This is a genomic window from Desulfacinum infernum DSM 9756, assembly GCF_900129305.1.
Taxonomy (GTDB): Bacteria; Desulfobacterota; Syntrophobacteria; order Syntrophobacterales; family DSM-9756; genus Desulfacinum; species Desulfacinum infernum.
Genome location: NZ_FQVB01000005.1, coordinates 112,461 through 170,131, shown reverse-complemented (window position 1 = coordinate 170,131; position 57,671 = coordinate 112,461). Strand labels below are relative to the sequence as shown.

Here is a 57,671-nt window from a genome sequence, read left to right as displayed (position 1 = left end):
ATGAGCACCATGCCTTCCTCATCGGCATCCGGGTGGCCGGGATTGTAGACCATCCTGAAATCCCTGCCGTCGGGTACGATCTCGCTCACTTCCACCCTCTCCAGTTGGCCTTCCAGGGCCTCGTTGAAAACGGCCTGGAAATCGGCCTGTTCGGGGGTCGCTTCCAGGATGAGCGTTCGCCGCTTGTAGGGGGTTCCTTCAGCCGTTCGGGTGGTATTGATGTTGGCCAGGTTGGCGGAAACCACGTTGATCCAGACCCTGTTGGCCTTCAGCCCCGAGGCGCTGATGTGCATGGCGCTCTGGAAATCCATTAGCGTCCTCCTTCCAATACCGCCTTGATCAAGGTGAATTTCTTGTTGAGCATGGTCACGATGAACTGGTACTCCACGCTGTTCTGGGCAAGGCGCGCCATCTCGCTATCCAGGTCCACCGGCCCCGTTTCCACCAACTGCGGTTCGCGTAGGGCCTCTTCCACATCCGCAGGGTCCATATGTTCGCCCCGGGTTCGGACCAGGTGCAGGACGTCCTCTTCCAGGGTCTCCCTCAGGGTTTGCTCGAAGGAAAGGTGCCTGGCCACATAACGGGGGGTGTTGATGTTGGCCAGGTTGCTGGAAATGACCTTGTGATTCAAGGTGTTCAGGTTCAGACGGTCCTGCATCAGGGCGACCGTCCTGTCAATGGCGTTCCCGTGACCCATGGTCGGCTCCTCCACAAGGGATCCATATCCAAGATTTCCAAGATTGCCGTCCTGACGAAGAAGCAAAGTCCATACCATGCGGAAGGGTGGTCGAATGCAAGAGGAGGGCGGGGTCCAAGGGGGAGGGTGTCATGAAATTGACAGAGAGGCCCCCCGGGCGGATGTCACTACCATGACTCTTTGGGGTTAGGCTGCGCTATCGCCGGAGAGCTGTTTGTAATCGTTCAGTTTGTTTCGGAGGGTTCGCACGCTGATCCCGAGGAGTTCTGCGGCCCGGGTCCGATTGCCTTCGGTGGTTTCCAGGGCCTTGTGGATCATGCGGCGCTCCATTTCACCGATGCTCATGAGCGGAAGGTCCTGGGGCGCATCCAGGTCTTCCACGGGATCGAAGTCGATGTGTTGGGGCTGCAAAATCTTCTCGTCATGGATCAGGACCGCCCTCTGGACGACGTTTTCCAGTTCGCGCACGTTGCCTGGCCAAGGGTAGGCTTCCATTTTTCTAAGGGCTTCCGGCGCGACCTCCGTGGTCCTGGTTCCGTGTAATTCCCTGAACTTTTTCAGGAAGTGGACCACCAGAAGGGGCAGGTCGTCCCTTCTTTCGCGCAGGGGCGGTATTCTGAGCGGTATCACATTGAGGCGGTAGTACAGGTCCTTTCGGAAGCGATTTTCCTTTACGGCTTCCGCCACGTTGAGGTTGGTGGTGGCGATGACGCGGACATCCACGGGGACGGGCAGCCGCCCCCCAAGCCGGTCCACTTCGCCTTCCTGGAGTACTCTCAGGAGCTTCGCTTGCAGGTGGATGGGGATTTCCGTGACTTCGTCGAGCAGGAGGGTGCCCTTGTCGGCCAGCTCGAATTTGCCTTTGCGAAGGCGGTTGGCTCCGGTGAAGGCTCCCTTCTCGTAGCCGAACAGCTCGCTCTCCAGGAGGTTTTCCGGCAGGGCCGCACAATTGACGGCGAGAAAGGGGGCGCCGGACCGTCGACTGTGCGTGTGGATGTAGTTGGCAAAGAGTTCCTTGCCGGTTCCGCTTTCCCCCTGGATGAAGACGGTGGCCCGGCTGGCCGCTACTTTGGCGGCCATGGCCTTCAGCCGGATCATGGTGGGATTTTGGGTGATGATCACTCTTGACGGTTGAGCGATGGGATCGGGTGAGCCGGAAGACCGGTCTCGGCCTTCCAGCCATCCCAGCGCTTTTTCCAGCCGTTCCCGCGTGATTGGGTGAACCCAGAAATCATGGGCCCCATGCTTCATCATCTCCACCGCGTCTTCCAGGTTCGGGGCCCGCGTTACGACGATGACGGGAAGGGGCTCTTCCAGGCCCTGGGTCTTCCTGAGGAACTGGACCAGGGGGGAACTGTCCCCGTCGAGAGCCACAAGAGCCGCACCGGGTCGAAAGCGTTCGACCAGGTCCCAGGCGCCGTCGTATCGGGAGGTGGTGGCGCACTGGTGTCCCAGGTCCGAGAGAATGTGCTGAAGGATCTGAGCTTCTTTCGGGTCCGGCTCGATGACTAGGATTCGCATGGGCAACGCCGCTTCCTCATGGGCTCACCGGGTGGCGAGAGTCTCAGAAGATCTCCGAATTCTGCTTCTTGATCTTCAAGTAGTCCAACTGCTGTCTTGCCGCCATTTTCCAGAACTCTTTGGGGGACGTGAGGAGCTCGGAAAAGGTCTTTTCTGCACTGTCCTCCTTGCCTGTTTCCAGAAAGAGCATGCCGATCTGATAGGTCAGCTGATTTCTCAAATCCTCGGAATCCACCTGGGGGATCGCCTGTTCAAGCAGTTCCAGGGCCTTGTCTGTCCGGCCCAGGTTCAGGTGACACCGGCTGGCCAGGATGCTCAGGGAGACAAAAAGATGGGGTCGTCCCTTGGGAAGGGCGCCCAAGGCCTTCCGGCACCACACCAGAGCCTTTTCGTGTTGGCCCGTGCGGTGCCAGGCCTCCGCATAGAGGCCGAGGAGCTCCGGGTCCACAGGATCGGCCTCGCCGCTCTCCGCCACGATCCGCCCGATATGCTCCAAAACGCCCGGGTAGTCTCTGCGTGTGGCGCAGATTCTTCCCAGGATCTCTTCCTTTTCCCGAGCGTAGGATGCACCCTTGATGGCCTCAGCCGCCCGCCAAGCCTTATCCAGTTCCCCCATCTCGAAGGCGCATCGCGCCACGTGCAGACGCCAACGATCTTCCGGTTTCTTTTCCAGGAGGGATTCGTAGAGGGCTAGAGCGTTGGGGAAGAATCGCAACGCCTCGAAAGACTCCGCGACCACGATCTGCATGTCCGTTCCGGTGGATTCCTGGAAAAGGAAGGGGTCGGCATTGTAAAGCTCGATCACCCCCTTGTAATCCTTTTGTTCGTGAAGCCGTCGTGCCCAGTCCACAACAACCCTCTCGCGAAGCTCCCGAAACTCGTCAAATGCCGAGGATGCGGACGACTCCTGGAGGATGGAATCGATTTTGGCCAGACTCTCGCGGTATCGCCCCTGCTGCCAATCGGCATACGCCAGTTTGAATTGAACAAAGTGCCCGAGCGGCTCCGGCAGTGGCAGGGCGGCCAGATCCCGATAGATCAGCAGGGCCTCCTCGCGCATGTCGGGACCTTGGCTCTCGTAAAACTCGGCTTTGCGGATGCGGCCCACGAGATCCCCCTCCGACCCCGGGTAATGGGCCTCGATGTGGGCGAAGAGTTTGTCCGCCATGTCGCGGTTGCCCTCTTGCAGATAGGTTTCTGCAAGGCGGGCGAGTACCAGGTCCTTGTCTGGAACGGATGGAGCCACGTTCAGATATCGGAAGAGCCACCGGCGACTTTCCGGGAATTCCTTCAGCGCGAAGGCGGCTTCCCCCATGTATCGAAAGATTTCGGGGGCCTTTAAATGAAAGTCCGTGTTCTCCTCCAAGATCCGTTGGAGAGTGGACCGGGCTTCTTGGGCGTTGCCCGCTTCCAGAAGGCTGATCCCTTTAAGGTAGGCAATCCCGGTGGATTCCGGCCCCCCGCTGGATCTTTGGGCTGCTCGATCGAAAGCCGCCAAGGCATTGACATGGTCCCCTTCGTCCTGAGCCAGCTCGCCCAACAGGAGCCAGGCCCTCGCCGCAACGGGGTCCGAGCCGAAGGCGTCCACCAGCTGCTGCAGAACCTCCTTGGCCTTATGGGGCTTGCCCGTCTTTCTGTAACACAGTCCCAACCGGTAGAGAGCCAAGGGTTTCTGCGGGTCGTCCGGAGCGACCCTGAGTGCCTTTTCGTAAGATGAGATGACGCGCTCAATCCCCTCTCCGCTGGAGAACCCCCTTTGCCTTTGCAGCTCGAAGATCGCATTGGCCGCATCATAGGGGGATCTGCGGACGATGGGTTTCGACACCTTCCTGGAGCGGTCGGGATCGGCCCTTATGCCGGAAGCCTGTTCGGTTTCCTCCTGCATCGGGGGGGAATCTTCGGGCTGGGCTTCCATGGCCAAGGCGTCGCCCGGTTGCGAATGGAGCCCGACCCCGGGCTTTTGGGGCACCGGGCCCTGTGGATCCGAACGCACTCTTGATTCCTGCGGAGGGCGGGCGGGGGACGCGCCGGGATCTTCCGCCGATGGCGGGGTCTGAGGTTGGACGCGGGTCTTGCCGTTCTCGGTAAAGAAATCCATGACCAAGCGGTAACCGTTCCCATGCCTCCCTGTACCGGGAAGGGTGAAGATGCGCGCCTTCTGTACCGCTTCGGCCACTACCACTTGGATCCGGGGCATGTCGGCTCCCCCGTGGGTCCGAACCCCCCTGACCACGCCCAGCGTGCTCTGTTCCCACTTGCCATGGGGCGTCCGATCCTGAAGATCCTTGAAGGAGACGATCCATTTTTCGTGCCCGTCCCGGTAGGTCTTCGCGGGTTTTTCGCCCTCGCATTCCAGGACGAGCCGCGTGTACCCGCGATGGAGCCCCAGGCGGACATCATGGACGACGGTCTTCGCCTCACTGACGGAAACCATCAGAAGAAGGACAAGCCAAACGAATCGGAAACACCGACGCACTGCCATCAACCAAACATCCAATCGGGGTTCGACGCACGCAGAAGAAATTCGATCCGGCCGTATGGCTTAGCAAGGGACATACCAGCCCCCGGGAAACAAAGGGATTCGCCAGCGGCGCGTTTTGGGGCTCTGCTTGTTTTGTCTGCGATCCAAGAAGAGGGGGGACGCTGGAAGTGAGGGCGGCATCCAGACCCCCGAAGGCCTGACTTTCTTGTGTGGAATGGTCCTGAAAGGGGCTTGAGGAAAGGGTTGTTTCAGGGGGAACGCCGGCGGGTCCCGAACGGGAGATGGCTCGAAACGTACGCTCGGGGAGTGGGGGGCCGGGAATGACCTGGTCTTCGGGGAAGGATCAGACGGGCAGTTCCAGCTTCTTCTTTTTGAGCTTCTCGATCAGCGTGGTTCGGTTGAGGCCCAGGAGCTTGGCCGCCTGGTTTTTGACGCCCCCCGCCTTCTTGAGGGCTTCCAAAATCAGCTTGTTTTCCAGGTCCTCCAGGATCTGCTTGAGGTCGATGCCTTCTTCCCCGATTTCGATCCGCTCCGGCGCGGGACTGGGTACGCTCTTGCGGATCCTTGGGGGCAGGTCCGGCACGTCGATGGTGTCCGATTCGGTCAAGATCACCATGCGCTCGATCATGTTCTCCAGCTCCCGCACGTTTCCCGGCCATTCGTAACGTTCCAGATAGTCCAAGGCTTCCTTGGAGATCTTCTTGGCGGGGAGATCCTTTTTCAGGCAGTGCTGTCTCAGGAAATAGTGGACGAGCAAGGGGATGTCGCCTTCCCGCTCCCTCAGGGGCGGCACCTGGATGGGGATGACATTCAGGCGGAAATAGAGGTCTTCACGGAAATGGCCCTCTTCCACCTCTTTTTCCAGATCCTTGTTGGTGGCTGCAATGATGCGCACATCCACCTCGATGGTCCGGGAGCCGCCCACCCGCTCGAAAGTCCGCTCCTGGAGGAAACGCAGGAGCTTCACCTGGAGCTTGGGGCTCATGTCGCCGATTTCGTCCAGGAAGACCGTTCCCTGGTGGGCGAGTTCGAATCGGCCCTTCCGGTCCCTCAGGGCTCCCGTGAAAGCCCCCTTCTCGTGACCGAACAGCTCGCTTTCCAGGAGCTCCTCCGGGATGGCTCCGCAGTTGATGGGAACCAGGGGCTTGTCGCGGCGTTGGCTGTTGTAATGGATGGCGTTGGCGATCAACTCTTTGCCCGTGCCGCTCTCCCCCGTGATCAGGACCGTGGTGTCCGTTCGGGCCACCCGCTCGATGATTCTGTAAATGGACTGCATGGCCGGGCTCTGGCCGATGATCTTGTCGAAACGATACCGCTCCTGGAGTTGCGACTTGAGCAGGACGTTTTCCGAGCGAAGGGTGATGAATTCCTTCGCCCGTTCAAGCACCAGCAGGATTTCGTCCAGCTTGGCGGGTTTGGTCAGGTAGTCGAACGCCCCGCGCTTCATGGCCTCCACGGCGGTTTCAATGGTGGCGTACCCGGTGAGCATGATCACCACCGTTTCCGGGTGCGCTTGGGTGAAGTGGGCCAGGACCTCCAGCCCGTCCATGCCCGGCATCACCAGGTCGGTCAAGACGATGTCATAGGATCGGTCCTTGGCCTTCCCAACGGCCTCCTTGCCGCTGGCGGCCACCTCCACCTGGTAGCCTTCCTCCTGGAGCCCTTCCACCATGAGTTCCAGTGTGTCGGGGCTGTCGTCGACAAGCAGAACGGTCGTGGGCGGGTGGTCCGTGCTCATAGGGTCTTCTCTGGCTGCGTCTTTCTGTCAGGGTTCCGGACAATTTGAGATAACTACAAGAAGAGTGTAAGGAAATCTTTCGGAGAGTCAAGACTTTGACGTCGCGGGCGGGGATTTTTTTCGCCAGTGCGGGGCAGACCTTTCCGGGAGGGCCGGTGCGGGGATCTTTTCCTTGACAACGCCAGACCCCTTATCTACTAGAAGACGTTTATGATTCGTGCGCAGAGGGGATCCGGACGCCTGGGTTTTTCCTGTCATTTCCGTCGAACGTCCGGTTCGGATCCACTCGGCGGGAGCATGCGGTTCTCAATCACGTGACCAGAGCGATCGAGGTGGAATCGGGGAAGACTTCATGGAGCGCATCCAGGCCATCAAGGGCATGAACGATATTCTGCCGTCGGAGGTTCACTGGTGGCAGGCGGTGGAGACGACGGCGCGGGAGGTGCTGGAATCCTTCGGGTACAGGGAGATCCGCACGCCCATCGTGGAAAAGCTGGAGCTCTTCGCCCGGAGCATCGGGGAGAGCACGGACATTGTGGAAAAGGAGATGTATTCCTTCCCGGACCGCAAGGGCCGCTGGCTCACTCTGCGTCCCGAAGCCACGGCGTCCATCGTGCGGGCCTACATCCAGCACAACCTGCAGGCAGATCCGCTGGTCCAGAAATTCTACTGCATCGGGCCCATGTTCCGGCACGAAAGGCCGCAAAAGGGCCGCTATCGGCAGTTCCACCAGATCGACGCGGAAGTGTTCGGCATCGAGGATCCCATGCTGGATGCCGAGGTGATGTTCATGCTGTGCCGCTTCCTGGAAAGGCTCGGCGTCCAGGGCGTGGGGCTCCACATCAACTCACTGGGCTGCCGCCGGTGCCGGCCCGACTTCCGCGAGGCGCTCACGGCCTTCCTGGCCCATCGCGCCGGGGAGCTCTGCCCCGATTGCGATCGGCGCCGGCACGTGAACCCGCTTCGGGTCTTCGACTGTAAGGTGGAACGATGCCGGGACGCTCTGGATGGAGCCCCTGAACTCCAAGACTATCTGTGCCCGGACTGCCGGGACCACTTCCACAGGGTGCAGTCGTATCTCAGCGATCTGGGCACTCCCTTTGAGCTGGATCCCCGGATGGTGCGCGGTCTGGACTACTACATGCGCACCACCTTCGAGGTGGTCACGGACCGGCTCGGAGCTCAGAACGCCGTGGGAGGTGGAGGCCGCTACGACGGGCTCATGAAGGACCTGGGCGGTCCGGATCTTCCCGGCATCGGCTTCGCCATCGGCATGGAGCGCCTCATCTTGCTGCTGCAGCAAAGCCGATCCCACAGCGGCCGTGTGCCCGACCTTTTTGTGGCCGTGCTCGGGGACCGGGCGCTGCGGGAGGGGTTTCGGCTGGTCCAGGGGCTTCGGGCCCGCGGGATCGCCGCCGAATTTTCCTACGGAGGCGGCAGCCTGAAAAGCCAGATGCGCCGCGCCGACAAGCTCGGCGTGCCCCACGTGCTCATTCTGGGCGACGAGGAGCTGGAAAGCGGGAAGGCGCCCCTTCGCAACATGTCGTCCAAGGAGCAGGTGGAGATTTCCCTGGCCGACGCCGAAACGGCCCTCATGGAGTATTTGCGCAGGTGCTCATGAAAGATGGATTCTTGCCACATACCTTCGTGAAATATAGGAGATGCAGGTGAGAGAGGAAGCGAGGCAACTGGAGACGCCGTCCGTGATGCTGGACCCGCTGGGCGAGTGGAAGAAGACCCACGACTGCAACACGCTGGGGCTCGGGCACGCGGGCGAACAGGTGGTTCTCATGGGCTGGGTCCAGCGGCGTCGGGACCACGGCGGGCTGATCTTCGTCGATTTGAGGGATCGGGAAGGGATCACCCAGGTGGTCTTCGATCCGCAGGCCGATGCCTTGGCGCACGAACGGGCCCACGGGCTTCGAAGCGAGTTCGTGATCGCCGTGCGCGGCACGGTGCGCCGCCGCCCGGAAGGCATGACCAACCCCAAGCTCAAGACGGGCGAAATCGAGGTGCTGGTCCACGATCTGAAGATTCTGAACGTGGCCAAGACCCCGCCCTTTCACATCGAAGACGATACGGAAGCCAGCGAGAGCATCCGGCTCAAGTACCGTTATCTGGATCTGCGTCGGCCCGTCATGCAAAGGAACCTGATCCTGCGGCATCGGGCGGCCTTCCTCACCCGCAACTACTTCGCCGATCACGGGTTCGTGGAAGTGGAAACCCCGGTGCTTACCAAGAGCACGCCGGAAGGGGCCAGGGACTATCTGGTGCCGAGCCGCGTCAACCCGGGCAAATTCTATGCGCTTCCCCAGTCGCCCCAGATCTTCAAGCAACTCCTCATGGTGGCCGGCTTCGAACGCTACATGCAGATCGTCAAGTGCTTCCGGGACGAAGACCTGAGGGCGGACCGCCAGCCGGAGTTCACGCAGCTGGACCTGGAGATGAGTTTCATCCACGAGGAGGACGTCTTCGCACTCATCGAGGGATGGATCTGCCGGCTCTTCCAGGAGCTTCTGGGGGTGGAGCTCTCCACGCCTTTTCCCCGCATGACCTACGCGGACGCCATGAACCGCTACGGGACGGACCGGCCCGACACCCGTTTCGGGCTGGAGCTGGTGGACCTGACGGAAATCGTCAAGGACTGCGATTTCCGGGTCTTCCGGCAGGCCGTGGAAAGCGGCGGCCGGGTGAAATCCATCTGCCTTCCCGGCGGAAGCCGCCTTTCCCGGAAGGACCTGGACGACCTCATCGAATTCGTGCAGGGCTTCGGAGCCAAGGGAATGGCGTGGATCAAGGTGCAGCCGGACGGGTGGCAGTCCCCCATCACCAAGTTCCTGTCCGAGGGGGTGCGCGGGGCCATTGCGGAAGCCACCGGAGCCGGCCAGGGCGACATCCTCTTTTTCGTGGCGGATCAGCCCAAGGTGGTGCACGAATCCCTGGGCAACCTTCGGAACCGGCTGGCCCGGCAGATGAACCTGGTGGAGGACGGTGCGTTCCAGTTCTGCTGGGTGACCCATTTTCCCCTGTTGGAATGGGATCCGGACGAAAAACGCTACGTGGCCGTTCACCATCCCTTCACGGCGCCCCTGGAAGAGGACCTTCCGCTCCTGGACGAGGCGCCCGAAAAGGTGCGAAGCCGGGCCTACGACCTGGTGCTCAACGGCACGGAAATCGGCGGCGGCAGCATCCGGATCCACCGCCAAGACATCCAGAACAAGATGTTCGCCGCCCTGGGCATCGGTCCGGAAGAGGCGGCCGAGAAATTCGGTTTTCTGCTGGACGCCCTCCAGTTTGGAGCTCCGCCCCACGGAGGCATCGCCTTCGGCTTCGACCGGCTACTGATGCTCATGAGCGGAGCGGCGTCCATCCGCGACGTGATCGCTTTTCCCAAGACCCAGAAGGCCACGTGCCTCATGAGCGGGGCGCCGTCCGAGGCGGACATCAATCAGCTTCTGGAGCTTTGCATCCGGGTGGAGACAGAGGGGAGGTAACCCCATGGCCCGATGGAATCCCAAAAAAGGCGTTCTGGACCACGAACATTCCCACTTCTGGCGCCACCGGTTGGTGGACCTGGAAGAGCCCAACCTCATGCGCGACATCTTCCCCTACGTGGAAGTGCCGCGGATCGACTTCGATCACAAGCTGCTTCCCATCGACCCGGCGGAGGACATCTTCATCACCGATACCACGTTTCGGGACGGCCAGCAGGCGCGACCGCCCTACACGGTCAAGCAGATCGAGACCATCTTCGACTTCCTCCATCGCCTCTCCGGTCCCAACGGGGTCATCCGCCAGTCGGAGTTCTTCCTCTACACGGACAAGGACCGAAAGGCCCTGGAAGCGTGCCTGGCCAAGGGCTACCCGTATCCGGAGATCACAGGCTGGGTGCGGGCCGTGGCCGCCGATCTGCAACTGGTGGTGGATGCGGGACTCCGGGAGACGGGGATCCTCACCTCCGTTTCCGACTACCACATCTTCCTCAAGCTGAAGGTCAGTCGCCGGCAGGCCCTGGAAAAGTACCTGGCCATCGTGAAGGCGGCCTTGGACAAAGGGATTCGGCCCCGGTGTCACTTCGAGGACGTCACCAGGGCCGATATCTACGGGTTTTGCATCCCCTTCGCCATGGAGCTCATGAAGCTTCGGGAGGAAAGCGGCATCGACATCAAGATCCGGCTGTGCGACACCATGGGCTTCGGGGTCACCTATCCGGGGGCCGCCCTGCCGCGCAGCGTGCCCAAGCTGGTTCGGGCCTTCATCGACGAAGCGGGGGTGCCGGGCCGGCTCCTGGAATGGCATGGCCATAACGATTTCCACAAGGTACTGGTGAACGCCGCCACGGCCTGGCTCTACGGGTGCAGCGGAGCCAACGGCACCCTGCTGGGCTTCGGCGAGCGAACCGGCAACGCCCCCATCGAAGGCCTGATCATGGAATACATCAGCCTCAAGGGGCGCATGGACGGGGTGGACACCACGGCCATCACCGACGTGGCCGAGTACTTCGAAAAGGAACTGGGATACCGCATCCCCCCCAACTACCCCTTTGTGGGCGAGGACTTCAACGCCACCCGCGCCGGCATCCATGCCGACGGGCTCGTCAAGGACGAGGAGATCTACAACATCTTCGATACCCAGCTGCTGCTGCGCCGCCCGGTGAGCATCATCATCACGGACAAGTCCGGCGTGGCCAGCGTGGCCTACTGGGTAAACAATCGGCTGCGGCTCAAGGGCGATCAGCGCCTGGACAAGCGCCACCCGGGCATCGTCAAGATCCACAAGCGGATCATGGAAGAATACGCCAAGGGTCGCAACACCTCCATCTCCAACGAGGAATTGGAGCGCTGGGCGCGGCGCTATCTGCCGGAATACTTCGTGAGCGAGTTCGACAAGCTCAAGGAGCGGGCCCGCTCCCTGGCGGCGCACCTGGTGGCGGAAGTGGTGGAGAGCGCGGCCATCAAGAGCATGGATCCGGAGATGCAGGAACCCGTGCTGCAGACCCTCCTGGAGCTCAATCCGTTCATCCAGTACGTGTATGTGACCGACGCCGAAGGCCGCAAGATCACGCGCAACATCACCCACATCGTGGATCGGGCCAAGTACGATCAGGCCCATGTGGGCGAGGACTTGTCCGACCGGCCGTGGTTCATCGAGCCCATGAAGAACGGCAAGGTTCATGTGACCGACTTCTACACCTCGCGCTACACGGGGGCCCTGTGCATCACGGTGTCGGCCCCCATTCGCAACGAACTGGAAGAGATCGTGGGCATCCTGGGAATCGACATCCGTTTCGAGGATTTGGCCAAGATGGAAGAAATGGAGAAAAACGGAAGATCCTGGACGGATTAGCATGCGGTCTCTTGGACGAAGGCCCGAAAGCCTGGGGCGGCTCCTCGGCTGGGGATGCCTGGTTCTCGTCTGCTGCCTGAGCTTCGGCTGCAGCCGCAAGGCTCCACCGCCGCCCGTGCCGACGCCGCCCGGGACTCCGCCTCCCATCGGCACCCAGAAGCCTTACCGGATCAACGGGGTGTGGTACTACCCCATCCCCAGCGCCGAAGGATACCGGGAAAAGGGCCTGGCCAGTTGGTACGGCCGGGACTGGCACGGAAGGCTCACGTCCAACGGTGAACGCTACGACATGTACGCCCTGACGGCGGCCCACAAGATCCTTCCCATGAACACCCACGTGAAGGTCACGCACCTGAGGACCGGCCGGTCCATCGTGGTGCGCATCAATGACCGAGGCCCGTTTGTGCCGGGCCGGATCATCGATCTTTCCTACGAAGCCGCCAGGCAGTTGGGAATCCAAAGGGAAGGCGTGGCTCCGGTCCTGGTGGAGGCGGTCCGGGTGGCCTCCCCCGTGCAAGTGGCCGGCGGCACGTCCTGGCGGGTGGATCCCGTGCGCTCCTACCGGGAAGGACATTTTGCCGTCCAGGTGGGATCCTTTCGGGACCGGGCCAACGCCCAGAGGCTCCGGCAGGTGTTGGCCGACCACGCGGGCGGAGTCTATATTCGACAGGTGGAACTGGACGCCGGGACGTTTTACAGGGTGCAGGTGGGTTCCTACAGGAATCTGGATGCGGCCAACGAGACGGCCCTGGATCTGAGACGGCGCGGCTATGGGGATGCCTTTGTGGTCGCGGTGGAGGACTGAAGATGCTGCCCGTTCTGGTTTATCCATCACAGGAAGCCAAGGAGTTCTTCGTCAAGGTGACCCGCCGCCAGGTGGACGCGGACCCTGAGGTGGAACGCCGGGTCCAGGAGATCCTGAAGCGCGTGCGCGATGAAGGCGACGCCGCCCTGGTGGATTTCACGAAGCGCTTCGATGCCCCCGATTTCTCGGAAAGTCTCCTGACCGTTTCCGCCGAAGAGATCGACCGGGCTTACGGCGCGGTGGATCCGGTGCTGCTGGCCGACATCCGCCGGGCCCGGGACAACATCGCCGCGTTCCACCGGCGGCAGCTCCAGGGTTCCTGGTTCGACACCTTCGACGGAGGGGTCTTTCTGGGGCAGATGACCCGGCCGGTTTCTTCCGCCGGCGTCTATGTTCCCGGCGGCAAGGGCGGGGAGACTCCGTTGGTTTCCACCGTGCTCATGACGGCCGTACCGGCGGACATCGCGGGCGTTCGGGACATCGCCATGGTGACTCCTCCGTGCCGGGACGGTTCCGTGAATCCGTATCTTCTGGTGGCGGCCCGGGAAGCCGGCGTGACCCGGATCCACAGGGCGGGAAGTGCCTGGGCCATCGCCGCGCTGGCCTTCGGGACGCCTCGGATCAAGCCCGTGGATGTGATCGTGGGGCCCGGAAACATCTATGTGGCCACGGCCAAGAGAATGGTTTATGGCCGGGTGGGAATCGACTCGCTGGCAGGTCCAAGCGAAGTGGTGGTGGTGGCCGACGGCGAGGCGGATCCGGATTTTGTGGCCGCCGACCTTTTGAGCCAGGCGGAACACGACCCCCTTTCCAGCGCCGTCTGCATCACGCCCGACCAAGACCTGATCGAGCGCCTTCCGGAGGCTTTGGCCCGGCAGTTGGAAAAGCTGCCGCGCCGGGAGACGGCCCGGGAGGCTCTTTCCCGCTTCGGGGCCGTCGTCAAGACGGTGAGCCTGGAAGAGGCCGTGCATGTGGCCAACCTGCTGGCTCCCGAGCATCTGGAACTTCTGGTGGCCAAGCCCTGGGACCTGCTGCCCCGGGTGAAGCACGCCGGGGCGGTCTTTTTGGGCGCCTACAGCCCGGAAGCGGTGGGAGACTACTTCGCCGGGCCCAACCACGTGCTGCCCACGTCCGGAACGGCCCGCTTCGCTTCCGCCCTGGGCGTGGAGACCTTTTTGAAAAAGACCTCGGTGGTAAGCTACAACAAGGAGGCCTTCGAAAAAGACGCCGACGCGGTGATCCGCCTGGCGGGCCTGGAGAAACTGGACGCCCATGCCCGGTCGGTTTCCATTCGCAAGGAGAAACTAGGCCGCTCCTCGTGACGTGCAGGCGAGAACCCAGTTCAAGTAATCCGACGAACCCGCGGCCACGGGAAGGGCGATGATTTCCGCCACGTCGTAGCTGTGGAGCTCCTTGACCCGGGCCTCCAAGCGGGGGAAGACGGCCTGCCGGGTCTTGATGACCAGGAGGACTTCCGGATCATCGCAGACCTGGCCCTTCCAGCTGTAGATGGATCGCACCGCGGGGATCATGTTCACGCACGCCGCCAGTTGCTCTTCCACAACCGTTCGGGCGATGCGCAGGCCCTCCTCCTGGCTTCCCACCGTGACGAAAACGACAAGAACCTGGTCCATGGGACTCCTCCTTCCGGTCGAGGGATCACCGATTGACACGATCAAGCAGCAGCAAGGACAGCGCTCGTGGCCTCATCCCTTTTTCTGCAATCCATCCATCCCAGGCTGCCCGAGCCCTTTTTCCTTTTTCTCGTCCAGGATATGGAAAGAGGCCTCTGGGTTCAACTTTTTCAGGACTTTCCCCACGTGCGAGAGGCCGTCTTCCGCGGGCTTCCCTCCGGTGATGGAAAGATCGAACGGGAGTTGGACCGCGCGCCCGCCGCGGAACGGCTCGCGGAAATCCTGAAAACCGACCCCGCTTTCTTCCAAGCGGCGGCCGACGCGTGGGCGGACGCCAACCTGGAGATCCTGGCCTTCCTGGACATGCTGGACCGGCGTTTCATCCGCGAGAACCTGTGGGACCTCAAGGACCTCCTGGGGCCGGAACGGCTCGTGATATCCCTTTTCTTCCTGGAGGAGGCCCTGGAGGATCTGGCCGACCTCACCGCTAAGGAGGATTTCTGGAGACGCCGCTTGGACCAGCGGCTCGTGGAATTCTTTGTCCCCGTCCAAAGCATTCTGCGGAAAGCGCAGAAAGAGGTTCCTGAGTCCTCTGTCATTTTCTCGTCCTTGGGTTTCACGGGCACGGGAGGGGAAACGTCCCGGGGCACCGTTTCCGGCAAAGGTCCGACCGGGAAGGGAGCGGGACACCGGGAAGCCGAGAAGCGAAGACGGCTGGAAGAGAGAATCGAAAAGCTCAGGCAGGAGAAAGCGGCGCTGACCTCCGAAAAGGAGCGGCTGCTGAGCGAAAATGCCGACCTCAAGCGAAAGCTCCGGGAATGGGAAGCCTCCTTTCAGTCGGCACTTGAAGATCGAATCAACGAGGAAAGGCGACGCTGGTACGCACGTTACGAAACCCGCGGGGAAATCGACTGGCAGGGGGTGGAAAAGGCTTCGCGGCGCCTGGACCAACTCCTCATCTGGGCGGACAGGACGTTTTCGCTGCAAAAAGAGGCCGATGAGCGTTACGGACTCATTGGGGACGTTCGCCGAAAGCTCCTCAAGGTGGATCTTCACCTGAACGAAATCGAGCGCATCTTCTCCGACTCCCTGGTGGTTCACCCCGAGGTGCGGCGCCTCAGGGAGGCCCTGCTTGCGGAACGGGATCGGCTGCTTGCGCTCCCGGGTGTGGAGAAGGCCCTGAAGGGATTGCCCGCCGATCTGAGGCGGGAAGAGTTGGTGCGGAGATTGAGGCTCCTGGATCCGGCGCCTCCAAACCTGAGGATCCTCCAACGGTTGGAGCGGGCCTTGCGCGATCTGGAAGCTGCCGGAATGCTGCCGGATCCCGAAACGCTGCTGGGGGAGGTGGAACATAAGCGGCGACAGATCCTGGAAGCCCTTTACGGGCGATTCCTGAAAGGCGCACCGCCCAAGGACTCCCGCGGGGACTGGAAGAACCTGGAAGATTTTGTGGCCGGCGGTGAAAGCCTTCGCTACACGCTCTACGTGGACGGCTACAACATTCTGGTCCGCCTTCTGGACTCCGACGGGAATCGGGGGGCGGACCTGGCCGACCTTCGAAACGACTTCATCGAGGCGGTACAGACCAAGCAAGACCATTTTCGAAAGATCGTACTCGTCTTCGACGGTCAGGAGGATTTCAGGGACCGGCGGGGAAAAGTGGAGATCGTCTACACGGACAAGTCCAGAGGGAACACGGCGGATCTTTACATCGTGCAGGCCATCGGGAAGAACAAGGATCGGAAGGCCCTGCTCGTCACGGAAGACCGGGAGATCATCGATGCGGCGGGCGCCAGGGTCTATGGCCTGATCCGGCCTCTGGACTTTTATTCGTATGTCCACGACCTCCCCAGGCTGCTGTGAAGAAGAACCGCGAATGAACGCAAATGGACGCCAATGAAAATGGGTGGTCTGGGGGCGCGGCGAAAGCCGCGATGGGGCCGCCCAGCAGGAGGATGGGGTGAGCGAATACAATGAGGAGCAGCGAAGGAGCCTGGACGCCATCGTGCTGGGCCTGTCGCGCATGGGCGATGGGGATCGGAAGGCGCTCCGGGAACGAATCGAGCCCTATCTGGCGTTCCGGGCCAAGGTGGACGCCTTCCAGCAGGAGTTTTTTTCGGAGCTGTGCGCCTCGTCGTGCTTCCACAACGGGCGAAGCGCCTGCTGCGGCTTCGAGAGCATCATCACCTTCTTTGCGGATCTGGTCATTGCCTGGGTCCTGGGCGACGAGGCGGCCCGGGCAGGGATCTACAAGGCCCTGGAATCCCCTTTCAGGCCGGACCGGTGCGTGTACCTGGGACCCCGCGGATGTATCCTTCCCCTGAGTCCCGTATCCTGTGCGCTCTTTTACTGCAGCGATGCCAAGGAGGAGATTTTCCTTCGATGGCCCCAGGCAAGGGCCCTGTGGGAGGATTTGCGGCAAGAGGAAAGGGGATTCACCTGGCCGGACCGCCCCGTTCTCTTCGATTGGATCGAAGCCCGCTTCCTTTCCGTGGGAGTGGACTCCCCGCACATGTATTTTCACAAGAGCCCCGGCCTCCTCCTGGTCAAAAGGGAAGCGGGGTTGCGATGAAGGAGGGAGGATCCTAAGGGGATCAAACCTTCTTTTGCTGGACCAGCCGGGCGAAGTGCTCGAAGGACCGATCGTAGGTTCTTTCGGCATCCGCCGGGAAGCAGCAGGCCGGAAGCTGCCTGCTTTTCAGATGATACTGAAGGCATTCGCAGCAGATGCCCTTTCTGGAACAGGGCTCATAGGTGCAGTTGCAGGAGCTGAGATTCTTTTCCTTCTTGCATTCCATGCATGCGCCTCCTGTCCGGGAGCCCCGCCGGGATATGAGCAATAAAATCACCGAAAAAGGGGGACCTCTTCGGGGGTGGGAGTCTCATGTAGGGGCGGTTCGCGAACCGCCCCTACGCGAATAATGGACGCTCAATCCCCTACGGGTGGAAAGGCGTTACCTCGCGGTCATTTCCCTAGTGGCCCGCTTCCTGCCCCCGCTTGTCTCCCTTGGCGATGATCACGCTCAAAAGGAAAAGAAGTACGATTTCCCAGACGATGACCGCCGTCCACTTTTCAAAAAGGTGCCAGAAAAGACCACCACCGATGATGGCCGGTACCCCGCCCACAACCAACATGCCGATTCGCCACGCCCAGTTCGACATCCTTTTCTCCTCCTTTAATGCCCTTTTTCACAATGAAGGTTTCTATCACAAGACCCGCCGGGGCGCAATGGTCTAAGCTGCCGGTGACGGCCGACCGAGTCCCTTTTGACGGCGGCATTGCGCTTGCCAGAACGGGTCGCCTTTGCTACACCGCCTGGGAAGTCGGCTTGTGCCATCCCCATGGAAAAGGAGCCTCGCCTTGAAAGTGATCATTGTGGGAGCGGGCGAAGTGGGTTTCCACATCGCACAAAGACTGGCCGAAGAAAACAAGGAAGTGGTCGTCATCGACAAAGACCCCGCTGCTTTGGCGCGGCTTACGGACGCCTTGGACGTGCAGCCGTTGGAAGGCTCCGGGAGCGATCCCAAGGTGTTGGAGGAGGCCGGGATCCAGGAAGCCCAGACGTTTCTGGCCGTGACCGACAGTGACGAAACCAACCTCATTGCCTGTTTCTTTGCCAACGTGCTGGCCCCCGACGTGAAAAAGCTGGCGCGCATCCGAAGCGAGGCTTACACGGATTTTCGTCCCGGCTTTCTGGAAACCAGCCTGAACCTGGACCGCGTCATCAACCCGGACGTGGAGGTGGTCCGAACCATCGAGCGCCTGATTTCCGTTCCCGATGCGGAGGATGTGAGTGAATTCGCCGAGGGCCGCCTCCACCTGATCGGCATCCGCATCAAGGAAGGCTGCCCGGTGCTGGGGGCGTCCATGGCGGAATTGAGGCAGGCGGTGGGGAATGTGCGCTTCGTGGTGGGGGCCATCTTCCGTAACGATGCCCTTCTGGTTCCGTACGGACGGGACGTGATCCAGCGCGACGATCTGGTCTATGTGGTCTGCGAGACCCGGGACCTGAAGAAGGTGCTGCGGTTTTTCGGATGCCGAAGCGAGCATCCGGGCAACGTGCTCATCATCGGCGGCGGAGACATCGGACTTCGCCTGGCCAGGAGGCTCGAGAAGCAGTCCCTGCATGTGCGGCTTCTGGAAAAGGATCTGGCCCGGTGCCAGGTCCTGGCCGATTCCCTGGACCACACCATCGTATTGCATGGTGACGGAACGGACCAGCGCATCCTGCTGGAAGAAAACGTGGGTCGCATGGATCTGGTGGTGGCCCTCACCGGGGATGAAGAGACCAACATTCTCTGTTCTCTGCTCACCCGGCGCCTGGGGGCCCGCATGGCCATCACGCGCATCAGCAAGTTTGCCTACATGCCCATCGTCAACGCCATCGGGCTGGGGCATATCGTGAGCCCCCGGCTGTCCGCCATCAATACGATCCTCCAATACGTGCGAACGGGGAAGATCCTGTCCGCCTTTTCCCTGAAAGGGGAAGAGGCGGAGGTGCTGGAGGTGGAGGCGGTGGAGCGTTCCGGCCTGGTGGGAAGGCCCCTCAAGGACATCAAATTTCCCAAGGGAGCCATTGTGCTTGCCGTTCTCCGGGGAACCGAGACCATCATTCCCACCGGCGACACCGCGATCCAGCCGGGAGAGCGGGTGCTCATCCTGAGCACCCGGAGGGCCATGGCCAGGGTGGAGGAGGAGCTTTCCGTGAAGATGAGGACGATCTGAATGCGGTGGCGCTACGTGTTTCGGGTGACGGGCGTCTTGATCTGGTGCGTGGGGGCCACCCTGGTCCTCCCGGTTGCCTTTTCCGTCGCCCACGGAGCCGGAGATCTGGCTGCGCTTCTGGAATCCATGGCCGTCTCCCTGGGGCTCGGAGCGTTGTTGGTGCTGCCCTTTCGCTCCGAACCTCCGGGGGTCTTGGGGCACCGGGAAGGCATGGCCATCGTGAGCCTGGGGTGGATCGGCGCGGCGCTGGTGGGAGCCCTCCCGTTCTACTTCGCGGGAACCTTCGATACCTTTGCCGATGCCTTTTTCGAGTCCATGTCGGGATTCACCACAACGGGCGCTTCGGTGCTCACCGACATCGAGGCGGTCCCCCACGGGATCCTCATGTGGCGCAGCCTCACCCATTGGCTGGGTGGCATGGGGATCATCGTCCTTTCTTTGGCGATCCTTCCCTTTTTGGGTGTGGGCGGGATGCAGCTCTACAAGGCGGAAGTACCGTCTCCGGTGCCCGACAAGCTGCGGCCCCGGATTCGGGATACCGCGGCGGCGCTTTGGAAGGTCTATCTACTCTTTACCTTGCTGGAAACGCTCCTTCTCATGGCCGGAGGGATGAGTCTCTTCGAGGCCTTGTGCCACACCTTCGGCACCTTGGCCACGGGGGGCTTTTCCACCAAGAACGCCTCCATCGGCCACTATTCCAGTGCCTATGTGGACGGGGTGATCATCCTTTTCATGTTGATGGCGGGGATCAACTTTTCCCTGCACTACCAGCTTCTGGTGGGAAGGCCCAAGGCCCTGTGGCGGGACCCCGAGCTGCGGTTCTTCGTGGGGCTGGTGGCCGTCTTCGTGCTGGTGTGCACGGTGGACATCTACGGGGCCGTCTACGACAGCCTGTCCAAGGCCTTCCGGTACGCCTCGTTCCAGGTGGTTTCCATCATCACCACCACGGGTTACGCCACGGCGGATTATGAAAAATGGCCGGCGCTCTCCCAGGCCATCCTGCTCTTTTGCATGTTCCTGGGGGCCTCGGCCGGTTCCACGGGCGGCGGCATGAAGTGCCTTCGGATCATGCTCCTTATGAAACACGGCTATCGGGAACTGATGCGCCTCATCCACCCCCATGCCGTTTCCCAGCTCAAGATGGGGGGCAAATCCGTTCCCGTGGAGGTCATTCACAGCGTGTGGGGATTCTTCATCCTCTACTTGGGGCTCTTCATCCTTTCGTCCTTTCTGGTGGCGGCCATGGGAGTGGACGTGGTCACGGCCTTCGCCTCCGTGGCCGCCACCATCGGAAACATCGGGCCGGGCCTGGGGGAAGTGGGCCCGGCGGACAACTACGCCGCCATGCCCTACATGGCCAAGTGGCTCTTGTCCCTTTGCATGCTCCTGGGACGGCTGGAGATCTATACGGTCATCGTGTTGCTGGTGCCGGAATTCTGGCGGCGCTGAAAAGAAGAGGGGGGCGGCCCTGACGGGCGGGCGTAAAGCTCACCTCGCTGGGGCGCCGTGTGCGACGAACGCACCTGAATGGGCTTGGCGGTCCGCTCACGGTAGGGGCGAAAGATCTTTCGCCCCTACCGTTTTTGTTTTTTTCGCGAACCGGAAAGGATCCTTATGGCACCGGAGCCTTATGTTCGCATCAGCTGTACTGCCGGCGCATGACCTTCTTGTCCAGCTTGCCCACGCTGGTCTTGGGCAGGGCATCCAGAAAGGCCACCCGGTCCGGCACGGCCCACTTGGTGATGGTGCCGTCTTCCACGAAGCGCATGAAGTGGGCCTTGATGTCGTCTTCGCTCACCTTCCCCTTGTAGTCGTCCTTCAACACCACGAGCACCATGGGCCGCTCGCCCCACTTTTCGTCGGGAACGGCGATGGCGGCCGCTTCGCTTACCGCCTCATGCTGCATCAGGATATCTTCCAGCTCCAGGGTGGAAATCCATTCCCCGCCGGTCTTGATCACGTCCTTGATACGGTCGGTGATCTGCAGGTAGCCCCTCTCGTCGATGTAGCCCACGTCGCCCGTGTGGAGCCAACCGCCCTGCCACAGCTCCTCGGCCCGTTCGGGATCCTTGAAGTAGCCCTGGGTGAGCCACGGGGTGCGCACCACCACCTCGCCCGTGCTCTTGCCGTCGTGGGGCAGAAATGTGCCGTCCGGGGTCATGAGTTGCAGATCCACAAGGGGGATGGGCTGGCCCGTGCGGCACCGGACGGGGATCTGGTCCTCGACCGGCCAATCCAGCATGTGGGGCTGAAGCTGGGACAGGGTGAGCACCGGGCAGGTTTCCGACATGCCGTATCCGGTGATGAGATCGATGCCGCGGTCCATGGCGGCCTTGCACAGGCCCTTGGTGAGAGCCGAGCCGCCGATGATCACCTTCCAATTGGAAAGATCCACCTGCTGGGCGGCGGGGCTGGTGAGAATCATGTGGAGGATGGTGGGCACGCAGTGGGAGAAGGTCACCTTCTCGGTGATCAGGAGCTTCATGATAACGGCGGGTTCATAGCGGCCCGGATACACCTGCTTGACCCCCAGTTGGGTCGCCACGTAGGGAAGGCCCCACGCATGGACGTGAAACATGGGGGTCAGGGGCATGTAGACGTCGTTGGACCGGAAGGTGGCCGTGGTGTGATAGGACCCGGCCGCCGCCATGACGGCGAGGGTGTGCAGGACCAATTGCCGGTGGCTGAAATAGACGCCCTTGGGAAGTCCCGTGGTGCCCGTGGTGTAGAAGGTGGTGGCCTTCGTGTTTTCGTCGAAGTCGGGGAACTCATATTCGGCGTCGGCTCCGGCCAGCAGCTCCTCGTATTCGCCGTCCAGGGGAACGGTGGTCTGGGGCACGGCGTCGCCGTCCTTCAGGAGCACGATCTTCTTGACCGTCTGGAACTGGTCCTTGATGGCTTCCAGGATGGGAAGAAAATCGGAATGGACCAGGAGGACGTCGTCTTCCGCGTGGTTGATGGTGTAGAGGATCTGTTCAGGCGACAGGCGGATGTTGACCGTGTGGATGACCGCTCCCATCATGGGTACGGCGTAAAAAAGTTCCAGATACCGGTGACTGTCCCAGTCCATGACGCCCACGGTGGACCCCGGTTCCACGCCCAAGGCCTTGAGCGCGTTAGCCGCCTGCCCGATCCTCCGGTACAGATCCCGGTAGGTGAACCGGTACAGATCCCGATAGACGATCTCCTGATCGGGGGAATACCGGATGGGCCGATGCAGGAGCTGCTTGATGAGAAGCGGGTAGTCGTAAGCGGATGGGGTCTTGTCGATGAGCTTCACGGCCATGAATCCCTCCTTGTGTGCATGCCTTGGGTGTGGATGGAATGTGGGAAAAGAAGAACGAAGAGATGAGCGCCCGGTTCCACCGGGACGACATGCACGATATAGGAAGTCGGCCCTTTGGTCAACCCAAAGAAGAAACGCGCACTTGCGCATAGAGGGCCTGGGCCCGTCGCAGGGATTCCGGCGTGTCCACGCCCAGCACTTCCTCCTCTTCAGCCAGACAATAGCCCACTGTATAACCGCGCCGATTCATGATCTCCACCAGATCGGTCAGGAAGTATTCCTGGATGGTAACCCAACGACCGTCGCGCTCTTTTTCCACCGTGTGCGGCGTCTTTTCCAGCTCCTCAAGGCATTCCAGCAGGGGGCCGCGACGGGCCGCGTAAACCCCGGCATTGCAAAGCCTCAGTCGGGCCCGGCGCAGGGGGTCCTGTTCCCGACTCCAATACTTCCATTCCACGATGCGAAGGACCCTGGGGCCTTCCACTTCCAATTTGCCGTATTGGGCCGGATCCCGGGGGTCGAAGGCCAGAACCGTCAAATGGTTCTTTCCGAGGCTGTCCAAGAGCTGACCGTACGTTTCGGGGCGAATGAGCGGCACATCGCCCATGGTGATGATCACCCTCTCCTGATCGACCGATTCCAGGAAGGGCCGGGCGGCCAGGAGTGCGCCTCCCGTGCCGTTGGTTTCCGGCTGGAACCAGTAGGAGCACGAAAGGGCGGCGGTGGCTCGTCGGACGTCGTCCGCCCGATGGTGCACCACGATGGCCTTGGGACCGGGGGGAAGATTGTCCAGCACTTCCATGAGCAGCGGGCGGGCGCCTTCATAGGGGGCTGCAGGCGAGGCCAGAAGGGGAAGGAGGGTTTTGTTCCCGTCGTAACCCTTCATGCGGGAACCTTTTCCGGCGGCGAACACGATGCTCGCCACCTGCTCGGGGATGATGGTGTTTGTCATGGCGGTGCACCGTCCTCCATCTGCTGTGGGGGTGTGGCGGCGTCCTCTCCGGTGGACGCCCGCCGGTTCTTGCTGTTTCGGTAGCGGGCGACGGCCCGCCGATGGTCCCGGTAGCGGGCGGAAAAGGTGTGGGTTCCGTCGTTGTTGCTCACAAAGTAGAGATACTTGGTTTCGGCGGGGTCAAGAGCCGCCCGGATGGATGCTTCGCCCGGACTGCAGATGGGCCCGGGGGGAAGCCCCTTGTGAACGTAGGTGTTATAAGGGCTTTCCCTTCGGAGGTGCTCCCGGGTGATGGGCCCGCTGAAATCTTCCAGGTCGTAGACGGCCGTGGGGTCGCTCTGGAGAGGCATGCCCTTTTTCAGGCGATTGTAGAAGACCGAAGCGATCACGGGCCGCTCATCGTCCATCACGGCTTCCTTTTCAATCAGGGAGGCCAGGGTCACCACCTCGTGGATGCTCAGGCCAAGCTCGCGGGCCCTTTCCCTTCGACTTTCGGGAAAACGGCGCCAGAACTCCAGGACCATCCTGCGCAAGAGGTTTTGCGCTCTTGTGTTCCTCCGGAAATAGTAGGTTTCGGGAAAGAGATAGCCTTCCAGGCTGCGGGCCCCTTCCAGATCCAGGGAGGCGAGAAATTCGGGGTCGCGGGAAAGTCTCAGAATGTCGTCGGTACGGGCCAAGCCGCTTTCTTCCAGGATCGCGGCGATCTCCCTGAGTGTGGAGCCCTCGGGGATGGTGATCCGGTGATAGACGACTTTCCCGTGGACCAGGGCGTCCAGGATGTCCCGTGGGGTGGACAAGGGGGGAAAGCGGTATTGGCCCGCCTGGAGCTTTTCGGCGGCCCGGCTGAGGCGGGCGTACCAGTAGAAAAGATCGGCGTCGGAGACGGCGCCCGCCTCTTGCAAGAGGTCTGCTACGGCCTTGGGATTGGTCCCCGGCTCGATTTCCAGTTCCAGAGGCGCCAGGTCGGGGGCCGGGGTTCGGACGAAAATCCAGAGCCTCACCCCCTCAAGGCACGCCGAAGCAGCAAAAGCCAGGAAAAGCCAGAGGAAAACCGCCGGGATCCATCGTCGCATGAACATTCCGCCCACTGGAAGCCGATCACAACCACATTGTCGTGAAGCCCATGCCTACCACGGGCTCCTTTTTTTCTCAAGTGTCGGCCGAAAGGGAAGCGCCGGTGGAGCGTTGAATCGACGGGACGGATGTGGCACTATGCCTTCGGCAGTCCGGCCGCAAGAATGCAGTTATTCCCAGCACGAGGTGACAGGCAATGCATCAGGTGGTCCTTGGGACGGCAGGGCACATCGACCACGGGAAGACATCCCTTATCCGGGCTCTTACCGGCATCGACACCGACCGGTTGAAGGAGGAAAAGCAGCGGGGGATCACCATCGAACTGGGTTTCGCCTACCTGGATCTCCCCAATGGAAGCCGCTTGGGAATCGTGGACGTGCCGGGCCATGAGCGTTTCGTCAAGCACATGGTGGCCGGAGCCACCGGCATCGACCTGGTGGCGCTGGTGATCGCCGCCGACGAAGGGGTCATGCCCCAGACGAGGGAACACCTGGAGATCTGCCAGTTGCTGCGCGTTAAGGAAGGGCTGGTGGTACTCACCAAGATCGACATGGTGGACGATCCCGACTGGCTCGACATGGTGGAAGACGACGTTCGGGATTTTCTCAAAGGCACCTTCCTGGAAGGCGCTCCGGTGGTGAAGGTTTCCGCCGTGACCGGCGAAGGGATGGACGAACTGAAGAAGGTCCTGTTCCAGAAGGTGGCCCAGGTGCCGGGCCGCAGTGAGGCGGGTCCCTTTCGGCTCTCCATCGACCGGGTCTTCACCATGCGCGGGTTCGGAACGGTGGTGACGGGAACGAGCCTTTCGGGGAAGCTCCGGGTGGGCGATCCTGTGACCATCTACCCGTCGGGGATCAAGACCAAGGTGCGCGGCCTCCAAGTCCACAATCAGGATGTGCAGGAGGTCTTTCCGGGGCAGCGCACCGCCATCAATTTGCAGGGCGTGGATCGGGACGCCGTCCAGAGGGGGGAGGTGCTGGCCACGCCGGATTCCCTGTTGCCCAGCTTCATGCTGGATGTTTCCCTGGATCTTCTTGCCAGCGCGCCCAAGCCCCTGAAAGACCGCCAAAAGATTCGCTTCCACACGGGAACCACGGAAACGGTGGCCACCCTCATTCTTCTGGACCGCCCGGAACTGTCGCCCGGCGAGTCCGCCTTCGCCCAGGTGCGACTGGATCGGCCCTTGGCGGTACTGCGCGGGGATCGGTTCGTGCTGCGATCCTACTCCCCCATCCGCACTCTGGGGGGCGGCGCGGTCCTGCATCCGGTGCCGAAAAAGCATAAAGGGAAGGACAAGGTCCAGGCGGCCGCTTCCCTCCGCGTCTTGCAGGACGGATCGGAGAGCGAGATCCTTCTGTGGCATGTTCTGGATGCGGGGTGGAACGGGGTTTCGGAGGCGGAGTTGAAGATCCGCTCCAACGTCATGGGGAAGGCCTTTGGTGAGACGCTGGCCAAGCTGGTGAGCCGCAAGGCCGTCCTGCTCTACGACAAGGAAAGCCGGCGCTACATCCACCCGGAAGTGCTGCAGGCCGTGGAGAAGAACCTGCTGGAGGTTCTGGGGGCGTATCATCGGAAAAATCCCTTGAAAGCGGGGATGCCCAAGGAAGAGGTGGCGGCCCAGATGGAACGCCCCATCGACGCCAAGCTTCTGGCCTACGCGGTTCGCCAATTGTCCGAACGGGAAGAGGTGGTGCAGGAAAAGGAGATCCTGCGCCTGGCCTCCCACAAGGTGGATCTCACCGATGAGGAAAAGAAGATCCGGGACCTCATCGAGGAGATCTACCGGAAGGCCTGGCTGCAGCCACCGTTTTTCAAGGACGTGGTGGGCCGTCTTCCCGGCAACAGCCGCCAGCACAAGGATGTCTTGGAATGGATGCTGGCCCAGAAGATCCTGGTGAAGGTCAAGGAGGACCTCTTTTTCCATCGGGAGGCTATTGGGGATCTGCAGGAACGGCTCGTGGCCTTCCTGCGGGAGCATCAGGAGATTTCCGCGGCCCAGTTCAAGGAGATGACCCAGGCCAGCCGCAAATACACCATTCCGCTGCTGGAGTTCTTCGACGGGCAGCGGGTGACCATACGCGTGGGAGATGTGCGACGGCTTCGAGAAACCAAGAACGGGTGATGCCCGAAGGGGAGGGTGAAGGATGATCAAGCACGTGGTGCTGCTCAAGTTCAAGCCGGGTGTGACGGAAGACGATGTGCAGGCGCTGGAAAAGGGCCTGGACGCCCTGCCGGGGGCCATTCCCGAGATTCTTTCCTACGATTTTGGAAGGGACATCGTGCGCTCCGAACGTTCCTTCGATTTCGGCCTCGTTTCCAGTTTCAAGGACCTGGATGCCCTCAAGCGATACCAGGTCCACCCGGAACACGTGAAGGTTCTGGAGCACGTCAAGCGGATCTGCGATCAGATCGTGGCGGTGGATTTCACCTTTTAGGAGCCTGTCCGACAACGGGGTTCCTTTATCAACCGACCAGGTATGCGTCTTCTTTCGTAGCCGCGGGGCTTCAGCCCCGCGGGGAGGGGTCATCGTAACCCCCAGAGGTGACGGGCAACACCCGATGGCCCATCCGACGTTCGGGGATTCCTCCGCAGCCCTAAAGGGCTGCGCTACGAAAAGAAGAGGTTATCCTTAGCGTTTTCGGGCAAGCTCCTAGGATCCGGAACGCCGAAAATCGGTGAGTTATGGGAGATGCCAGGCGGCAGCGCCACCTCTACGACTACTTCATCGACGAGCACGGCCGTTGGTTCTGTGAAGGAAACCCGGTGGAGGACCGCGATCTCTTCTGTCTACTCAGCCGGTCCCTTTTCGAACGAGGCGGCCGGTACTTCGTCCGGTGCGAAGGGGAGGTGCACCCCGTGCGGGTGGCCGACGCGCCGCTCTGGGTGCGCTACGTTTTCATGGAACGGGACGCATCCGGATCCATCGCGAGGATCCGGATTCTTCTGGAAGACGGCCGGGAGGAGCCCCTCCGGCCGGAAACCCTCTGGATAAAGGATCAGCGGGCCCTTTACTGCCTTGCCACAAAGAGGAACCTTCCGGCCCGTTTCGGCAAGGTGGCCTACTATGAACTGGCCTGCCATGTTCAATGCGATCCCCAAGGCCGGTACATTCTGAGGGTCGCAGGCGGGACCTACCCGATCCGGAATGAATAGAGCTGCTCCGGCGGCTGGAGCAAGAAAAGGGGGCCTTGGGGGCCCCCTTTTTTGCATGGTAGTACGCTGACCAGAGCCCCTCTGTTGGCGGCCTTTTAGGTGGGGATGTTGCCGTGCTTCTTGGGCGGAAGCGCCTGGCGCTTGGTGCGCAGCATGGCGTAGGCTTCGATGAGCCGAGGCCGGGTTTCGCTGGGCACGATCACCCCGTCGATGTAGCCGCGGGAGGCCGCGATATAGGGATTGTAAAGGAGGTTCCGGTATTCTTCGATCTTTTCCGCCCGCTTGGCCTTGGGGTCTTCCGCCGCCTGAATCTCCTTGCGGAAGATGATGTTGGCGGCCCCCTCGGCGCCCATGACGGCAATTTCCGCCGTGGGCCACGCCAAGGCGATGTCCGCTCCCAGGTCCTTGGAACACATGGCCAGGTAGGAGCCGCCGTAGTCTTTCCGGATGATCAGCGTGATCTTGGGCACGGTGGCTTCCGAGTAGCACCACAGCAGCTTGGCCCCGTGGCGGATGATGCCGCCCCATTCCTGCTGCTTTCCGGGAAGGTAGCCGGGTACATCGGCCAGGGTGAGCAGCGGGATGTTGAAAGCGTCGCAGAAACGGATGAACCGCGTGGCCTTGTCCGAAGAATCCACGTCCAGGCAGCCGGCCAGCACCTTGGGCTGGTTGGCGATGATGCCCACGCTGTGGCCGCCCAGGCGCGCCAGGCCCACCACGATGTTCTGGGCGTAATTTTCATGGACTTCAAAGAAGTCCCCGTTGTCCACGATGGCCCGGATGACGTCCTTCATGTCGTAGGGCCCCATGGGATTGTCGGGCAGGATGGTGTCCAGGGCCGGGTCCATCCGGTTCGGGTCGTCGCCCGTTTCCACCACCGGTGGATCTTCCATGTTGTTGTCCGGAAGGAAGCTCAAAAGGCGCTTGATCTCGTCAATGGCGTGCTGATCGCTTTCGCAGGCGAAATGGGCCACACCGCTCTTGGAGCTGTGGGCCATGGCTCCACCCAGCTCCTCCTGGGTCACCTCCTCTCCCAGGACCGATTTGATGACATCCGGGCCCGTGATGAACATGTAACTGGTGTTTTTCACCATGAAGACGAAATCGGTCATGGCGGGCGAATAGACGGCGCCCCCGGCGCAGGGGCCCATGATGGCCGAGATCTGGGGGATCACGCCCGAGGCGATGGCGTTGCGGTAAAAGATCTGGCCGTAGCCGGAAAGGGCGTCCACGCCTTCCTGGATGCGGGCGCCACCGGAATCGTTGAACCCCACCAGGGGCTTTCCTGTTTTGAGGGCCAGGTCCATCACCTTGCAGATCTTCTTGGAATGCATTTCGCCCAGGGTGCCGGCACGGGCGGTGAAGTCCTGGGAAAAGGCGAAGACCTGCCGGCCGTTGACCAACCCGTAGCCGGTGATTACGCCGTCGGCGGGAATGTCCATCTTGTCCAAACCGAACAGGGTGCCCCGGTGCTTCACGAAGATGTCCAGCTCCCGGAACGTGCCGGGATCGAAGAAGTATTCGAGCCGCTCGCGGGCAGTCATCTTCCCGCGCTCGTGCTGCTTGGCCACGGCCTTTTCGCCGCCCATCTGCTTGATCTTCGCTTCCCGCTCTCGCAGCTCCTTGATCTTTTCAGCCACCGTCTGCATCATCGATTCTCCTGTTGATTCGTGTCCGTTGGAGGGGTTCCGGGCCACAGCCGTCTGGGAATCTTCGCGCAATTCTATAGGCTCGCCAAGTGATGTCAAGCGGTTTGCCTTTGAGTTCGATGGGATAGTTCACCAACCCGGTTCCTATGCTGTTCAGGCGCCTTCGGGAAAGACATACCGGCAGCCCCTCCCCTTGCCGATCCGGACCAGGACCCCCAGGTCCACCATTTCGGTGAGTTCCCTCAGGGCCTGGCGCTCGGAGATCTCGTTCAGCTTGGAATAGTCCCGGTTGGTGATGAACCCCTGGGTGCGGACCATGTCCAAAGCGCGCACCTGGCGCTCCCTGTGGGGGCTGGGCGGGAGGCGGCTTTCCATGAGGCCGCCCCGCCGTTCCGGCTGCTGCACCTCAAGGGCCGAAGGAGGGGGCGGCTGTGCGGGCGCCTCCTCGGCCCCCAGGCGCACTTCCGGGGGCAGGTCCTTGACCCGGATTTCCCTTCCTGCACACAGAATGACGGCCCGTTCAATGACGTTTTCCAACTCGCGTACGTTCCCCGGCCACGAGTAGTCGAGCAGATGCCGGAGCGCCTCGGGGGACATGGCCAGGCTCTCGCGCCCCGTCTCCTTGGCGTACTTGTGGAGGAAATGCTTGATGAGCAATGGGATGTCTTCCTTGCGCTCCCGCAAAGGCGGAAGCTCGATGTGAACGACGTTCAGTCGGAAATAGAGGTCCGATCGGAACCGGCCCGCCGCCACCTCCTCTTTGAGATTGCGGTTGGAGGCCGCCACGATGCGCACATCCACCTGAAGGGTCTCGGATCCTCCCACCCGCTCGAAGGCCATTTCCTGGAGCGCCCTGAGGAGCTTGACCTGGAGGGGCGGGGACATTTCGCTGATCTCGTCCAGGAAGAGTGTGCCGCCGTGGGCCAGTTCGAACCGTCCTTTGCGGAGGCTCACCGCTCCGCTGAAGGCCCCCCGTTCGTGGCCGAATAGCTCGCTTTCCAGCAAATTTTCCGGCAGGGCCCCGCAGTTGACCGAAATGAAGGCGGCGTTCTTCCGGGGGCTGTTGTAATGGACTGCGCGGGCGATCAGCTCTTTTCCCGTACCCGATTCTCCCGTGATCAACACCGTGGCCTTGGTGGGAGCCACCTTTTCGATCAGCTCGTAGATGCGCTGCATGGGAGCGCTCTTTCCGATGATGTTGTGGAAGTGGTAGCGCTCTTGGAGCTTGGCGCTCAGTTCCTGGTTTTCCCGGACCAGCCGGTAGTGATCGCAGGCCTTTCGAATGATCAGCTTGAGCTCTTCGTTTTCAAAAGGCTTCAGGATGTAGTCGAAAGCGCCCTTCTTCATGGCCTCCACGGCCTTTTCCACCGTCCCGTAGGCCGTCATCATCACCACGGGAATGTCCGGGTTGAGGGAGCGGATCTGATCCAGCACCTCCATGCCGTCCATGCCGGGCATTTTCATGTCCGTCACGACCACGTCCAGATCGTTGGTGCGAAAGAGCTCCAGGCCGGCCGCTCCGTCCTGGGCCGTCAACACCGAGTGCCCCTCTTCTTCCAGTAAGTCTTCCAGTATAAACAGGTAATTCTTTTCATCGTCGATGATGAGCACGTTTCCCATAACGTTCCCCGTTACTCCTTTTCCTCCTCCTTGGGCTGGCGCAGGGGCAGGCGAACCACCGCCACCGTGCCGCCCCGGGCCCCGGGCTCCAGAACCACCGAGCCGTGATGGCTCTGGATGATGGTCTGGACGATGGAAAGCCCCAGGCCCGTTCCCCGTTCCCGCGTGGTGAAGAACGGATTGAAGATCTTGGTGCGTATCTCCTCGGGAATGCCCGGCCCCGAATCCTCGATGCGCACCTCCAGACAAGGATCGCTTCGCCCGTCGGTCATGACCAGCGAGGTGCTCACGCGCAGCGTCCCTCCTCCGTTCATGGCCTGGACGGCGTTGGAGAAAAGGTTCAGGAACGCCCGGTAGAGCAGGTTCGGGTCGGACTCCAGGGTGTAGCCGCCGGTGCGGTAGTCCCGCTCCACCTGGATACCCCGACTCTGACATTCGGCCTGCAGGATCTCCAGGTTCTGGTCCAGCACGTCTTCCACGCGGCATTCACTGGTCTGCAGGGTCTTGGGGCGGGCGAAATCGAGGAATTCGGTGACGATGTTGTTCAGCCGGGTGGCCTCTTCCACGATGATGGACGAGAGTTTTTTCTGGCGCTCGTCGCTCGCTCTCTTTTCCATGAGTTCGGCGGTGCTTCGGATGATGCCCAGGGGGTTTTTGATTTCGTGGGAGATGCCGGCGATCATCTCTCCGAGGGCCGCCAACCTTTCCGCCTGGTGCAGCTCGTCCTCCAGCTTCTTCCGTTCCCGGGCTCGCGCTTCCAGGATCTGCTCGGCCCGGTGCACAATGGTGAGAAGGGCGGCAAAGAGCACGCCCACGAAGATCATGATGCTGGAAAAGATGATGAGCTGAAACCGCCGGATATTTTCGTAGTCGGCGGTGACATCCTGGGTGATCTCGAAAACGCCCAGGACCTTACCACGTTTCCAGCTCATGGGCCGTTCCACCCACATGGGAAGATAGGTCTTGAGCTTCTGCGGCCCCACGTGCCAGGAGATGCCCAGGAAGGACCGGTCCGTGCCTTCGATGACCGAAAAGGACTGGCCGCGAAAGGCCCGCTCGAACCGGTTCCCCAGCGTGCCCTTGGACCCGATCTTTTCCTGTTCCGTGCTGTAGGTCAGGATCTGCTGGGGATCGTAGATGTCCACACGTTCGATGGCGAACCCGTGGATGGTGTTGCGCACCACCTTGTCCAGGCGCTCGTACTGGTTCTTGCGGCTCAGGCGGATTTCCCCCTCCGAGATGAGCGTGGGGAGCGTGAATTGGAAAAAGACCTGATGGTTCAGGTTCTCCGCCACCAAAAAGGCGTACTGTTCGCTCTTGGCCAAAAGGATCTTCTTGGCCCGGTGCGAGAGGAAGCTGGACAGGAAGACCGTGGACACCACAATGACCACCAGGCTGGAGATGGCCACGTACTTCACCAGTCGGAAGGGCTTCGATCCGGCGGAGCCCCGTTGCACGACCGATCCCGGATCCGCGGCCGGGGAAGACAGCACCATGCTGTTATTCAATCCCATGCGATTCAAACGGATTCCTCTTCTTTCTTGGGACGACTGGCACGTTCTTTTTGCACGGCCTGCCGGCGCCTGTCCAGGTACTCCCTCCATTTGCCTTCCCAGCCCCTCGGCCGGGGCTCGTAGAAGACGGTCCCGGCAAGAGAGGACGGGAAGTAGGTTTCGGGCACCCACCCCTCCGGATAGTCGTGAGGATACTTGTAATAACGCCCGTACCCAAGTTCTTTCAGCAGTTGGGTGGGGGCGTTGCGAAGGTGCATGGGAACGGGTTCGGTACCCGTGGCTCCCGCCGAGCCTCGGGCTTTCTTGAGGGCCGTGTAGACGCTGTTGCTCTTGGGGGCCAGGGCCACGTAGACTGCCGCTTGGGCGAGCATCAGTTCCCCTTCCGGGCTCCCCAGCATCTGGTAGGCCTGAAAGGCGTTCACCGCCTGCACCAGGGCGAAGGGATCCGCCAGTCCCACGTCTTCCGAGGCGGCCACGATGAGCCGTCGGGCCACGTAAAGCGGGTCTTCACCGGCTTCCAGCATGCGTGCCATCCAGTAGAGAGCCGCATCCGGGTCACTTCCCCGAAGGCTCTTGTGGAAGGCCGAAATCAGGTTGTAGTGCTCTTCACCGCTCTTGTCATAATGGGCCGGGCGGCGCTCCAGCACGTCCACGACGCTTTGCGCTGCGATCCGTCGCTTTCCGTCGGGATCGGGAGGAGTGGTGAGGACGGCCATCTCCAGGAGATTCAAAAGGACCCGGGCGTCGCCGCCGGAGGCTTCCAGCAGGATCCCTTCCGCATCCTGGGAAAGTTCCGCGCGCAACAGGCCCAGGCCCCGCTCTCCATCGCTCAGCGCCCGCTGCAGGATGGTCTTGAGGTGGCCGGCTTCCAGGGCTTTCAAGGTGAGGACGCGGCATCGGCTGAGGAGCGGTCGGATCACTTCGAACGAGGGATTTTCGGTGGTGGCGCCCAGCAAGTAGAAGATCCCCTTTTCCACGTGGGGCAGCAGGGCGTCCTGCTGGGACTTGTTCAGGCGATGGATTTCATCGAGAAAGACCCACGTCTTCTTCTGGGTGCGGATCCATACCCGTCGCGCTTCTTCCGCCGCTTCCCGGATGTCCTTGGTGCCCGCCATGACGGCGGAAAGGAAGATGAGATGCGCATCGGTGTGCTGAACCATGAGGTGGGCCAGGGTCGTCTTTCCGCATCCCGGGGGGCCCCAGAGGATCAACGACTGGAAATGTTTTTTCTCCAGGAGCCTGTGGAGGATCCTTCCTTCACCCAGCAGATGCTCCTGACCCACGAATTCCTCCAGGGTCTTGGGGCGCATGCGGTCGGCAAGGGGAGCCGTACCCGTGATGTCTTGTCTTTTCATGGGTAGTCCGAACCTTTCCGAGCTCATCTCCATGTTCCGTGCTCGGCACGCCAGGGGGCCGAAGGATCATCTGCCGCGCGGCAGCAGAAACGCCTGTGGATCTCCCGAGCGGCCTCCTCGCCGCTCAGGAGGGCCCCGTGGACGGTCCCGTAATGTTCGGGGTGCAGGGCTTCCCCCGCGAAGAACAGGCGGCCGGCCACGGGGGCGGCCAACTCCAGGCGGTCTGTCCGGGTGGAGAGACCGTTTTCGTAGGAATAGCTTCCCCGAGCCCAGGGGTCGGAAAGCCAACGGGTGAGCCGCCAGGCCGCCGGGTGGGGCAGGCGGGACCCAAACATGGCCCGAAGAGCCGCATGAGCTTTCTGGAAGGTTTCCTCCTCCCCGCACGACGTGTCCAGGCGGGCGGCCTCCAGGCCCGACGTATAACCCACCAGCAAGGGCGCGTCCACCACCGGGGCCATGTGGGTCCACAGGGCGAAGGCCACGCGGTTCGGTGCTGTTCCCGGGATTCGGCCGAGCCGTTCCATCTTCCGGGGGCAGGGAAGACGGTGGAATCGGATGGCTACCTTGTTGAGAACCGCGTCGCCGCCGTAGCCGATCCGCGCCAGGGCGCGCCGCTTTAGGGCGGGAAGATCGGGGCTGAAATGGACGGCCCGGGACGAAAGCACACCGATGGGGAAGGTCACCACCGCCACGTCGCCGCGAAAGATCCCTCGGGGCGTCTCCACGGTGACGCCCCCGTCTTCCAGGGCCACCCTCTGAACCGGGCAATCGAAAAGGATGGAAAGACCGGAGGCCGCCTCCTGAATCAAGCGGCCGTAGCCGGGAATCGGAACCGCATTGCCCGTCCAGGGGTTGGGGATGACCAGCTCGGAGATCGAAACCTTGTGGGCCGGCGCTCCGTTGATGGCCTCCTCCAGGATCCTGAGCCAGAGGAGCAGGCGTCGATCCAGGACCGGCAGTCTATCGTCCCCGATCAGGGGATCGAAAAGATCGGCCAGCTGGGACGATCGGCTTCCGGGGGAAGTTCCAGCCCCCGCTTGTCGGCGAAGCCGCGCGTAACGGACCGCACACCGGGCCAAGCCCCGCACTCCCCGGATTCCCAGGCGGAAGAAGGAAACAGCTTTTCCTTGTTCGAAAAAGTGCACGCCTCCGCGGGGAAACCGCCGGATGGGGATGCGGGAGCGCCTGCACCAGGCCGCCAGAGGATTGCCGCGAAGCCCGTGAATCCAGGACGCCCCCAAATCCACGGGAACTCCCAGGTCCTGAACGGTCCAGATCCTTCCGCCCAGCCGGTTGCGCGCTTCCAGGACCTGCACAGGAAATCCCGTGTCGTGAAGGATTCTGGCCGTCACCAGGCCCGCCATACCCGCACCGAGGACCAGCACGCGGGGGAGGCGCCGGTCGCCGTGCCGCCCCGGCCCATGGAATCCCCAACGGGCATGGCTGAATGGATGGCGGGTCTCAAGACTCGGGGGGATAGGTTCCGTGGACATCATCGATTGGGGTCTTCCTCCTCTTCCTCGGAACGGTCCAACTACGGGGTTCATGGTCAAAAGACCTAATGAATCGTTCAAGACATGATATCATGGCTGCGTATTCCTGGAGAAAGCACTTTGCCCCGAAGTAGAACATCCCTCAAGCCATTACGGGATAAAGCAGGTGAAACTCGTGTGGGGGCGGTTTGCAAATTATCCTGGATTGACCCAACAGTCATGGCTCCGACGGACGAAATGCCCCTTTGGAAAACAGGCCGCGCGCACGAACAGAAGAAAGTCGCGATTCCCATGAAGCTCATGTCGGGAGTTGCCATGTTGAAACGTCCCATCGTCCAGGTGGCTGGTATTGTAGACGAAGAGGAAGCGCACGCGCTCTGCGCCGCGGGAATCGGCTGGCTGGGATTTCCCCTCCGTCTCGATGTGCACCCGCAGGATCTGTCGGAAGAAGAGACTCGCCGGATCATCGCCACGCTTCCCGAGGGGGCGGTGCCGGTCCTCATCACCTACGAGACGGACTGGCGGGCCTTGAAGGATCTGGCGGATTTTCTCGGCGTTCGGGCGGTCCAGGTGCATGGAGACCTGGAGATGAAAGGGTTGAGAGCTCTTCGGGCGGCCTGTCCGGACCTTTTTCTCATCAAAAGCCTGGTGGTCGGTCGGACGGCCCTAAGGGATCTCTTGGCGACCGTGGACCTCACGGCCCCCTTGTTGGACGCGTTCATCACGGACACGTACGATCCCGAAACGGGGGCCAGCGGCGCCACCGGAAAGGTTCACGACTGGGAGGCCAGTGGACGCATCGTTCAATATGCGCCCAAACCGGTGATCCTGGCGGGAGGACTGACTCCGGAGAACGTGGCGGAAGCCGTGCGGATCGTCCGGCCGGCGGGGGTGGATGCTCACACGGGCCTGGAGGACGCCTCGGGGCGCAAGGACATGGGAAAAGTGAAAAGATTTCGCAGGGAGGCCTTGAGGGCCTTCAGCCAATGGGAAAGCGGACCGCGAGCGAACGCGAATGAACGCAGATGAATCTTTTCCCGTATGGGAGCGGCCTTGGCCGCGATGCCGCTTTTCAGGCGGGCTTTCGGTGTGTGGTCCGGAGGTTGTGAAGATCCTGGTGCCGGAGGAGCCGTTCGAGGGCTTCCGCGCTCAAGAGGCCGGTATCCACGAAAAAGCGGCCGATGGGAAGCTGTAGACGCCTTTGCTGGTGGAGCAACACTCGGAGCTGGAACGGCGTGATCAGGCCGTGGCGGACCAGAGCCTCGCCGATTCTGTCTCCCGGTGCCTTTGAGCGGAGCAGGGCATCCACCTCTTCCGGGGAGAGCCATCGCCAGCGGGTCGCGATTTCACCGAGGCGGGGGCGTTGGCGGCGCTGCCACACCAAGGCTTGGATGAGCTGCTGCCAAGTGATGACCCTACGGAAATAGAGAAATTCGCCGAACCGGAGGGGCCGTTGCGGCATTCGGCCGGACCAGAAAGAGGAGGAGAAGGGACCGTTCGCCGGCCGCCTGGTGGGACGGGGCCCAGAGGCCTTGCAAGGTGAGGGGCGGGGGGCTTGGCGAGCCCGGTTCTGCGGGGTTCTCAGCAAGCCAACCAGGCCCGCCGGTCCGTGACAGGCCAGGAGCCGATCCAGAAGGTCGTAGGCGTTCTTGACCTGGAGAAAGGCCTCATGGGCAAAGGGGGGCGGTGTGCCATCCTTTTGACGGAGCCTGTCGGGATGGGTGTCCAGGGCGCGGCGGCGAAAGGCCTTCTTGACCCCGGCGGCGTCAATGCGTCTCAGGAAGGCCGGGTCCCGAGTCGCATGAGGGCCGAAGAGAACGGCGCAGGCTCTAAGGATTTCTTCTCTGGTGGCCACCAACTGCAAGGTCCCATGCCTCCCTTGTAGTTCCCGTCGGAAAGATGAAGATTCCTGGGAAGCCCTCGGATTCGCCCCCCAGGGTGGCTGTCTTCCATTGGTCTCCTTGAGGGGGTGGAAAGAAGCCTTCCTTGACGGTTCCTTGGCCCGCAGTGCGATCGCTCGGCCGTCCCGGGCGTAGGGGCGGTTCGCGAACCGCCCCTACGGAACCGCAACCAGGCAGGATCGGCACCGCACGCCCAACGATCATGGCGGACCCGCCACCCCGCCGGGATATCAGAACCTGCCGCCAAGTGCCGGCCGTCCTGTGGGAGCGCCGCAAGGTGCGATGATCTGGTGACTGGACCGCCACGGAATGGCCAACCACCCCCATCGTGGCTTTCGCCGCTCCTACAGAGGTTGTTTCGAGTTCATGCTGGTCGCGCACCAACCGGACAGCATGGTTCTTTCGCATCGGGTTTTAGCAACACGCGCGCCAAATGGAAGACGGCTTCATCCTTCGGCTATTCGCCCAGATAGGCCTTGCGGACCCGCTCGTCCTGCAGAAGATCCCTGCCCGTCCCTTCCAAGGTGATGCGCCCCGTTTCCAGCACATAGGCATAATGGGCCACGTGGAGGGCGGCCATGGCGTTCTGTTCCACCAGCAGGACGGTGGCCCCCTGCTGGTTGATGGTGGTGATGGTCTCGAAGACCTCCTCCACCACCAGCGGGGCCAGCCCGAGAGACGGCTCGTCCAGCAAAACCAGCTTGGGACGGCTCATGAGGGCCCGACCCAGGGCCAGCATCTGCTGCTCTCCGCCGCTCAGGGTTCCCGCCAGCTGCTTGCGGCGTTCTTCCAGACGGGGAAAGAGCGAGAAGACCCACTCCAGGTCCGCTTGAAATTCCTGGGGCGGCCGGTTGTAGGCGCCCAGTTCCAAATTTTCCAGCACGGTGAGGTTGCCGAAGACCTTGCGGCCCTCCGGCGCCACGCCGATTCCCAACTGGATCACCTTGTAGGTGGGAAGCGTGGTCAGTTCCGTACCCTGGAAAACGATGCTTCCTTGCCGGGGGCGAACGAGACCCGCAATGGATCGAAGGGTGGTGGACTTGCCGGCCCCGTTGGCCCCGATGAGCGTGACGATCTGGCCTTCCGCGACCCGGAGGTCGATGCCTTTGAGTGCATGAATACCGCCGTAGTACACGTGCAGGTTCTTGACTTCAAGCATGCTTGGGTTCTCCTAGGTAAGCCTTGATCACGTCGGGATTGGTCTGGATCTCCTCCGGGGTGCCTTCCGCAATGCTGATACCGTAGTCCAGCACCTTGATCCGCTCGCACAGGCCCATGACGAATTTCATGTCGTGCTCGATGAGGAAGATCGTCAGGCCATGGCGCTTCCGAATCTCCCGCACCAGCCCGGCCAGCTCCATGGTTTCCTGGGGATTCATGCCGGCGGCGGGCTCATCCAGGAGGAGCAGCTTGGGGTAGGTAGCCAGGGCCCGGGCGATCTCCAGGCGACGCTGCTGGCCGTAGGCGAGACTTCCCGCCTTTTCGTCGGCCAGATGGGCCAGGTTGAGCTCCTGCAAAAACCCGTACGCCTCCTCCCGGATGCGCTGCTCCTCTCTGCCGTGGGACGGCATGCCGAGCATGGCCTTCCAGAAACGCGAACGGATCTTGTGGTGGAAGGAGACCATCACGTTTTCCAGGACGGTCATGTCCGTAAAAAGGCGGATGTTCTGGAAGGTGCGGGCGATCCCCCGGGCGGTGATCTGATGGACGGGAAGTCCGGTGATGTCTTCGCCCTGCCACAGGACTCGCCCCGAGGTGGGGGTCAGAAAACCGGTGATCATGTTGAAAACCGTGGTCTTTCCGGCTCCGTTGGGACCGATCAGGCCCACCAGTTCCCCCGGCTCGATGGATATGGAAAAGTCGTTGACGGCGGTGAGGCCGCCGAATTGCATGACAAGGGATTCCAGTCGAAAGAAATCGTTCATGAAGACACCCTTTACTTGGCATTCAATCCCAGTTTGGAGAAGAGCCAATCCCAGGAGAATTCATTGCGTCCCATGATGCCCCGGCGCGCAAAGAGGATCACCACCATGAGGATCACGCTGAAGAGCACCATGCGCATGCCGGGGATGCCGGGAATGGTGAAGACGCCCAGATCCATGGGGCTTTCCACCACGCGCAGTGCTTCACCTCCCCAGGCGAAAAGCGCCGCGCCGATGACCGCCCCGGTGGTGCTTCCCAGTCCTCCCACCACGATGATGATCAAGAGATTGAAGGTGAGAAAGAAAGTAAAGAGGGTGGGGGAGATGGTGGTGATGAGATGGGCCATGAGACCTCCGGCCACACCGGAAAAGAAGGCGCTTACCAGAAAGGCCAGCAACAGGTGGCGAAAGGGATCCACGCCCATGGCCTTGGCGGCGATCTCGTCTTCCCGGATGGCTTTCATGGCTCTCCCGAAACTGCTGTTGACCAGCTTGGTGATGACGAGGACGGTAAAGACCGCCACGCCCCAGGACCACCACAGATTGGTGTAGGGCTGCAGGCCTTTGAGTCCCAAGGGGCCGTTGGTGACCCCCTGGAGCGCGTTGCAGAGCACCCGGATCACCTCGCCGAAGCCCAGGGTCACGATGGCCAGGTAGTCGCCCCGAACCCGGAAGACAGGAAAGCTGATGAGAAAGGCGAAGATGGTGGCCATGACGCCGCCCGCGATGAGCGAGACGAAAAAGGGCGCCTGGAGCACGCTGAAGGGCCAGATGAGCGGCTCGATGATGAAGCTCATCTGCTTTTCCATGGGCGACATGGTCAGAAGCGCCGAGGTGTAGGCGCCGATGGTGATGAAAGCGTTGGGTCCCAGGTGCAGGAGGCCGCACATGCCGTTCACCAGGTTGTAGCTTACGGCCAGGGTGATGAAGACGGCCATGTTGTTCAGGATGCGGATCTGGTATTCCGTGCCGTGCCGGTCGAAAAGGTAGAGCACCAAGGCCAGGAGGCAGAGGGCCGCCAGGTTGCAGTAGAGGTTTCGTTTGGAAGTGTCCATGTCCTTTCCCTTCCAGGTCATCAGGTCTTGTCGGTGATGGGTTCGCCCATGATGCCCGTGGGCCTGAAGAGCAGAACCAGGATCAAAATGACGAAGGCGAAGGCATCGCGGTACTGGGCCAGTTGGGGGAAGAAGGCGACCAGAAGGATCTCGCCCAGGCCCAGGGCGAAGCCGCCCACAACGGCGCCGATGATGTTGCCGATGCCGCCCAGAACGGCGGCGATGAACGCCTTCAGGCCCGGAATGACGCCCATGAAGGGATTCACCTGCGGATACTTCATCGCCCACATGATGCCGCCGGCCGCGGCCAGCGACGAGCCCATGAGGAAGGTGAGGGCGATGATGCGGTCCACATTGATTCCCATGAGGCGGGTGGTTTCGATGTCTTTGGAGGCGGCGCGCATGGCCTTGCCCACCTTGGTGCGGTACACGATGTAGAGCAGGGCCATGAGGAAAACGAGGGTCATGAGGGGAATGTAGATGGTGAGGACCTGGATGCGCACGCCGAGGATCTCAATGACTTTTGCAAATATGTCCGGTCTCGGGAAGCCCTTGGGAACTCCGCCGATGATGACCAGCGCCAGGTTCTCCAGAAGGAACGAGGCGCCGATGGCCGAGATGAGAAGGGAGATGCGCGGAGCATCCCGAAGCGGCTTGTAGGCGACCCTGTCCAGCAAGATGCCGATGCAGCCCGTCAGGGCGATGGCCAGAGGAAAACTCAGGTACCACGGCAAGGTGAACATGGTCACGGCGTAGATGGCCGTATAGGCGGCCACCATGAGCAGGTCGCCGTGGGCGAAGTTGATGAGCCTCAGGATGCCGTAGACCATGGTGTAGCCGATGGCCACCAGGGCGTAGAGGCTCCCGAGGGAGATGCCGTTGGTGAGTTGTTGAAAGAAGATGGTTGTGGTCACGGGCCTTCCTTCCTGCGATGCGGGAGGTCCCGGAAGGATCTTCCGGGCCGGGGGATCGAGGTTCGTGCTTCCCTGGACGGGAAGGGGTGTTCCAAAAAAGAGCAGGGCGACCTGGGGTCGGCCCTGCTCCAGGGGCTACCGATGTGATCCGGGCAAAGCGGGGACCGGAAGGAGGATATGTCCGCCAAGGAGCCGGCCCACGATGTCCATGTCCCCGCTTCGTCTTCCCGCCGTTAGGGGTTGATGGTGGTCACGTACACGAACTTGCCGTCCTTGACCTTGTTGATCACCATGCTCTTGATGGGATTGCCGTTTTCCTGCATGGTGATGATGCCGGAGACGCCCGGGAAGTTCTGGAGACCCACGAGGGCGTCACGAATCTTGGTGCCGTCCGTGGATCCGGCCTTTTCAATGGCTTCCACCAGCAGGAAGTAGGCATCGGCGGCCAGGGCGCCGAAGGCGTCTGCTTCCTTGCCCTTCTTTTCTTCGAAGCGCTTGATGTATTCCTTGCCCAGATCCGTGCTGGCAGCTTCCTTGTGGAAGTGGCCCGTAAAATACATCTCTTCCACGGCCTTGCCGCCGATTTCGATCAGGGGGTCGGCCTGGGCGCCGTCACCGGTCAGGATGGGAACATTGATGCCCAGGTCGCGGGCCTGCTTGGCCATGAGAGCGTCTTCCGTGTAGTAGTTGGGAGCGTAGATGATGTCGGGGTTGGTGGCCTGAACGGCGGAAAGCTGAGCCGAGAAGTCCTGATCACCCGTCTGGATGTAGGTGGTGGAGACCACCTTGCCGCCAAGCTTCACGAATTCCTTGACGAAGAAATTGGCGAGACCCACGCAGTAGTCCTGGGCGATATCGATGATCACGGCCGCGGTCTTGGCCTTCAGCTCGTTGATGGCGAACCGCGCGGCCACCTCACCCTGGAAGGGGTCGATGAAGCAGGCACGGAAGGCGTACTTCTTGCCCTGGGTTACCAGCGGGTTGGTGGCGGTGGGGCTCACGGAGGGAATCTTGGCTGCTTCGGAGATGGGGTTGCCGGCCATGGTGTTGCCGCTGATGGCCTCACCAATAATGCCCACCACCTTCTCCTTTTCCACCAGGCGGCTCACGGCGTTGGCGGCTTCAATCTTGTCGCTCTTGGTGTCCACCAGCACCAACTCGATCTTCTTGCCTAACACTTCGGGCTTCATCTCATGGGCGATCTGGATGCCGTCCCACTCCATCTGGCCGTAGGCGGCCACGGCACCTGTCATGGGAAGATAGGCCCCGATCTTGATGGTGTCCTGGGCCGCGGCCGGTCCCGCCGCCGTCGCCAGGGCGAAACCCACAAGAGCCAAAACTGCCAAAAACCTGCGTCGCTGCATGATTCCCTCCTTGCTGCCTGTTTGGTTCAAGCTCCAGCCAATCGGTACCAACATCCCAAGATTATTACTTGAAACAGACTGCCTTGCTCTCTACTGCAGCACTCTGTTTCTGTCAACCAAAAAGACTTTGCTGACCGGCACAGAAAACCAGTGCCGAACTAGGGAATCGTGCTTGACCGGAAAGGACCGATTTTGGTAGAAGCAAACTCGTTTCAACGCCCAACCTTGCTTCGCATGCGACAAAGGCTGTGAACAGGGAAATTCCAGTTCCCGATCCCTGCGCCTCCCGTTCTCAGATCTCCATTGCAGCTCACGATTCCCGCTCCCTTTCCGCTTCCTGCTGTTTTCCCCCGTTGCGGATCATCCACAAGGTGGGTCATTTCCGCTCCAGGGCGCCTCGGTGGGCGCCGCATCCCATCCCTAACCTTTTTCCCAGCAGTGTGCCCGATCGACCGGCCGGGCAGGATATGTCCATTCCACAACCCAGAGGAGGAGCTGCATGGATCAGGGGAAATCCTACCAACAGAGAATGCGGGAACTGTTCGATGTGAAGAATCTATTCGGTAAACGCCAGCCCTTGGAAGGCGTGCGGGTCCTGGAGGTCTGCTACGTGGTTCTCGGGCCGGCATGCTGCGACTACCTGGCGGAATTCGGCGCCGAGGTGATCAAGTTCGAGGGGCAGAAGGGCGACCAGATGCGCTTCGTCACCCCCTACGCCTTCTTCTGGAAGAACATGTCTCCCGGGATGGAGATCGAAAATCACAACAAGTACTGGATGGGAATGCATTTGGGGCATCCGAAGGCCAAGGAACTCTTCCTGGAGCTGGTCAAGAAATCCGATGTGGTGGTGGACAACCTGACCCCGGGTCGCATGGCGGAATGGGGTTTGAGCTATCGAGAACTGAGAGAAGTCAATCCGGGCATCATTCAGCTGCACGTGTCGGGCTACGGCAGCTGGGGGCCCTGGACCGGGCGCACCAGCTACGATGCGGTGGCCCAAAGCATGGGGGCGCTCTCGCCCATCACGGGTTTCGAAGGGCGCGGGCCCATCAAGTCCGGCGTCTGGATCGCCGACTGGGCCACCGCACTCATGTGCGCTGTGGCCATCATGGGGGCGCTCAACTACCGGGAACGAACCGGAGAAGGCCAGTTCATCGACTACATGCAGGTGGAAAGCGTTATCCGCCTCTTGGACTGGACCTGGCTCTACGCCTACATGACCGGGAAAGACCGTCCGCGGTCCGGTAACCGGGATCTGGCCATCTGCCCATCCGACCTGTTCGACTGTTCCGACGGCTGGGTGGCGGTCACGGCCTTCGATAAGGCCGAGTACAAGGGCCTGTGCCAGGCCATGGAAAAACCGGAACTCTACGAGCGCTTCGCCGACCCCCTGGAGCGGCTCAAGGACGAGAATGCCCGGGAGCTCCTCAAGATCATCGGGGAATGGACCCGAACCAAGAAGGTGGAGGAGGTGGAGGCCCTGGGGAGCCAATACGGCTTTGCCGCCTCCCGGGTGCTCACCGCCGAGGACGCCTACCATCTCCCCCACTATCGCCAGCGCGGGACCGTCCAGGAATACGACGATGCCCTGTACGGTCCCATGGTGGAACACTGCTATCCTCCCCGCATGAGCCAAACGCCCAGCCGCGTCCAGTGGAGCTGTCGCCCCTTGGGCTTCGACAACGCCTACGTGCTCACCAAGCTTCTGGGCCTTCCCCACGAGGAAGTGGAACGGCTCAAGGCGGAAGGGATCATCTTCCAGTGGAATCCGGCCGTGCCGTCCCATTGCCCGCCTCCCGATTGGGACGGCAAGAGCGGACTGAAACTGGCCTAGATGGCACCATCTCACCCTCGTGACCTGCATCCGTTGTGGGAGGAGAGAATATGACGGATAAGAAACTGACACATTCCGTGTACGACGACATGTTCGATGATGAGGCCCTGGCCCGCATGCTCAAGGAAGACAAGACCATCGTGGGGCTGGCCATCAACGAGGAGTATGCCAAGTGGGCCTACAGCGAAACCAACCCCAAGGACGCCCACAAGAAGCCGGAAGCCTTGGACGACATGCTGGTGCTGGACGTGAGCTACGGAAATTTCGGAGCTCTTTTCGCCTCGTCCATCCTGGCGGAGCTGGGGGCGGAGGTGATCCGGATCGAGCCGCCTGCAGGCGACCTGGCACGAAAGATGACGCCCTACGGCATGATGATCCAGGATACGGGTTTGGCCTACATGACGGAGGCCCGGAACAAGTTCCACATTACGCTCAATCTGGAAACGGAAGAGGGGCAGGATTATTTCCGCCGGTTGGCTCAAAAGGCGGACGTGGTGATCGAAGCCTTCAAGCCCGGATACATGGACGGTCTGGGTCTGGGCTATGAACAGCTCAAGGGACTCAACCCCGGGCTCATCTATTGTGCCGTTCACAGCTACGGCCAGTTCGGGGATGAGTCCGAAAAGCACGGAAACCAGCCGGATTACGATCTGTTGGGGCAGGCCAGGGGGGTGATCATGTCCATTACCGGCGAGCCGGATCTGGATCCCGAGGTGCCGCCGGAGTACAAACGGCCTCTCAAGCAGGGCAACTGGATGGCCTGGTATGTGGGCGGCGCCTGGGCCGCGTTCGGCATCCAGGCGGCCATGTTCCACAAGCGGAGAACCGGGGTGGGCCAGTTCGTGGATTGCGCTCCGCCCGAAGGGCTCCTGGCCATCTCCAATTACGTCATGGAATACTACCACATGACGGGGAACCTGATGCCCCGGGCCGGCAACTACGACTACGCCGTCTTCCCCTACACCTACGTGAAGTGCAAGGACGGCTACACCTTCATGTCCGGGTTTACGGATCCCAACTGGGCCGCCCTGTGCGAAATCATGAACCGTCCCGATCTGCAGCAGCAGTTTCCCACCATCAAGGAAAGGCTGACTCCGGAGAATCAGCCCACGATCCAGCACGAGATTGAGAAGTTCACCGAGAACTACACGTCCGATGAAATCCTGCAGATGCTCACCGAATACAGCCGCAGGCCGGACAAGAAGGGGACGGTGGTGACGGGTCGGCTGGAAAACCCCACGGACGTTCTCACCCGGGAGCACTGGCGCGTTCGGGAAACCTTCATCAAGCGAAAGGATCCCCACTACGGGGAGGTGCTCCTGCCCAACTCGTCCTTCAAGGCCATGTCCCGCACGCCCGGGCGGGTGAAGTGGATCTGCCGGCCCGTGGGCGGGGACAATGAGTTCATCTTCCAGAAATATCTGGGGGTGGGGAAAACCAAGCTGTCGGAATTGAAGGAAAAGGGCGTGGTGTAAGGAACCCCGAATAGACGGAAATTCTTGCTGGTTGCAGGGCTGTGCCCTGCAACCTGTTCGCCCGGGGCTCCGCCCCGTCTCTGTCGTCAGGAGGCGTGGCAATGGAAAGCGAGGCCGGCCATTGACTCTCCTCGTCGTGGCGCGACATCAAAGCGTACATGCGCGGGCTGTAGGGGCGAAGGATCCTTCCCCCTACAGCGGCCCGCTTCCGAAAGGTGGGTTTCGTCTTCCGTTGCCATGGACTTGATTGTCAAGGTCTGCTGTTGAACAGCCCCCGAGGAGGCTGTCCGACAATGGCTCCTCGGCTCAAGATGCCGGAGATTTGGGTTATCTTCGTAGCCGCGGGGCTTCAGCCCTGCGGAAAGGGATCATCGTAACCCCATGAAGTCATAGGGAATACCCGGAGGTCCGCCCGAAGTTCGCGGATTCCTTCGCAGCCCTAAAGGGCTGCGCTACGAAAAAAGCGGTCATCCCCGGAGTTCTCAGACAGGCTCCTAGGAGGCTGTCTGACAATGGGTGCTTTGCCTCGTTTTGTCTCCATCCGTCATCCCCGCGAAGCTTGTCCCCGGCTTGAACGGGGAGCGGGGATCCAGGATTTCCGGTACCTTATGGACTCCCGCTTGCGCGGGAGTGACGGTTGGGCGAGTTTTCGGACAAGCTCCTAGAGATTCAGCCCAGACGCCCCAGCGCCTTTTCCAGCCGGTCGAAGCCTTCCTTCAATTCTGCCATGGAAAGGGCGAAGGACAACCGGATGCAGCGGTCTCCGCCGAAGGCCACCCCGGGCACCACCGCCAGGTGAGCCTCCTCCATGAGGTAGTCCGCCAGGTCGAGGGATCCGCCGATGGAGCGGCTTCCCACCGTTTTGCCGTAGTAGGCGCTCACGTTGGGGAAGACATAAAAGGCTCCCTGCGGCTCAGGGCAGGTCACGCCGGGCAGGCGTCCCAGCCGTTCCATCACGTAGTCGCGCCGCTGGGAAAAGGCTTCCAGCATGTCCTGCACGCTCTCCTGGGATCCCCTGAGCGCCGCTACCGCCGCCCACTGGGCCACGGAACAGGGATTGCTGGTGGACTGGCTCTGAATCTTGCCGGCGGCCTTGATCACTTCGGCATCTCCCAGCATGTAGCCGATGCGCCATCCCGTCATGGCGTAGGTCTTGCTAACGCCGTTCACAATGAAGGTGCGCTCCTTCAGGCGCGGCTCCACCATGGCGATGTTGGCCCATTGAGCGCCGTTGTAAAGCATCCGGTAGTAGATGTCGTCGGAGACGATGATCACTTCCGGGTGGTCCAGGAGCACTTCCGCCAGGGCCTTCAATTCTTCCGGCTTGTAGTGAACGCCCGTGGGGTTGCTGGGGCTGTTCAGGATGAGCATGCGGGTGCGGGCCGTGACGGCCCGGCGCAGGGATTCCGGGTCCAGCTTGAAGGAAGCGCTTTCGGGACAATCCACGATCACCGGCTCCGCCCCCGCCAGCCGAACCATGTCCGGATAGGACACCCAGTAGGGAGCCGGGATGATCACTTGGTCCCCCGGATCCAGCACGGCCTGGAAGAGATTGTAAAGGCTGTGTTTGCCGCCGCAGGAGACCAAAACTTCTTCCGGCAGGTAGTCCAGGCCGTAGTCCGCGCGGATGGTGTCGAGGATGGCATCCTTCAATTCGGGAATGCCCTGAACGGCCGTGTACCGGGTCTGGCCGCGCCGGACGGCCTGGACGGCCATCTCACCGATATGGTGCGGAGTGTCGAAATCGGGCTCGCCCACGCCGAAGCTGATCACCTGTTTCCCTTCGGCGCGCAGGGCCTTGGCCTTGGCGTTGATGGCCAGGGTCGCCGATGGCTGTACTTGGCTGACACGTTGAGAAAGCTTCATGTCGTCTCCCTCGTTTCGCCTTTCACGTTTTCTGGTTTGCCTTCCCCCCTCCCGTAGTAAACGCGGACCAGGTAGAGCCCCCGGGCGGGAGCGGTCATGCCGGCCTGCGATCGGTCCCGCCCTTCCAGGATCCGGGCGAGGCCTTCGGGGCCCAGTTTGCCTTTTCCCGCTTCCACGAGCGTCCCCACCAGGTTCCGGACCATATGCCGCAAAAACCCGGTTGCTTCAAAGCGGAAAAAGATGTGGTCCTCATCCGGGCACAGAACCCGGGCGTCCAACAGGGTGCGTACCGTGGTGTTGACTGACGAGCGGCTGGCCATGAAGGCGCTGAAATCGTGTTCGCCCAGGAGAACCGGGAGACATGCCCGCATGGCCTCCACATCGAGCTTCTTGGGAATGTGCCAGGAGTAGTTGCGTTCCAGAGCCGACGGGATGGGGCGGTTGAGGATGCGGTATTCGTAGATCTTGCTGGTAGCCGAGTAGCACGCATGGAAAGAATCCGGGACCTCCCGGGCGTCCAGGACCACGATGTCCGAAGGCAGCAGGCTGTTTAATCCTCTCAGGAAGTCCTCCGGCTGCAGCCTGGTCTTGGCGTAAAAGTTCACCACTTGGCCCAGCGCGTGCACCCCCGCATCCGTCCTTCCGGAGGCGCGCACCGAAACCGGGCGTCCCAGCATGATCTCCAGGCGCGATTCCAGCACCTCCTGCACGGTGAGGGCGCCCTTCTGGCGCTGCCAGCCGTGGTAGTTGGAACCGTCGTACTCCAGTGTGAGCATGAAGTTGCGCTTGGCTTGTGGGTCCAAGATGATTCCGCCCCTACCCAAAAGGTTAATCCGTTCTTGTAGGGGCGGGCTTCATGCCCGCCCGTGCGAACTCCCGGGCATCCGTCATCTCCATTTGTGTCCATCCGCGTTCATTGGCGGTTGTCTTTGCATCAAGGCAGCCAGGGAGCGTCTTCCAGGCCGCAGTCCTCGTCGAAGCCCATCATGATGTTCATGTTGCAGACGGCCTGGCCCGAGGCGCCCCGGGTCAGGTTGTCGATGACGGATACCACCACGACCCGGCCCGTCCGGGGGTCCACCTTCCAGGCCAGGTCGCAGTAGTTGGTGCCCCGGACCTGGAGCGTGGATGGGAACTGGCCTTGGGGACACAGCCGGACGAATCGCTCCTTGCCGTACAGGTCGTGGTAGGCGTCGCGAACCTGTTCCGCCGTAACCCCCGCTCGGAGTTGGGCGTAGAGGGTGCTCAGAATGCCGCGGCTCATGGGAACCAGGTGGGGGGTGAAGCTGATGCGTACCTGGCGCCCCGCCAGGACGCTCAGTTCCTGTTCGATCTCCGGGGTATGGCGGTGCTCGGCCACCTTGTAAGCCCTGAAGCCGTCATTGACTTCGCAGAAATGGGTGGTGAGCGACAAGCCCCGGCCGGCGCCACTCACGCCCGACTTGGAGTCGGCGATGAGGCTTTGGGGATCCACGAGGCGATGGACCAGGAGAGGGGCTGCGGCGAGCAGGATGCTGGTGGGGTAACAGCCCGGGTTTCCCACCAGGCGCGCGCGGGCGATGGTGTCCCGATACAGTTCCGGAAGGCCGTAAACGGACTCGGCCAGGAGATCCGGGGCCGTGTGTTCCTGGTACCAGGCCTGGTAGACGGCCGGGTCCCGGAACCGGAAGTCCGCACTCAAGTCCACCACCTTGACACCGCGGTTCAGGAGCTCCGGAATGATCTCCATGGCCGCTTGGTGGGGCAGGGCGGTGAAGACCAGATCGGCGTCGGCCGTGAGAATCTCCGGAGTGGTGTCCTGAAAGATCAGGTCGCAGTGACCACGCAGTGAAGGATAGACGTCCGCCAGGGCCTCCCCGGCGTTGGCTCTGGATGTGATGGTTGTCACCGTTGCGCGCGGATGACGGCAAAGGATGCGAAGAAGTTCGAAGCCCGTGTATCCCGAAGCCCCCGCGATGGCCACTCGCACCATGGTTTTCCCCCTTTCACCTCACGGACGGAGCCGTGATGGACCGATATCCATAGAAAACAGGGGCCTGCGCCGTGGGCGCGGGCCCCTGTGGTGAGTTCCGGACAAAGGAAGAGAAGGGAAATAACGGGATTGAAAACAGCCTAGCGCTTGGAGTACTGGAACCGGGCACGCGCTCCGCGCTGGCCGTACTTCTTGCGTTCCTTGACGCGGGAGTCACGGGTGATGAAACCGGCGCGCTTCAGGACCTCCCGAAATTCGGGATTGAACTCGATCAGGGCCTTGGAGATCCCGTGCTTGATGGCTCCCGCCTGCCCGGAGACGCCGCCGCCGTGGACGTTCACGAAGATGTCCACCTTGCCGTAGGTACCGGTGAGCATCAGGGGCTGGTGGACCACCATCTTGCTGGTCTCCCGATCCATGTATTCATCGATGGGCTTCTTATTGATGATGACGCGCCCCGTACCGGGCTGGATCCAGACACGGGCCACGGCCGATTTGCGCTTTCCGGTTGCATAGAAACGTTGTTCCGCCATGTTCCAACTCCTTCGAGCTTACGTCTTCTAAAGAACCACCTTCTCGGGCTGCTGGGCTTCGTGGGGATGTTCGGCACCGCTGTAGACCTTGAGCTTCTTCAGCAGCTTGCGCCCGAGGCGGTTCTTGGGAAGCATGCCCCTCACGGCAAACTGGATGAGCCGTTCCGGGTGATCCTGGTTGAGCTTTCGGGCCGTGGTGGCCTTCAGCCCGCCCATGTAGCCCGAGTGGCGGTAGTAGACCTTCTGATCCCACTTGCGCCCGGTCAGGCGGACCTTCTCGGCGTTGATGACCACCACGAAGTCACCCGTATCCACATGGGGCGTGAAGGTGGGCAGATGCTTCCCGCGGAGCCTCATGGCAATCTGGCTGGCCAGTCGGCCCAGCACCTGGCCCTCAGCATCCACTACGATCCATTTCCTTCCATCGGCATCAAACTTGGCACTGGTCGTCTTCATAATAAAATATCTCCATTCCGCTCCGTCTGGTCTCAAACTCGAAGCACAGTCCTATAGGAGATCCCCCACGTGTTGTCAAGGAAAAGTTCCCGCGGAAGACGGGAGAGGGAAAGGGGATTGCTTTGTAAAATTTGTCCTTGACCTCCCGGATGCCTGTCTCCTATAAAACACCAAACAGCGAAGAATCAAGCGAGGAAAGCGGCATGCATCGATTTTTTACCGGCTTTTACTTTTATTACGGTTGGTATTGCGGCCCCTCAGGGGTTAGCCGACCACCGTGCTGAGCCGGTACTGATTTCACCAGCACAAAGGCCGTGGGCTAACCCCGAGAGCCCACGGCCTTCGTTTTTGGGGACCCGATGGCCGTGGGCAGAAGCTCACGGCCTTTTTTGTTGGCCGCGGCGCATGGGAAGCGCCGTCAGGACAAACTCAAACAGCCATGGGTCCCCCGTTCGGGAAGGAGGAGTGGAGATGATCGTCGTCATGAAACCGGACCACACACAAGAGGAGCTTCGAGATCTCCTGGGCCGCATCGAAAAGATGGGGTTGCGCACCCACCTGTCCAAGGGAGAGCGGCGCACCATCATCGGCGTCATCGGCGAACGGGAATTGATCCAGGAGATTCCGTTTACGAGCTTTCCGGGTGTGGAGGCCGCCCATCCCATCCTGCAGCCCTACAAGCTGGTGAGCCGGGAGTTCAAGGAAGAGAACACGCGCATTCGCATCGGCAGGCAAGTGGAAGTGGGAGGGGAGGCGGTGCCCATCATCGCGGGACCCTGTGCCGTGGAGGGACGCCAGGTGTTGGACGAGATCGCCGACGCGCTCCATGCCATGGGGATTCCCATGCTGCGCGGCGGAGCCTTCAAGCCCAGAACATCGCCCTACAGCTTCCAGGGCCTGGGGGAGCTGGCCCTCAAGTACATGAGCGATGTGCGGGAGAGGACCGGCATGCCCATCGTGACGGAAGTCATGGACCCCCGGGACCTCCTGCTGGTTTACAAGTACGCGGACGTTCTGCAGATCGGCACCCGCAACATGCAAAACTTCCGTCTCCTCACGGAAGTGGGCCAGGTGGACAAGCCGGTCATCCTCAAGCGGGGGATGTCCGCCACCATCAAGGAATTCCTCATGTCCGCCGAATACATCGTCAGCCACGGCAACGACAAGGTGATCCTGTGCGAGCGGGGCATCCGAACCTTCGAATCGGAAACCCGCAACACCCTGGATCTGAGTGCCGTGCCGCTTTTGAAAAAACTCACCCATCTTCCCGTGGTGGTAGATCCCAGCCATGCCCTGGGCCGAACCGACCTGATCCCGGCCATGGCTTGTGCGGCGGTGGCCGCCGGCGCCGATGGGCTCATGCTGGAAGTGCACGTGCGGCCCCAGGAAGCCCTGAGCGACGGCGCCCAGTCCCTGACCCCCCAGGCCATGGAGGAGCTCCTGGAAAGGCTGGAGCCTGTGGCTCGGGCCGTGGGGCGCCGGATCCTTCGCACCAACGGCGGTTCGCAACGGCATCATTCCAAGGCCGTGGGGGACAGCGATTGAAAGAAGAATTCCACAGCTAAAGGACTCGGGAACCGGTTCGGGAAATGGACGGAGGACATATGCAGGACACCTGCTCCGACTTTAGCGGCTGGGTGGAAAGGCCCACGGTCGGCATCATCGGCGGCCTAGGCGCCATGGGGAGACTCTTTCACCGTTTCTTTGCTTCCCTCGGCTATCCCGTGGTCATCTCGGACGTATCCACTCCACTGAACAACCAGGAGCTCGTCGCTCAGAGCGATGTGGTTCTGGTCAGTGTTCCGCTGCACCGGGCCGTGGAGATCCTCGAAGCGCTCCGCCCGCACTTCCGGCCCGGGCAGCTGGTGCTCGATATCTGCTCCCTCAAGGTGGAACCCATGAGGGTGCTGGAGTCTTCGGCGGCCTGGTTCGTGGGACTGCACCCCATGTACGGGCCTTATGTGACCAGCTTTTCCGGTCAAACCATGATTGTGTGTCGCGGGAGGGTACCGGACGCCCCCTGGAATTGGCTCATGGCCCTTCTCCGGGAGGCGGGCCTGAAGGTCCACGAGTGCACGGCCGAACAGCACGACCGGATGATGACCGTCATTCAGCTCATTCCCCACATGGCCACCGTGGTTCTGGGCCACTGCCTGCGCACCTTGAACGTGTCCGTTGAGGAAAGCCTGCGCTTCACCAGCCCCATCTACCGGTTGGAGTTGGATCTCATCGGGCGGCTTTTTGCCCAGGATCCCCACCTCTATGCGGCCATCGGCATGAAAAACCCCTTCAAGGACGAGGCCCTGGAGGCCTTTCAGGGAGCCTTTCGAAGGAGCCTGGATTTGGTTCGCAAAGGGCGCTGGGATGATTTCATCGAGGACTTCCACCGAACCAGGGACTATCTGGGCAGCTTCTGCGCCCAGGCCCTGCAGGAAACCAACCGCCTTCTTACCTGGCACCAGAACAACAACGGGATGGATAAAACGGGGTCGGGATCGCCTGGAAAGGCCCAAGGGCGGGAATCCCGGTCGACGGAACCCGTCCCGGGCGTGACCATCGGAAGACGCTCCGCCCGATCCCTGGGTGCCTGGCTCCGGGACAAATTCCCGGGAAGGCGCCCCGTCATCTTTGTGGATCGGCGGGTGGCCGACCTGTGGCGGGAAAAGATCCTTCCACCGGGGGCCGAGGTCCTGTGGGTGGAGTGGGAAGCTCGAGAAGCCCACAAGCGGCTTTCCCAGGTGGAAAAACTCGCCCGGAGGGCCCTGGAGGCAGGGGCGGACCGAACCAGCGTCTTTGTGGCCGTCGGCGGAGGTGTGACCGGGGATGTCATCGGGTTCCTGGCGTCCATCTACATGCGGGGTGTTCCCGTGGTCCAGGTGCCCACCACCCTGTTGGCCCAGGTGGACAGCTGCCTGGGAGGCAAGACGGGGGTGGATCTGGACGAGGGGAAGAACCTGCTGGGGAGCTTTCATCATCCGGAAGCGGTGCTGGTGGATCCCGACTTTCTGACCACTCTGCCGGAGCGGGAATGGCAAAACGGCATGGCGGAAGTCATCAAGTACGCCTTCCTGGAAGGAGGGCGGCTCCTGGAGATTCTCACCTCCCTCGCCCGCAGGAAGGGGAATCCCTACCCGTTGCCCGCCGGGCCGGCGGAAGAGATCGTTACGGAAAGCCTACGGATCAAGCACCGCTACGTGGCGGCGGACGAAAGGGATTTCGGACTGCGCCAGCTCTTGAATCTTGGCCACACCACGGGGCACGCCCTGGAAGCGGTCAGCGGATATGCCCTGGCGCACGGGCACGCGGTGGGACTGGGGATCCGGGTGGCCCTGCGCATCGGGGTGCTTCTGGGGGAGACGGATCCGGCCCTGGAAAAGACAGCCGAGGATCTTCTGAAAGCCTTCGGGCTCCCTCTCCGAAGCCCCCTGGCGGCCGATCCCGAACGGGTTCTCGCCGCCATGCGTCACGACAAGAAAAAGGGGGGAGAGGGGCTGGTCTGGGTGATCCCCAGGAAGATCGGCCGGGTGGACCGTTTTCGGTCGGTTCCCGACCGGGCGGTGCTGGAAGCTCTGGAAGTGATCCGGGCCGGGGAGGGGGCCTGACGTGGGCTGCCGGGGCTTGGCATCGTGGCGCAGCCCTTTGCTCCATCTAGCCCCGCCCTTTGCCCCATGTAACGCAGCCCTTCAGGGCTGCGAAAAGAAGGATTCCGACGAAGGATAACCCGTTCGGATCCTCTCCTTTTGCGGAGCTCGAGGGTCTCTTCCCCGCGGGGCTGAAACCCCGCGGCCACTCTTTGTGGCGCCCCTCGGCTTTTGGCGCCTATCGGCGCTCCCACGCAAGACTCCCTCACCGCCGCAGGGTCGAAAGATTTTTCTCCGTTGCGGCGCATGGTTCGGCTGCGGGCTCGTCAGGCCGCCCCATTGGCCTGGAGGAAGGCGGTCAGGGTGGCGGAATCCTCCACGTTGTGGACCACCGCCTTTCTGTCGATCCGCCGCATCAGGCCGCGAAGCACCTTCTTGGGCCCCACCTCCACAAAGTGGTCGTAGCCGTTTTCCAGGAACCACTCCATGGACTGCTTCCACAAGACGGACCCGCAGATCTGGCCCACCAGCTTGCCGGGGGCCTCGGCCGCGTCGGCCAGGGGCTTGGCGTCCACGTTGTTCACCACGGGAATGCGGGGTTCCGAAAAGCGGGCACTGCGCACGTGCGGCTCGAATCGATCCCGGGCCGATTCCATGCAGCGGCTGTGCCAGGGGCCGCTCACGTTGAGCTTGATGCACTTCTTGGCCCCCGCTTCGGCACTGGCTTCCAGGGCGCGATCCACGGCCTCCACCGGCCCCGTGATGATGATCTGGTCGGCGCAGTTGATGTTGGCCACCTCCACATCACAGAGCCGGCAGACGTTTTCCAGGTTTTCCGTGTCCAGGTCCATGACGGCCGCCATGGCGCCGGGGCGTTCCAGGGAGGCTTCGTGCATGTAGCGTCCCCGGTGGAGCACCAGGGTGAGGGTGTCTTCCAGATCGAGAACGCCTGCGGCGTAAAGAGCGCTGTATTCGCCCAGGCTGTGGCCTGCGGCCGCGGCGGGGTGGATCTCATGGAGCCGCAGCACGGTGAGGCACGCGATATTGACCAGGGTGATGGCCGGCTGCACGTTTTGGGTCTGCACGAGAACCTCTTCGGGACCTTCGAAGCAGAGCTTCTTCATGTCCATGTGAAGAAGGTCTCCCGCCTTTTCAAAAAGCTCCCGCACTTCGGCGTACTGGTCGTAGAAGTCCTTGCCCATGCCCACGTACTGGGAGCCCTGGCCGGGAAAGAGAAAAACCCACTTTTTCATGGTGCCGGTGTCCTCTCTTGATAGAAGTGTCCGAAATCCAAGTTTGCGCCGCTTTTATAAAGGCCGGTCGTCTTTGTCAAGAAAAGCGAAGACCTCCTCGGCCCGGCAAAGGGGCGCCCGGAATCCCTTCCGCAAATATGGGCTTCACGCTGACCGGAAGTTGTGGCAAGTTCTGGAAAGCCTTGTGAGCGGGCCCCGCGCTTCGGCGCCGGGAGGGGAATGGCCCGCTCCTCAATTGCGGCCCGAAAAATCGGAGGGGATGAATGGACCTTTTTTTCAATGCGTCGAGTGTTGCTGTCATTGGTGTTTCCAGTTCGCCGACGAATCTGGGACGCGCCATCGTGTTCAATCTCATGCAGTTTCAGTATCAGGGGCTGATCCATCTGGTGGGACCCAAGGGGGGGGTGTTCCTGGGCCATAAGATCTATCCGACCATCCTGGATGTGCCCGATCCCGTGGACCTGGCGGCCGTGCTGGTGCCGGCTCGGGCGGTACCGGAAGTGATCCGCCAATGCGGCGAGAAGGGCGTTAAAAGGGTGGTGGTGGAATCGGCGGGCTTTCGCGAGCTGGGGGACGATCGCCGCGGCCTGGAGCGGGAAATCCAGGAGGCCCTGGCCAAGTACAATATGCGGATGATCGGACCCAACTGCATTGGGGTGATCAACAGGCACACGGGGCTGGCCGTTCCCTTCATGCCCATGAAGCCGGAAGCCGATCCCGGCCGTGTGGGAATCATCTCGCAAAGCGGCGGCGTGGGGGCCATGGCGATCAACAACTACGCCGCGGAAAACATAGGTTTTTCCAAATTCGCGAGCATCGGAAACAAGCTGGATGTGGACGAGAACGACATCCTGGAATACCTGGTGGGCGACGACCAGACCCGCGTGATCTTCGCCTATCTGGAGGGCATCGCCGACGGGCGCCGCCTCATGCAGGTCGCCGCCTCCTCCCCCAAACCCATCCTGGTGCACAAGTCCAACCGGGGCGGTTCCGGATCCGTCATCGCCCGGTCCCATTCCGCTTCCCTTTCCGCCGACGATCGGGTGGTGGATGCCGCCTTCCGCCAGAGCGGCATCCTGCGGGTGTCGGACCAAAACGAGGCCCTGCGGGCCATCAAGGGCTTCCATCTGCCGCCCATGAAAGGGCCCCGCCTGGCGGTCATTTCCCGCTCCGGCGGCCATGCCGTAATGGCGGCGGATGCGGCCGATGAGTTCGGCTTCCAGCTGCCGCCCTTTCCCGAGGAGCTCATCGAGGAGGCGGAGCGGCACGCCCGTGCCGGTGTGATCCAATTTCACAACCCCATGGACCTGGGGGATGTGTTCGACCTGGATCTTTACAAGGTGCTGGCAGCGGAAAGCATCCGGCGGGACGATGTGGACGGCGTCCTTTTCATACTCAACTACCAGGGGATCTTCGATGCCGATCCGTGCCGGCGGCTGATCGTGGAGCTGGGAAGGATCATGAAGGTGGCCGGAAAGCCCATCGCCGTGTGCGTGTTCACCATGCACGGGGAGCTGGAAGTGAACAAAAGGGCGGCCGGTTATCCCCTCTTCACGGATCCCCGGGATGCGCTGCAGGCCCTGGCCTGGAATCGGGACTTCCGAGGGGGCCCGGTGGAAGTGTTCGGAACGGAGCCGCCGGGGGGGATCCGCCGGGAAGAGGCCCGGCGCCTTCTGGAAGGGGCGGAATCGGGCCCGGCGGCCCCGGACCTGCTGGCGCAACTGCTTGACTGCTACGGCATCCCCGTGGTCGCTTGGGAAGTGGCGGAAAGCGAGGAAGAAGCCGTGCTGGCGGCCTCGAAGCTGGGCCTTCCCGTGGCGCTCAAGACGGCCAATCCTCACGTGATCCACAAGACCGACGCGGGCGGAGTGTTCCTGGATCTGACCACCGAGGAGGAGGTAAGGAAGGCCTACGGCCGCCTCGAGGAACTGGGCCCTCGTGTGCTCGTGCAAAGGATGGCGGAACCGGGCCTGGAATGGCTCGTGGGTGGTCGCCGGGACCATACGTTCGGTCCCGTGGTGATTGCGGGACTCGGCGGCATCTACGTGGAGGTTTTCCGGGAGACGGCCCTCCGCGTGGGACCCTTGAGCCCCCGGCAGGCGCGGGCCATGCTGGAGGAATGCCGTGGAACGGCCCTGTTGCGGGGAGTGCGGGGACGGCCCAAGCTGGACGAGGACGCCCTGGTGGACGGCGTGGTTCGGCTCTCCTGGCTGCTCCATGACCTTACGGAAGTCATGGAGCTGGATCTCAATCCCGTTCGCGTCTACGAAAAGGGATGGGTGGCTCTGGATTGGCGGGCCACCCTCGACAACAGGAAATAAGGAGCGATCCATGGAGTTTGCCTTCAGTGCCGCCACGTTTCGCCTTCGAAGCCTCAAGGAAGCGGTGGACGCCATCGCCAAGGGAGGGTTTCGGGCCGTGGAGTTGCTGGCGGATCGGCCCCATCTCTTTCCCGAAGACTTCCAGGCCTCCCAGATCGATGAACTGGCCCGTTGCCTC

Annotated in this window: 47 protein-coding genes (2 of these 47 cut by a window edge); 19 read left to right on the top strand and 28 right to left on the bottom strand. The window is 61.8% G+C overall.

Annotated elements, in window-relative coordinates:
• From flgC to BUB04_RS02830, 5 genes are all read right to left on the bottom strand, one after another.
• Positions 1–311, bottom strand: partial view of a flagellar basal body rod protein FlgC gene (gene flgC / locus BUB04_RS02850; protein WP_073036733.1) — the 5' portion only. Its footprint begins 127 nt before the window's first position; the window shows 311 of its 438 coding nt (coding positions 1–311); its start codon is at positions 309–311; the stop codon falls past the left edge of the window.
• Positions 311–697 carry a flagellar basal body rod protein FlgB gene (gene flgB, locus BUB04_RS02845; protein ID WP_073036732.1) on the bottom strand — a complete coding sequence of 129 codons (387 nt, stop codon included), beginning with the start codon at positions 695–697 and terminating at the stop codon, positions 311–313. Before flgB ends, flgC begins: the two co-directional genes overlap by 1 nt.
• Before the next feature lie 186 nt (positions 698–883).
• The gene (locus tag BUB04_RS02840; protein ID WP_073036730.1) at positions 884–2,218 is read right to left on the bottom strand and encodes a sigma-54-dependent transcriptional regulator; all 1,335 of its coding nucleotides are present in this window, start codon (positions 2,216–2,218) and stop codon (positions 884–886) included.
• Between the two features lie 43 nt (positions 2,219–2,261).
• Complete coding sequence (locus BUB04_RS02835; RefSeq protein WP_073036728.1) at positions 2,262–4,700, bottom strand: tetratricopeptide repeat protein; 2,439 nt, start codon at positions 4,698–4,700, stop codon at positions 2,262–2,264.
• 343 nt (positions 4,701–5,043) lie between these two features.
• Entirely contained in the window at positions 5,044–6,438 is a 1,395-nt protein-coding gene (locus tag BUB04_RS02830; RefSeq protein WP_073036727.1) for a sigma-54-dependent transcriptional regulator, read from the bottom strand.
• Between the two features lie 352 nt (positions 6,439–6,790).
• On the opposite strand from BUB04_RS02830, the gene hisS reads away from it, so the two are divergent.
• From hisS to hisD, 5 genes are all read left to right on the top strand, one after another.
• Positions 6,791–8,059, top strand: a complete 1,269-nt coding sequence (gene hisS, locus BUB04_RS02825; RefSeq protein WP_073036725.1) for a histidine--tRNA ligase — start codon at positions 6,791–6,793, stop codon at positions 8,057–8,059.
• 85 nt (positions 8,060–8,144) lie between these two features.
• On the top strand, positions 8,145–9,932 hold the full coding sequence (aspS, locus tag BUB04_RS02820; protein ID WP_073036823.1) for an aspartate--tRNA ligase: 1,788 nt from the start codon (positions 8,145–8,147) through the stop codon (positions 9,930–9,932).
• 4 nt (positions 9,933–9,936) lie between these two features.
• Positions 9,937–11,784 (top strand): triose-phosphate isomerase, encoded by a 1,848-nt coding sequence (locus tag BUB04_RS02815; RefSeq protein WP_084075988.1) that lies wholly within the window; start codon positions 9,937–9,939, stop codon positions 11,782–11,784.
• A 1-nt stretch (position 11,785) separates the two neighbouring features.
• On the top strand, positions 11,786–12,589 hold the full coding sequence (locus BUB04_RS02810; RefSeq protein ID WP_073036723.1) for a septal ring lytic transglycosylase RlpA family protein: 804 nt from the start codon (positions 11,786–11,788) through the stop codon (positions 12,587–12,589).
• A 2-nt stretch (positions 12,590–12,591) separates the two neighbouring features.
• Positions 12,592–13,911, top strand: a complete 1,320-nt coding sequence (gene hisD / locus BUB04_RS02805) for a histidinol dehydrogenase (protein ID WP_143156326.1) — start codon at positions 12,592–12,594, stop codon at positions 13,909–13,911.
• Here the strand turns inward: hisD and cutA are convergent.
• Positions 13,894–14,223, bottom strand: a complete 330-nt coding sequence (cutA, locus tag BUB04_RS02800; RefSeq protein ID WP_073036721.1) for a divalent-cation tolerance protein CutA — start codon at positions 14,221–14,223, stop codon at positions 13,894–13,896. The two genes, hisD and cutA, sit on opposite strands and share 18 nt — an antisense overlap.
• Before the next feature lie 66 nt (positions 14,224–14,289).
• Between cutA and BUB04_RS02795 the strand changes: the two genes are divergently transcribed.
• Entirely contained in the window at positions 14,290–16,086 is a 1,797-nt protein-coding gene (locus BUB04_RS02795; RefSeq protein ID WP_073036719.1) for an NYN domain-containing protein, read from the top strand.
• 97 nt (positions 16,087–16,183) lie between these two features.
• Complete coding sequence (locus BUB04_RS02790) at positions 16,184–16,795, top strand: hypothetical protein (RefSeq protein ID WP_073036818.1); 612 nt, start codon at positions 16,184–16,186, stop codon at positions 16,793–16,795.
• A 22-nt stretch (positions 16,796–16,817) separates the two neighbouring features.
• Here the strand turns inward: BUB04_RS02790 and BUB04_RS02785 are convergent, their stop codons facing one another.
• Positions 16,818–17,021, bottom strand: coding sequence for a DUF6485 family protein (locus BUB04_RS02785; protein WP_073036717.1), 204 nt, complete (start codon positions 17,019–17,021; stop codon positions 16,818–16,820).
• A 175-nt stretch (positions 17,022–17,196) separates the two neighbouring features.
• Complete coding sequence (locus tag BUB04_RS02780; RefSeq protein ID WP_073036715.1) at positions 17,197–17,385, bottom strand: hypothetical protein; 189 nt, start codon at positions 17,383–17,385, stop codon at positions 17,197–17,199.
• Between the two features lie 205 nt (positions 17,386–17,590).
• On the opposite strand from BUB04_RS02780, the gene trkA reads away from it, so the two are divergent.
• Together trkA and BUB04_RS02770 are read left to right on the top strand one after the other, a co-directional pair.
• Positions 17,591–18,949 carry a Trk system potassium transporter TrkA gene (trkA, locus tag BUB04_RS02775; protein ID WP_245795111.1) on the top strand — a complete coding sequence of 453 codons (1,359 nt, stop codon included), beginning with the start codon at positions 17,591–17,593 and terminating at the stop codon, positions 18,947–18,949.
• Positions 18,950–20,398, top strand: coding sequence for a TrkH family potassium uptake protein (locus BUB04_RS02770; RefSeq protein ID WP_073036711.1), 1,449 nt, complete (start codon positions 18,950–18,952; stop codon positions 20,396–20,398). It begins immediately after the preceding gene.
• Between the two features lie 190 nt (positions 20,399–20,588).
• Here BUB04_RS02770 and BUB04_RS02765 read toward each other — a convergent pair whose 3' ends face one another.
• The 3 genes from BUB04_RS02765 to mltG all read right to left on the bottom strand — a co-directional run bounded on the left by BUB04_RS02765 (position 20,589) and on the right by mltG (position 24,260).
• Entirely contained in the window at positions 20,589–22,235 is a 1,647-nt protein-coding gene (locus BUB04_RS02765) for a fatty acid--CoA ligase (RefSeq protein WP_073036710.1), read from the bottom strand.
• 118 nt (positions 22,236–22,353) lie between these two features.
• Positions 22,354–23,187, bottom strand: a complete 834-nt coding sequence (locus tag BUB04_RS02760; RefSeq protein WP_218588354.1) for an NTP transferase domain-containing protein — start codon at positions 23,185–23,187, stop codon at positions 22,354–22,356.
• Positions 23,184–24,260 (bottom strand): endolytic transglycosylase MltG, encoded by a 1,077-nt coding sequence (gene mltG / locus BUB04_RS02755; protein WP_073036708.1) that lies wholly within the window; start codon positions 24,258–24,260, stop codon positions 23,184–23,186. Before mltG ends, BUB04_RS02760 begins: the two co-directional genes overlap by 4 nt.
• A 197-nt stretch (positions 24,261–24,457) precedes the next feature.
• On the opposite strand from mltG, the gene selB reads away from it, so the two are divergent.
• The 3 genes from selB (at position 24,458) to BUB04_RS02740 (ending at position 27,415) form a co-directional block, all read left to right on the top strand.
• Positions 24,458–26,383 carry a selenocysteine-specific translation elongation factor gene (gene selB / locus BUB04_RS02750; protein ID WP_073036706.1) on the top strand — a complete coding sequence of 642 codons (1,926 nt, stop codon included), beginning with the start codon at positions 24,458–24,460 and terminating at the stop codon, positions 26,381–26,383.
• A gap of 22 nt (positions 26,384–26,405) precedes the next feature.
• Positions 26,406–26,696 carry a Dabb family protein gene (locus BUB04_RS02745; protein WP_073036704.1) on the top strand — a complete coding sequence of 97 codons (291 nt, stop codon included), beginning with the start codon at positions 26,406–26,408 and terminating at the stop codon, positions 26,694–26,696.
• Between the two features lie 248 nt (positions 26,697–26,944).
• Positions 26,945–27,415: a DUF1285 domain-containing protein gene (locus BUB04_RS02740; RefSeq protein ID WP_073036702.1), complete on the top strand. Its 471-nt coding sequence runs from the start codon at positions 26,945–26,947 to the stop codon at positions 27,413–27,415.
• 95 nt (positions 27,416–27,510) lie between these two features.
• On the opposite strand, the gene BUB04_RS02735 is transcribed toward BUB04_RS02740, so the two are convergent.
• From BUB04_RS02735 to BUB04_RS02715, 5 genes are all read right to left on the bottom strand, one after another.
• Positions 27,511–29,064 (bottom strand): acyl-CoA carboxylase subunit beta, encoded by a 1,554-nt coding sequence (locus BUB04_RS02735; protein ID WP_073036815.1) that lies wholly within the window; start codon positions 29,062–29,064, stop codon positions 27,511–27,513.
• A 153-nt stretch (positions 29,065–29,217) separates the two neighbouring features.
• The gene (locus BUB04_RS02730; protein ID WP_073036700.1) at positions 29,218–30,684 is read right to left on the bottom strand and encodes a sigma-54-dependent transcriptional regulator; all 1,467 of its coding nucleotides are present in this window, start codon (positions 30,682–30,684) and stop codon (positions 29,218–29,220) included.
• 11 nt (positions 30,685–30,695) lie between these two features.
• Positions 30,696–32,198 carry a two-component system sensor histidine kinase NtrB gene (locus BUB04_RS02725; protein WP_178371884.1) on the bottom strand — a complete coding sequence of 501 codons (1,503 nt, stop codon included), beginning with the start codon at positions 32,196–32,198 and terminating at the stop codon, positions 30,696–30,698.
• A gap of 5 nt (positions 32,199–32,203) precedes the next feature.
• Positions 32,204–33,553, bottom strand: coding sequence for a replication-associated recombination protein A (locus BUB04_RS02720; protein ID WP_073036811.1), 1,350 nt, complete (start codon positions 33,551–33,553; stop codon positions 32,204–32,206).
• A 23-nt stretch (positions 33,554–33,576) separates the two neighbouring features.
• Complete coding sequence (locus BUB04_RS02715) at positions 33,577–35,049, bottom strand: flavin monoamine oxidase family protein (RefSeq protein WP_073036698.1); 1,473 nt, start codon at positions 35,047–35,049, stop codon at positions 33,577–33,579.
• Positions 35,050–35,361: 312 nt separating this feature from the next.
• Between BUB04_RS02715 and BUB04_RS02710 the strand changes: the two genes are divergently transcribed.
• Positions 35,362–36,075: a phosphoribosylanthranilate isomerase gene (locus tag BUB04_RS02710; protein WP_084076050.1), complete on the top strand. Its 714-nt coding sequence runs from the start codon at positions 35,362–35,364 to the stop codon at positions 36,073–36,075.
• A gap of 43 nt (positions 36,076–36,118) precedes the next feature.
• Here the strand turns inward: BUB04_RS02710 and BUB04_RS02705 are convergent, their stop codons facing one another.
• From BUB04_RS02705 to BUB04_RS02680, 6 genes are all read right to left on the bottom strand, one after another.
• The gene (locus tag BUB04_RS02705) at positions 36,119–36,901 is read right to left on the bottom strand and encodes a J domain-containing protein (protein ID WP_492215217.1); all 783 of its coding nucleotides are present in this window, start codon (positions 36,899–36,901) and stop codon (positions 36,119–36,121) included.
• A gap of 503 nt (positions 36,902–37,404) precedes the next feature.
• Positions 37,405–38,106, bottom strand: a complete 702-nt coding sequence (locus BUB04_RS02700) for an ABC transporter ATP-binding protein (RefSeq protein WP_073036694.1) — start codon at positions 38,104–38,106, stop codon at positions 37,405–37,407.
• On the bottom strand, positions 38,099–38,872 hold the full coding sequence (locus BUB04_RS02695) for an ABC transporter ATP-binding protein (RefSeq protein ID WP_073036692.1): 774 nt from the start codon (positions 38,870–38,872) through the stop codon (positions 38,099–38,101). Before BUB04_RS02695 ends, BUB04_RS02700 begins: the two co-directional genes overlap by 8 nt.
• Positions 38,873–38,883: 11 nt before the next feature.
• Positions 38,884–39,924, bottom strand: coding sequence for a branched-chain amino acid ABC transporter permease (locus tag BUB04_RS02690; RefSeq protein WP_073036807.1), 1,041 nt, complete (start codon positions 39,922–39,924; stop codon positions 38,884–38,886).
• Positions 39,925–39,944: 20 nt separating this feature from the next.
• Positions 39,945–40,838, bottom strand: a complete 894-nt coding sequence (locus BUB04_RS02685) for a branched-chain amino acid ABC transporter permease (RefSeq protein ID WP_073036690.1) — start codon at positions 40,836–40,838, stop codon at positions 39,945–39,947.
• A gap of 233 nt (positions 40,839–41,071) precedes the next feature.
• A complete protein-coding gene (locus BUB04_RS02680) occupies positions 41,072–42,202 on the bottom strand; it encodes an ABC transporter substrate-binding protein (protein WP_073036688.1) in 1,131 nt (376 codons plus the stop codon).
• A 499-nt stretch (positions 42,203–42,701) separates the two neighbouring features.
• Here BUB04_RS02680 and BUB04_RS02675 point away from each other — a divergent pair, with 499 nt between their 5' ends.
• Positions 42,702–44,036: a CoA transferase gene (locus tag BUB04_RS02675; protein WP_073036686.1), complete on the top strand. Its 1,335-nt coding sequence runs from the start codon at positions 42,702–42,704 to the stop codon at positions 44,034–44,036.
• A 50-nt stretch (positions 44,037–44,086) separates the two neighbouring features.
• On the top strand, positions 44,087–45,511 hold the full coding sequence (locus BUB04_RS02670; RefSeq protein WP_245795107.1) for a CoA transferase: 1,425 nt from the start codon (positions 44,087–44,089) through the stop codon (positions 45,509–45,511).
• Between the two features lie 669 nt (positions 45,512–46,180).
• Here the strand turns inward: BUB04_RS02670 and BUB04_RS02665 are convergent.
• From BUB04_RS02665 to rplM, 5 genes are all read right to left on the bottom strand, one after another.
• Positions 46,181–47,377 (bottom strand): pyridoxal phosphate-dependent aminotransferase, encoded by a 1,197-nt coding sequence (locus BUB04_RS02665; RefSeq protein WP_073036684.1) that lies wholly within the window; start codon positions 47,375–47,377, stop codon positions 46,181–46,183.
• On the bottom strand, positions 47,374–48,180 hold the full coding sequence (gene truA / locus BUB04_RS02660) for a tRNA pseudouridine(38-40) synthase TruA (protein WP_218588353.1): 807 nt from the start codon (positions 48,178–48,180) through the stop codon (positions 47,374–47,376). Before truA ends, BUB04_RS02665 begins: the two co-directional genes overlap by 4 nt.
• Positions 48,181–48,311: 131 nt before the next feature.
• Positions 48,312–49,349 (bottom strand): N-acetyl-gamma-glutamyl-phosphate reductase, encoded by a 1,038-nt coding sequence (gene argC, locus BUB04_RS02655; RefSeq protein WP_073036682.1) that lies wholly within the window; start codon positions 49,347–49,349, stop codon positions 48,312–48,314.
• A 140-nt stretch (positions 49,350–49,489) separates the two neighbouring features.
• Positions 49,490–49,882, bottom strand: a complete 393-nt coding sequence (gene rpsI / locus BUB04_RS02650; protein ID WP_073036680.1) for a 30S ribosomal protein S9 — start codon at positions 49,880–49,882, stop codon at positions 49,490–49,492.
• Positions 49,883–49,909: 27 nt separating this feature from the next.
• Positions 49,910–50,338 (bottom strand): 50S ribosomal protein L13, encoded by a 429-nt coding sequence (gene rplM / locus BUB04_RS02645; protein WP_073036678.1) that lies wholly within the window; start codon positions 50,336–50,338, stop codon positions 49,910–49,912.
• A 471-nt stretch (positions 50,339–50,809) separates the two neighbouring features.
• Between rplM and aroF the strand changes: the two genes are divergently transcribed.
• Together aroF and aroB are read left to right on the top strand one after the other, a co-directional pair.
• On the top strand, positions 50,810–51,883 hold the full coding sequence (gene aroF, locus BUB04_RS02640) for a 3-deoxy-7-phosphoheptulonate synthase (protein ID WP_073036676.1): 1,074 nt from the start codon (positions 50,810–50,812) through the stop codon (positions 51,881–51,883).
• A gap of 59 nt (positions 51,884–51,942) precedes the next feature.
• On the top strand, positions 51,943–53,940 hold the full coding sequence (gene aroB, locus BUB04_RS02635; protein ID WP_073036674.1) for a 3-dehydroquinate synthase: 1,998 nt from the start codon (positions 51,943–51,945) through the stop codon (positions 53,938–53,940).
• Positions 53,941–54,245: 305 nt separating this feature from the next.
• Here the strand turns inward: aroB and fabD are convergent, their stop codons facing one another.
• Positions 54,246–55,172 (bottom strand): ACP S-malonyltransferase, encoded by a 927-nt coding sequence (gene fabD, locus BUB04_RS02630; protein WP_073036672.1) that lies wholly within the window; start codon positions 55,170–55,172, stop codon positions 54,246–54,248.
• 263 nt (positions 55,173–55,435) lie between these two features.
• Here fabD and BUB04_RS02625 point away from each other — a divergent pair, with 263 nt between their 5' ends.
• Positions 55,436–57,493 (top strand): acetate--CoA ligase family protein, encoded by a 2,058-nt coding sequence (locus BUB04_RS02625; protein ID WP_073036671.1) that lies wholly within the window; start codon positions 55,436–55,438, stop codon positions 57,491–57,493.
• 10 nt (positions 57,494–57,503) lie between these two features.
• On the top strand, positions 57,504–57,671 hold the 5' portion of the coding sequence (locus BUB04_RS02620; protein WP_073036670.1) for a sugar phosphate isomerase/epimerase family protein. Its footprint extends 672 nt past the window's final position; 168 of the gene's 840 nt are visible here — the first part of the coding sequence; the start codon lies at positions 57,504–57,506; its stop codon lies off the right edge, out of view.

Coding starts and splice junctions, on each gene's coding strand:
- flgB (WP_073036732.1), bottom strand. CDS start 697: ATGGGTCACGGGAACGCCATTGACAGGACGGTCGCCCTGATGCAGGAC.
- BUB04_RS02840 (WP_073036730.1), bottom strand. CDS start 2,218: ATGCGAATCCTAGTCATCGAGCCGGACCCGAAAGAAGCTCAGATCCTT.
- BUB04_RS02835 (WP_073036728.1), bottom strand. CDS start 4,700: ATGGCAGTGCGTCGGTGTTTCCGATTCGTTTGGCTTGTCCTTCTTCTG.
- BUB04_RS02830 (WP_073036727.1), bottom strand. CDS start 6,438: ATGAGCACGGACCACCCGCCCACGACCGTTCTGCTTGTCGACGACAGC.
- hisS (WP_073036725.1), top strand. CDS start 6,791: ATGGAGCGCATCCAGGCCATCAAGGGCATGAACGATATTCTGCCGTCG.
- aspS (WP_073036823.1), top strand. CDS start 8,145: ATGCTGGACCCGCTGGGCGAGTGGAAGAAGACCCACGACTGCAACACG.
- BUB04_RS02815 (WP_084075988.1), top strand. CDS start 9,937: ATGGCCCGATGGAATCCCAAAAAAGGCGTTCTGGACCACGAACATTCC.
- BUB04_RS02810 (WP_073036723.1), top strand. CDS start 11,786: ATGCGGTCTCTTGGACGAAGGCCCGAAAGCCTGGGGCGGCTCCTCGGC.
- hisD (WP_143156326.1), top strand. CDS start 12,592: ATGCTGCCCGTTCTGGTTTATCCATCACAGGAAGCCAAGGAGTTCTTC.
- cutA (WP_073036721.1), bottom strand. CDS start 14,223: ATGGACCAGGTTCTTGTCGTTTTCGTCACGGTGGGAAGCCAGGAGGAG.
- BUB04_RS02785 (WP_073036717.1), bottom strand. CDS start 17,021: ATGGAATGCAAGAAGGAAAAGAATCTCAGCTCCTGCAACTGCACCTAT.
- BUB04_RS02780 (WP_073036715.1), bottom strand. CDS start 17,385: ATGTCGAACTGGGCGTGGCGAATCGGCATGTTGGTTGTGGGCGGGGTA.
- BUB04_RS02770 (WP_073036711.1), top strand. CDS start 18,950: ATGCGGTGGCGCTACGTGTTTCGGGTGACGGGCGTCTTGATCTGGTGC.
- BUB04_RS02765 (WP_073036710.1), bottom strand. CDS start 22,235: ATGGCCGTGAAGCTCATCGACAAGACCCCATCCGCTTACGACTACCCG.
- BUB04_RS02760 (WP_218588354.1), bottom strand. CDS start 23,187: ATGACAAACACCATCATCCCCGAGCAGGTGGCGAGCATCGTGTTCGCC.
- mltG (WP_073036708.1), bottom strand. CDS start 24,260: ATGCGACGATGGATCCCGGCGGTTTTCCTCTGGCTTTTCCTGGCTTTT.
- selB (WP_073036706.1), top strand. CDS start 24,458: ATGCATCAGGTGGTCCTTGGGACGGCAGGGCACATCGACCACGGGAAG.
- BUB04_RS02745 (WP_073036704.1), top strand. CDS start 26,406: ATGATCAAGCACGTGGTGCTGCTCAAGTTCAAGCCGGGTGTGACGGAA.
- BUB04_RS02740 (WP_073036702.1), top strand. CDS start 26,945: ATGGGAGATGCCAGGCGGCAGCGCCACCTCTACGACTACTTCATCGAC.
- BUB04_RS02735 (WP_073036815.1), bottom strand. CDS start 29,064: ATGCAGACGGTGGCTGAAAAGATCAAGGAGCTGCGAGAGCGGGAAGCG.
- BUB04_RS02730 (WP_073036700.1), bottom strand. CDS start 30,684: ATGGGAAACGTGCTCATCATCGACGATGAAAAGAATTACCTGTTTATA.
- BUB04_RS02725 (WP_178371884.1), bottom strand. CDS start 32,198: ATGGGATTGAATAACAGCATGGTGCTGTCTTCCCCGGCCGCGGATCCG.
- BUB04_RS02720 (WP_073036811.1), bottom strand. CDS start 33,553: ATGAAAAGACAAGACATCACGGGTACGGCTCCCCTTGCCGACCGCATG.
- BUB04_RS02715 (WP_073036698.1), bottom strand. CDS start 35,049: ATGATGTCCACGGAACCTATCCCCCCGAGTCTTGAGACCCGCCATCCA.
- BUB04_RS02710 (WP_084076050.1), top strand. CDS start 35,362: ATGTTGAAACGTCCCATCGTCCAGGTGGCTGGTATTGTAGACGAAGAG.
- BUB04_RS02700 (WP_073036694.1), bottom strand. CDS start 38,106: ATGCTTGAAGTCAAGAACCTGCACGTGTACTACGGCGGTATTCATGCA.
- BUB04_RS02695 (WP_073036692.1), bottom strand. CDS start 38,872: ATGAACGATTTCTTTCGACTGGAATCCCTTGTCATGCAATTCGGCGGC.
- BUB04_RS02690 (WP_073036807.1), bottom strand. CDS start 39,924: ATGGACACTTCCAAACGAAACCTCTACTGCAACCTGGCGGCCCTCTGC.
- BUB04_RS02680 (WP_073036688.1), bottom strand. CDS start 42,202: ATGCAGCGACGCAGGTTTTTGGCAGTTTTGGCTCTTGTGGGTTTCGCC.
- BUB04_RS02675 (WP_073036686.1), top strand. CDS start 42,702: ATGGATCAGGGGAAATCCTACCAACAGAGAATGCGGGAACTGTTCGAT.
- BUB04_RS02670 (WP_245795107.1), top strand. CDS start 44,087: ATGACGGATAAGAAACTGACACATTCCGTGTACGACGACATGTTCGAT.
- BUB04_RS02665 (WP_073036684.1), bottom strand. CDS start 47,377: ATGAAGCTTTCTCAACGTGTCAGCCAAGTACAGCCATCGGCGACCCTG.
- argC (WP_073036682.1), bottom strand. CDS start 49,349: ATGGTGCGAGTGGCCATCGCGGGGGCTTCGGGATACACGGGCTTCGAA.
- rpsI (WP_073036680.1), bottom strand. CDS start 49,882: ATGGCGGAACAACGTTTCTATGCAACCGGAAAGCGCAAATCGGCCGTG.
- rplM (WP_073036678.1), bottom strand. CDS start 50,338: ATGAAGACGACCAGTGCCAAGTTTGATGCCGATGGAAGGAAATGGATC.
- aroF (WP_073036676.1), top strand. CDS start 50,810: ATGATCGTCGTCATGAAACCGGACCACACACAAGAGGAGCTTCGAGAT.
- aroB (WP_073036674.1), top strand. CDS start 51,943: ATGCAGGACACCTGCTCCGACTTTAGCGGCTGGGTGGAAAGGCCCACG.
- fabD (WP_073036672.1), bottom strand. CDS start 55,172: ATGAAAAAGTGGGTTTTTCTCTTTCCCGGCCAGGGCTCCCAGTACGTG.
- BUB04_RS02625 (WP_073036671.1), top strand. CDS start 55,436: ATGGACCTTTTTTTCAATGCGTCGAGTGTTGCTGTCATTGGTGTTTCC.